Source organism: Gibbsiella quercinecans (genome assembly GCF_002291425.1).
Lineage (GTDB): Bacteria > Pseudomonadota > Gammaproteobacteria > Enterobacterales > Enterobacteriaceae > Gibbsiella > Gibbsiella quercinecans.
In genome coordinates this window covers 4486513-4544183 of record NZ_CP014136.1, presented here as the reverse complement: position 1 = coordinate 4544183, position 57671 = coordinate 4486513, and the positions used below count along the sequence as shown (strand labels likewise).

The 57671-nt window shown below is 56.8% G+C and carries 48 protein-coding genes (2 of these 48 only partly in view); 17 read left to right on the top strand and 31 right to left on the bottom strand.

Translation table 11 applies throughout. From position 1 onward, the window contains the following. Window positions 1–525: the 5' portion of a tRNA uridine 5-oxyacetic acid(34) methyltransferase CmoM gene (cmoM, locus tag ACN28Q_RS20705; protein ID WP_095848069.1), read on the bottom strand. The gene continues 261 nt to the left of window position 1, outside the view; 525 of the gene's 786 nt are visible here — the first part of the coding sequence; the start codon lies at window positions 523–525; its stop codon lies beyond the left edge, outside the window. Window positions 526–677: 152 nt separating this feature from the next. On the opposite strand from cmoM, the gene elyC reads away from it, so the two are divergent. Further along, a complete protein-coding gene (elyC, locus tag ACN28Q_RS20700; protein ID WP_095848068.1) occupies window positions 678–1442 on the top strand; it encodes an envelope biogenesis factor ElyC in 765 nt (254 codons plus the stop codon). Here the strand turns inward: elyC and ACN28Q_RS20695 are convergent. The 13 genes from ACN28Q_RS20695 to gabP all read right to left on the bottom strand — a co-directional run bounded on the left by ACN28Q_RS20695 (window position 1439) and on the right by gabP (window position 15953). After that, on the bottom strand, window positions 1439–2335 hold the full coding sequence (locus tag ACN28Q_RS20695; RefSeq protein WP_095848067.1) for a YcbJ family phosphotransferase: 897 nt from the start codon (window positions 2333–2335) through the stop codon (window positions 1439–1441). The genes elyC and ACN28Q_RS20695 overlap by 4 nt on opposite strands. Window positions 2336–2489: 154 nt before the next feature. After that, the gene (kdsB, locus tag ACN28Q_RS20690; RefSeq protein WP_095848066.1) at window positions 2490–3239 is read right to left on the bottom strand and encodes a 3-deoxy-manno-octulosonate cytidylyltransferase; all 750 of its coding nucleotides are present in this window, start codon (window positions 3237–3239) and stop codon (window positions 2490–2492) included. After that, the gene (locus ACN28Q_RS20685) at window positions 3236–3418 is read right to left on the bottom strand and encodes a Trm112 family protein (RefSeq protein ID WP_095848065.1); all 183 of its coding nucleotides are present in this window, start codon (window positions 3416–3418) and stop codon (window positions 3236–3238) included. The genes kdsB and ACN28Q_RS20685 overlap by 4 nt, the downstream gene beginning before the upstream one ends. Before the next feature lie 289 nt (window positions 3419–3707). Then, on the bottom strand, window positions 3708–4934 hold the full coding sequence (locus tag ACN28Q_RS20680; protein WP_095848064.1) for a winged helix-turn-helix domain-containing protein: 1227 nt from the start codon (window positions 4932–4934) through the stop codon (window positions 3708–3710). Window positions 4935–5043: 109 nt separating this feature from the next. Then, a complete protein-coding gene (locus ACN28Q_RS20675; RefSeq protein ID WP_095848063.1) occupies window positions 5044–5265 on the bottom strand; it encodes a cold-shock protein in 222 nt (73 codons plus the stop codon). 222 nt (window positions 5266–5487) lie between these two features. Continuing rightward, window positions 5488–5697, bottom strand: a complete 210-nt coding sequence (gene cspE / locus ACN28Q_RS20670; protein WP_004928244.1) for a transcription antiterminator/RNA stability regulator CspE — start codon at window positions 5695–5697, stop codon at window positions 5488–5490. 361 nt (window positions 5698–6058) lie between these two features. Beyond that, window positions 6059–7036, bottom strand: a complete 978-nt coding sequence (lpxK, locus tag ACN28Q_RS20665) for a tetraacyldisaccharide 4'-kinase (protein ID WP_095848062.1) — start codon at window positions 7034–7036, stop codon at window positions 6059–6061. Beyond that, a complete protein-coding gene (gene msbA, locus ACN28Q_RS20660) occupies window positions 7036–8784 on the bottom strand; it encodes a lipid A ABC transporter ATP-binding protein/permease MsbA (protein ID WP_095848061.1) in 1749 nt (582 codons plus the stop codon). Before msbA ends, lpxK begins: the two co-directional genes overlap by 1 nt. A 35-nt stretch (window positions 8785–8819) precedes the next feature. Further along, window positions 8820–11144 carry a ComEC family protein gene (locus tag ACN28Q_RS20655; RefSeq protein ID WP_095848060.1) on the bottom strand — a complete coding sequence of 775 codons (2325 nt, stop codon included), beginning with the start codon at window positions 11142–11144 and terminating at the stop codon, window positions 8820–8822. Window positions 11145–11417: 273 nt separating this feature from the next. Continuing rightward, on the bottom strand, window positions 11418–11702 hold the full coding sequence (ihfB, locus tag ACN28Q_RS20650; RefSeq protein WP_004928264.1) for an integration host factor subunit beta: 285 nt from the start codon (window positions 11700–11702) through the stop codon (window positions 11418–11420). Window positions 11703–11764: 62 nt separating this feature from the next. Next, window positions 11765–13438, bottom strand: a complete 1674-nt coding sequence (gene rpsA / locus ACN28Q_RS20645) for a 30S ribosomal protein S1 (RefSeq protein WP_095848059.1) — start codon at window positions 13436–13438, stop codon at window positions 11765–11767. A 176-nt stretch (window positions 13439–13614) separates the two neighbouring features. Beyond that, window positions 13615–14304: a (d)CMP kinase gene (cmk, locus tag ACN28Q_RS20640; protein WP_095848058.1), complete on the bottom strand. Its 690-nt coding sequence runs from the start codon at window positions 14302–14304 to the stop codon at window positions 13615–13617. Window positions 14305–14552: 248 nt separating this feature from the next. Continuing rightward, entirely contained in the window at window positions 14553–15953 is a 1401-nt protein-coding gene (gene gabP / locus ACN28Q_RS20635; RefSeq protein ID WP_095848057.1) for a GABA permease, read from the bottom strand. A 90-nt stretch (window positions 15954–16043) separates the two neighbouring features. Here gabP and ACN28Q_RS20630 point away from each other — a divergent pair, with 90 nt between their 5' ends. Continuing rightward, entirely contained in the window at window positions 16044–16232 is a 189-nt protein-coding gene (locus ACN28Q_RS20630) for a hypothetical protein (RefSeq protein WP_095848056.1), read from the top strand. Between the two features lie 150 nt (window positions 16233–16382). On the opposite strand, the gene aroA is transcribed toward ACN28Q_RS20630, so the two are convergent. Together aroA and serC are read right to left on the bottom strand one after the other, a co-directional pair. Then, on the bottom strand, window positions 16383–17669 hold the full coding sequence (gene aroA, locus ACN28Q_RS20625) for a 3-phosphoshikimate 1-carboxyvinyltransferase (protein ID WP_095848055.1): 1287 nt from the start codon (window positions 17667–17669) through the stop codon (window positions 16383–16385). 108 nt (window positions 17670–17777) lie between these two features. Beyond that, a complete protein-coding gene (serC, locus tag ACN28Q_RS20620) occupies window positions 17778–18863 on the bottom strand; it encodes a 3-phosphoserine/phosphohydroxythreonine transaminase (protein WP_095848054.1) in 1086 nt (361 codons plus the stop codon). 586 nt (window positions 18864–19449) lie between these two features. Between serC and ycaO the strand changes: the two genes are divergently transcribed. The 4 genes from ycaO (at window position 19450) to pflA (ending at window position 26008) form a co-directional block, all read left to right on the top strand. Beyond that, on the top strand, window positions 19450–21213 hold the full coding sequence (gene ycaO, locus ACN28Q_RS20615; protein ID WP_095849125.1) for a 30S ribosomal protein S12 methylthiotransferase accessory factor YcaO: 1764 nt from the start codon (window positions 19450–19452) through the stop codon (window positions 21211–21213). A gap of 452 nt (window positions 21214–21665) precedes the next feature. Next, the gene (focA, locus tag ACN28Q_RS20610; RefSeq protein ID WP_095848053.1) at window positions 21666–22523 is read left to right on the top strand and encodes a formate transporter FocA; all 858 of its coding nucleotides are present in this window, start codon (window positions 21666–21668) and stop codon (window positions 22521–22523) included. A 61-nt stretch (window positions 22524–22584) separates the two neighbouring features. Next, complete coding sequence (gene pflB / locus ACN28Q_RS20605; protein WP_095848052.1) at window positions 22585–24867, top strand: formate C-acetyltransferase; 2283 nt, start codon at window positions 22585–22587, stop codon at window positions 24865–24867. Window positions 24868–25267: 400 nt separating this feature from the next. Beyond that, complete coding sequence (gene pflA / locus ACN28Q_RS20600; protein WP_095848051.1) at window positions 25268–26008, top strand: pyruvate formate lyase 1-activating protein; 741 nt, start codon at window positions 25268–25270, stop codon at window positions 26006–26008. A gap of 85 nt (window positions 26009–26093) precedes the next feature. On the opposite strand, the gene ACN28Q_RS20595 is transcribed toward pflA, so the two are convergent. The 6 genes from ACN28Q_RS20595 to lrp all read right to left on the bottom strand — a co-directional run bounded on the left by ACN28Q_RS20595 (window position 26094) and on the right by lrp (window position 35066). Beyond that, window positions 26094–27239 carry an MFS transporter gene (locus ACN28Q_RS20595; protein ID WP_095848050.1) on the bottom strand — a complete coding sequence of 382 codons (1146 nt, stop codon included), beginning with the start codon at window positions 27237–27239 and terminating at the stop codon, window positions 26094–26096. 251 nt (window positions 27240–27490) lie between these two features. Next, complete coding sequence (gene serS / locus ACN28Q_RS20590) at window positions 27491–28783, bottom strand: serine--tRNA ligase (RefSeq protein ID WP_095848049.1); 1293 nt, start codon at window positions 28781–28783, stop codon at window positions 27491–27493. A 110-nt stretch (window positions 28784–28893) separates the two neighbouring features. Then, a complete protein-coding gene (locus ACN28Q_RS20585; RefSeq protein ID WP_095848048.1) occupies window positions 28894–30237 on the bottom strand; it encodes a replication-associated recombination protein A in 1344 nt (447 codons plus the stop codon). A 7-nt stretch (window positions 30238–30244) separates the two neighbouring features. Beyond that, on the bottom strand, window positions 30245–30856 hold the full coding sequence (gene lolA / locus ACN28Q_RS20580) for an outer membrane lipoprotein periplasmic chaperone LolA (protein ID WP_095848047.1): 612 nt from the start codon (window positions 30854–30856) through the stop codon (window positions 30245–30247). Window positions 30857–31052: 196 nt separating this feature from the next. Then, window positions 31053–34451, bottom strand: a complete 3399-nt coding sequence (locus tag ACN28Q_RS20575) for a DNA translocase FtsK 4TM domain-containing protein (protein WP_095848046.1) — start codon at window positions 34449–34451, stop codon at window positions 31053–31055. A 120-nt stretch (window positions 34452–34571) separates the two neighbouring features. Then, window positions 34572–35066, bottom strand: coding sequence for a leucine-responsive transcriptional regulator Lrp (gene lrp / locus ACN28Q_RS20570; protein WP_004928318.1), 495 nt, complete (start codon window positions 35064–35066; stop codon window positions 34572–34574). Window positions 35067–35152: 86 nt separating this feature from the next. Between lrp and ACN28Q_RS20565 the strand changes: the two genes are divergently transcribed. The 6 genes from ACN28Q_RS20565 to infA all read left to right on the top strand — a co-directional run bounded on the left by ACN28Q_RS20565 (window position 35153) and on the right by infA (window position 41522). Next, the gene (locus tag ACN28Q_RS20565) at window positions 35153–35482 is read left to right on the top strand and encodes a hypothetical protein (RefSeq protein WP_131928992.1); all 330 of its coding nucleotides are present in this window, start codon (window positions 35153–35155) and stop codon (window positions 35480–35482) included. Window positions 35483–35725: 243 nt separating this feature from the next. Continuing rightward, the gene (trxB, locus tag ACN28Q_RS20560) at window positions 35726–36688 is read left to right on the top strand and encodes a thioredoxin-disulfide reductase (protein WP_095848045.1); all 963 of its coding nucleotides are present in this window, start codon (window positions 35726–35728) and stop codon (window positions 36686–36688) included. Window positions 36689–36936: 248 nt separating this feature from the next. Further along, a complete protein-coding gene (cydD, locus tag ACN28Q_RS20555; protein ID WP_095848044.1) occupies window positions 36937–38703 on the top strand; it encodes a heme ABC transporter permease/ATP-binding protein CydD in 1767 nt (588 codons plus the stop codon). A gap of 2 nt (window positions 38704–38705) precedes the next feature. Then, window positions 38706–40442, top strand: coding sequence for a heme ABC transporter ATP-binding protein/permease CydC (gene cydC, locus ACN28Q_RS20550; protein ID WP_095848043.1), 1737 nt, complete (start codon window positions 38706–38708; stop codon window positions 40440–40442). A 30-nt stretch (window positions 40443–40472) separates the two neighbouring features. Next, window positions 40473–41198 carry a leucyl/phenylalanyl-tRNA--protein transferase gene (gene aat / locus ACN28Q_RS20545; protein WP_095848042.1) on the top strand — a complete coding sequence of 242 codons (726 nt, stop codon included), beginning with the start codon at window positions 40473–40475 and terminating at the stop codon, window positions 41196–41198. 105 nt (window positions 41199–41303) lie between these two features. Next, window positions 41304–41522 (top strand): translation initiation factor IF-1, encoded by a 219-nt coding sequence (infA, locus tag ACN28Q_RS20540; RefSeq protein WP_002211347.1) that lies wholly within the window; start codon window positions 41304–41306, stop codon window positions 41520–41522. A 292-nt stretch (window positions 41523–41814) separates the two neighbouring features. Here the strand turns inward: infA and clpA are convergent, their stop codons facing one another. Then, entirely contained in the window at window positions 41815–44091 is a 2277-nt protein-coding gene (clpA, locus tag ACN28Q_RS20535) for an ATP-dependent Clp protease ATP-binding subunit ClpA (protein ID WP_095848041.1), read from the bottom strand. Window positions 44092–44250: 159 nt separating this feature from the next. After that, window positions 44251–44571: an ATP-dependent Clp protease adapter ClpS gene (gene clpS / locus ACN28Q_RS20530; protein WP_095848040.1), complete on the bottom strand. Its 321-nt coding sequence runs from the start codon at window positions 44569–44571 to the stop codon at window positions 44251–44253. A 410-nt stretch (window positions 44572–44981) separates the two neighbouring features. Here clpS and cspD point away from each other — a divergent pair, with 410 nt between their 5' ends. Next, on the top strand, window positions 44982–45203 hold the full coding sequence (gene cspD, locus ACN28Q_RS20525; protein ID WP_095848039.1) for a cold shock-like protein CspD: 222 nt from the start codon (window positions 44982–44984) through the stop codon (window positions 45201–45203). Between the two features lie 119 nt (window positions 45204–45322). Here the strand turns inward: cspD and ACN28Q_RS20520 are convergent, their stop codons facing one another. Next, the gene (locus ACN28Q_RS20520; RefSeq protein WP_095848038.1) at window positions 45323–46975 is read right to left on the bottom strand and encodes an ATP-dependent endonuclease; all 1653 of its coding nucleotides are present in this window, start codon (window positions 46973–46975) and stop codon (window positions 45323–45325) included. 188 nt (window positions 46976–47163) lie between these two features. Here ACN28Q_RS20520 and ACN28Q_RS20515 point away from each other — a divergent pair, with 188 nt between their 5' ends. Then, window positions 47164–48060, top strand: a complete 897-nt coding sequence (locus ACN28Q_RS20515; RefSeq protein WP_095848037.1) for a LysO family transporter — start codon at window positions 47164–47166, stop codon at window positions 48058–48060. Window positions 48061–48271: 211 nt separating this feature from the next. After that, the gene (gene poxB / locus ACN28Q_RS20510; RefSeq protein WP_095848036.1) at window positions 48272–49993 is read left to right on the top strand and encodes a ubiquinone-dependent pyruvate dehydrogenase; all 1722 of its coding nucleotides are present in this window, start codon (window positions 48272–48274) and stop codon (window positions 49991–49993) included. Here the strand turns inward: poxB and ACN28Q_RS20505 are convergent. After that, window positions 49990–50328 carry a DUF1294 domain-containing protein gene (locus tag ACN28Q_RS20505; protein WP_095848035.1) on the bottom strand — a complete coding sequence of 113 codons (339 nt, stop codon included), beginning with the start codon at window positions 50326–50328 and terminating at the stop codon, window positions 49990–49992. The two genes, poxB and ACN28Q_RS20505, sit on opposite strands and share 4 nt — an antisense overlap. Before the next feature lie 176 nt (window positions 50329–50504). On the opposite strand from ACN28Q_RS20505, the gene ACN28Q_RS20500 reads away from it, so the two are divergent. Both ACN28Q_RS20500 and ACN28Q_RS20495 read left to right on the top strand, forming a co-directional pair. Continuing rightward, window positions 50505–51938 carry a DUF2867 domain-containing protein gene (locus ACN28Q_RS20500; protein ID WP_095848034.1) on the top strand — a complete coding sequence of 478 codons (1434 nt, stop codon included), beginning with the start codon at window positions 50505–50507 and terminating at the stop codon, window positions 51936–51938. A 165-nt stretch (window positions 51939–52103) separates the two neighbouring features. After that, on the top strand, window positions 52104–53111 hold the full coding sequence (locus tag ACN28Q_RS20495) for a 3-beta-hydroxysteroid dehydrogenase (RefSeq protein ID WP_095848033.1): 1008 nt from the start codon (window positions 52104–52106) through the stop codon (window positions 53109–53111). Here the strand turns inward: ACN28Q_RS20495 and ACN28Q_RS20490 are convergent, their stop codons facing one another. The 5 genes from ACN28Q_RS20490 to ACN28Q_RS20470 all read right to left on the bottom strand — a co-directional run. Then, window positions 53112–53942 carry an N-acetylmuramoyl-L-alanine amidase gene (locus ACN28Q_RS20490; RefSeq protein WP_095848032.1) on the bottom strand — a complete coding sequence of 277 codons (831 nt, stop codon included), beginning with the start codon at window positions 53940–53942 and terminating at the stop codon, window positions 53112–53114. A gap of 27 nt (window positions 53943–53969) precedes the next feature. After that, window positions 53970–54293, bottom strand: coding sequence for a heavy metal-binding domain-containing protein (locus ACN28Q_RS20485; protein WP_095848031.1), 324 nt, complete (start codon window positions 54291–54293; stop codon window positions 53970–53972). A gap of 100 nt (window positions 54294–54393) precedes the next feature. Further along, a complete protein-coding gene (locus ACN28Q_RS20480; protein WP_095849124.1) occupies window positions 54394–56355 on the bottom strand; it encodes a TonB-dependent receptor plug domain-containing protein in 1962 nt (653 codons plus the stop codon). A 98-nt stretch (window positions 56356–56453) separates the two neighbouring features. Continuing rightward, window positions 56454–57299 (bottom strand): ModD protein, encoded by an 846-nt coding sequence (gene modD, locus ACN28Q_RS20475; RefSeq protein ID WP_095848030.1) that lies wholly within the window; start codon window positions 57297–57299, stop codon window positions 56454–56456. After that, window positions 57296–57671, bottom strand: the end of a protein-coding gene (locus tag ACN28Q_RS20470) for a class I SAM-dependent methyltransferase (RefSeq protein ID WP_095848029.1). The gene runs 443 nt beyond the window's last position; the window shows 376 of its 819 coding nt (coding positions 444–819); its start codon lies beyond the right edge, outside the window; it ends in the stop codon at window positions 57296–57298. Before ACN28Q_RS20470 ends, modD begins: the two co-directional genes overlap by 4 nt.

Genomic DNA, 57671 nt, shown 5'->3' with positions numbered 1-57671 from the left:
GCGCCTTCTAACCTGCGGATCCACTAGCTGGAAGTTCCCCAACACCACGTTGCGCATCAGCAGACCGTTGGCGTTAAAAAACATCAGCGACAGCGCGCCGCCCGGCGCTAAACAGGCTGACAACGCGCGCAGCGCCGCCAGCGGTTCAGCGATCCATTCAAGCACCGCGTGAAACAATATCAGATCGACAGGCTGTTCCAAGTGCTGGCCGATATCCTGAACAGCATTTTGTCTAAATTGCATGTTCTGGCTCACACCTTTCTGCTCTGCCAATGCCGCCGCCCGTTGGATCATCTCACCGGAAAGATCGCACAACAAGACCTGATGTCCTAATTCGGCCAGTTGGCAGGCCATATGGCCTTCACCGCCGCCGGCATCCAAAATGCGCAGCGGCCGCTGCGGCAGTTGCGCCAATAACGCGTTCAGATCCTGCCAGAGCACCGCCTGGCGAATCTTCCCTTTGGTGGTGCCATAAATATTACACGCAAACTTTTCAGCAATATCGTCAAAATTGCGATCCTGCATAAGACAGTGACTCCACTGCTTTTATTCTGGCTCCGGCAAAACGCCCGCCTATTCAAACCTGCTATTTTGGCACAGACTGGCTTAGAATGAATCTTCTTGCAGCCAGATTGCGCCTGGATGTCGTTTTTTCACCCAAAAGGATCGGATTTTTGATGCTGTTTGACCTGAAAAAGTTCATCGGCGGTATTTTGATGCCGCTGCCCGCCCTGCTTTTGCTGATGGGGCTGGCACTGTTACTGATATGGTTCACCCGCTGGCAGAAAAGCGGTAAGGCCATTTTAACCCTGAGTTGGCTGTTTTTATTGCTTTTCAGTCTGCAACCGGTCGCCGATCGCTTATTGCGCCCCATCGAAGCGCAATACGCCACCTACCGCGGCAACGATGCGGCAAAGTATATCGTGGTGTTAGGCGGTGGCTACACGTATAACCCGGACTGGGCGCCGAGCTCCAATCTGATCGGCAATAGCCTGCCGCGGGTTACCGAAGGTATACGTCTCTATCAGGCACGCCCCGGCAGCAAAATGGTGTTTACCGGCGCCAGCGGCGCCAATATGCTGAGCAACGCCGAGACCGCCGCCAGAGTGGCGGAGAGCTTGGGGGTACCGCGCAGTGATATCGTGGTGCTCGATCGCCCGATGGATACCGAACAGGAGGCAGGACAAGTCGCCGAACTGGTGGGGCAACAGCCGTTTATTTTGGTCACCTCGGCCAACCACCTGCCGCGGGCGATGCGTTTCTTTACCGCCAAAGGATTGCACCCGATTCCCGCGCCGGCCAACCAGTTGGCAATCACCTCACCGCTGTATTTTTGGGATCGCGTATTGCCTTCGGCCATGTTCCTGGGGCACAGCGAACGCGCCTGGTATGAAACGCTGGGCAGCCTGTGGCAACGGGTGAAAGGCGCCGATAAGGATTAACCCGCCAGCCACGGCAACAGTTGCTGCGAAGCATTGCTGAACAGTTGCCGATCGAGCTTGCCGGTGTGGATCATGCGCGCAGCGGCTTCCCATACCGTGTACAACCAGCGGCGCGCCATGAACGATTCCGCCACCGGCGCCCGCTGCAAATACTCGAACAGCAGTTGGCTTGGCATACCGGGTTCGCTTAGCCGGAAAAGATCGTATTCACGCGGCGCCCAAAGCATCATGCCTGGATTAAACATCGCCAACAGTTGGTCGGTTTTGGCGTCTTTGAGCATACTGCGCAGCGTCAGGTTGCCGTGCACCAACACACAGGGATCGTCAAAGCCAACAAAGAAATGGGTCAATGCTTCGCGCGTGCGATACAGCAAGCGGCGATCGTCCATCGTCAACTGCGGCGAATTCAGGTTGGTGAGCGTCGACCATAACACCTCGATCCGCTGTTGATACCAGCAAAACCAATCGTTTTCCTGCGTGCTGTCGACGGTGCCAACGTTACCGTGGCTGTCGATGCGGTGCCAGGCCAGCATCCCTTCCACGATCTGCCCCTTCAGCATGTTCCAGCGATCGGGCGTGCGCGTCGGCGCTTCAACCGGTACCCCGCGCAGCCGCTCAATCAGCAGAATTTCCTTGTACGGCGCCTGGTGGGTATACACCACGCCAAACACCGTCGGCAAACGGATATCCCCCTCCCGCGCCAGCATTGAAAGCTTATAGGCCTCTTGTTGGGCGATCCCCGCGCAGACATAGCTTTTCGCCATCAACGGAATGGCGTGATCATGTTGATCATACAATGAGTACATGTGCGCGTAGGGCTGCTCGCTGACGCGTTCAAGGCGGCTGATTGATTCGCCCAGCACAATACTCAGTTCGGCACGTAACTGTTCCATCAAGCGAAACCTCTGGAGGAAAAATAAAGCGCTTTACATCATCAAACGCCATGCGGGGAAATACTTCAATGCAGATCAACAAAACGCAGAACAACGGGCAAAAACGCAACGGCCAGCGTTATGCTCCGCTGGCCGTTCTATCACCCGGCGGCAATCAGCCGCGCAGGGTATCGCGCACGCGTTGAAGATCGTCTGCCGTGTCCACCCCAACGGTTGGGATGGCCTTAGCGACCGCCACGTGGATTTTCTCGCCATACCACAGCACACGCAGCTGTTCCAGCAACTCGATCTGTTCCAGTTGGCTGGGCGCCCAACGCACATAGCGGCGCACAAAGCCGGCACGATAGGCGTAGATGCCGATATGGCGCAGCAGGCTGTCGCCGATGGCAGCTTTCGAGACGGCAAAACGCTCGCGATCCCAAGGAATGGTGGCGCGCGAGAAATACAGCGCATATCCTTGGGCGTCCATCACCACTTTCACCGCGTTAGGATTAAACGCTTCTTCTGCACTTTCAATCGGCACCGCCAGCGTCGCCATGCCGGCGCTGCTGGCCGCCAGGTTTTCCGCCACCTGGCGGATAATCACCGGTGGGATCAACGGCTCATCACCCTGGACGTTGACAATGATCTGATCATCGGCAAAGCCGTAATGTTCAATCACTTCCGCCAACCGTTCCGTGCCAGAGTGATGATCCGGGCTGGTCATACACACTTCGCCGCCAACCGCCGCCACGGCATCTGCCACATCGGCATGATCGGTGGCGACAATCACGCGCGCCGCGCCGGACTCGCGGGCGCGTTCCATCACGTGCACCACCATGGGTTTGCCATGGATATCTGCCAGCGGTTTGCCCGGTAAACGCGTTGACGCATAACGCGCAGGAATAATCGCGATAAAACTCATGCGTGTCTCTCTTCCAGTGACAGAGCGCGCGCTTCGTTTTCCAGCAGCACCGGAATACCATCACGCAGCGGATAGGCCAAACCATCCACTTTGCAAACCAGTTCCTGATTCTCTTTATTGTAGTAAAGCTTGCCGTTACAGACCGGGCAGGCAACGATTTCAAGTAAACGGTGATCCATGCTCCCTCCAGGGTGGAGATATGACTTCAGGAAAAGATGCATGAGAATAACATAACGTGGTGTTACGGTTAATCACCGGCTGACCCCTCGATGACATTTCCGTGAAGGGGTTGAATTGCACTGGCCGCAGGCGTAGAATTTTGTGTGACAAGCATCACATAATTAATCACAAGCAGTCGATGTTGCTTTCTGCCACACTGTTTCCCAGGTAGTACCGCAAATAACACCACGTATTGTAACGAACGGCGCTGGCACTCGTTTTACCCCCTTTTTATGGCAACGCCGTTCGTTATTCCACTTGCCAGCCGCTTCCCCAATGTGCAGCCAATTCATCCGGCAGCGTTTTTAACGCTACCTGCCGCGCGCCATGCCATTGTGCACAACGGGTAATGGCTTGATATATATCCTGGCAGCGTTGTTTACCCAGGCGAAGCCCCGGCTCAAGATGCAAACTGCGTACCTCGAATATGCCCAAACGGCGGTGCATTTTGGCATCAATGCGCCCAATCAGTGCGCCGCGCTGCAATATCGGCAGGGTAAAGTAGCCGTACTGCCTTTTTTCGCTCGGGGTATAGCATTCCAGGCGATAATCAAAACCAAACAGTTCACTGGTGCGACGGCGATCCCACACCACCGGATCAAACGGCGATAGCAGCGTGCACACCGTCGATGCCAGTTTACCCTGCTCGGCCAGCGCCAGTTGCGCGGCCAGCGAATGGTGGACGTAGCATTTCGCGTCCCAGCCGGCGACAACGACAGGGATGATCTCCCCCTGTTGTTGCAGCTCGGCAAGCAGTTTTCCTGGCACGACGCGCTTTAAGCGATAATAGTCCGCCAGCCATTCCGCACGGAAAAAACCCAGATAGCGGCAGGTACGCCGGAGCATCTCTCGCCTGGCGGCGTTTTCTGGCAACGCATGTTGTGCATCATCCCATTGCGGCATCAGACGTTCAGTAAGATCGTACACCCGCTGGAAATTACGGCGTTCGGCCACCATTAGCCTGCCGGTGGTAAACAGCAGTTCAAGATGGCGCTTTTCCGGCTTCCAATCCCACCAGCCGCTGTTGCCCTTATCTCCGTTGCTGAAATCCGCCGAGCGCACCGGTCCTTTTTCCTCGATGTGTTGCACCAGCGCCTCTATGGCATCCTGGTGCTGTTCAGCCCACTGCGCCGAATATTTCCAGCCCATTCCCTGTGGCGCCAGCATGCGATGACGCATCAGAGGGAAGTCGTCAATGGGGAGAAAACAGGCTTCGTGCGCCCAGTATTCAAACAGGCGCCGCTGCGCTAATGCCTGATCCAGCCATGCGGGCGAGTAATCGCCAAGCCGGCTGAACAGCACCAGATAAGGGCTGCGGGCAACGACGCTGATGGTATCGATTTGCAGTAAGCCCATCCGTTGAATCGCTTGGATAACATCGTCTGGGCGGGCTTTACGCCGAACCGGGGTTAATAAGCCCTGGGCGGCAAGGTGTAGTGCGCGGGCGGCGGCCAATGAAATAACCGGCAAAGGCATCCTGTCGTCCTGCTGAAAGGGGGGTTACTTGATAATAGTGGAATTGGCGTGATTTTTCTTCGCCAGTGCAAAGTAGCGGGAGCGCTGGCACTGGCGAGGAGGAAGATACTTAGAACGCGATAACGTCTGCGGCCGACAGCCCATTGGAGCCACGGCAGATCGAAAACTCAACGTTCTGGCCTTCGGTAAGTGATTTGTTTTTGGTATTGGCAATCGCCTGGCGGCTGACGTATATTTCGCCACTGCCATCAACCGGGGAAATAAAACCATAGCCTTCAGCCTGATTAAACCATTTCACCCGACCCATTTTTAACATCCGATTTTTTAACATAACTGATTTCCTTTTTTTGTGGGCACCCGGAACTACGCCATGCGTATTTGTTATCTGGATGCTACCAGCCCATCCTAAGTTTTTCGTCATAAACTCCTTATGAGCAAACATTAAAAAGCCCGCACGCTGGCGGGCTTATTGAACTTAATATCTTCCGCAATAATGCCAGCCTAACGGCTGCATCATGGTTGTATTAAGATCTCGATACGCTATTCCCTGAACTTACAGGGCAACAACGTTGGCGGCAGCCGGCCCGCGCGGGCTGTCCTGAATGGTGTACTCAACACGCTGGCCTTCAGCCAGGGTTTTGAAACCGTCGGTCATGATAGCAGAGAAATGTACAAACACATCTTTACCACCGTCGTGCTGTTCAATGAAACCAAAACCTTTGCTCTCGTTGAACCACTTAACCTGACCCGTCTTCTTAGACATTACATTTACCTTTTAAATATATAAAAACTTGCCATAAGGCACTTTGGACTGCTTGCAGAAACATTACTTATGGGAGGTACTTAGAAGGTTCATCTTTGAAGCGGAATCGACTGATAACGGCTTTGAAGGAACTGCTTAACTCTAAACTCTGGCATAAATAGGTCTGTATCACAGGCCGAGGCTTATTTACTCATAAAACAACCGGCTACACAAGCGGGTTTAACATTTTATTTTCATCATCATGCATGATGACACATTATCCCTATGATAATGCTTGATTATTTATTTTCTTTTTTATTACAAAAAGCGTTTTTTATCAGCACTGCACGCCGCCCGGCCCCAAGGCTAAACGGCTTGCAGGTTATTTCAGCAGCGCTTCAATGCGCTGTAGCAACTGTTCGGCCTGCTGCTGGGGCAACTGTGCATCAACCGGTAAATACCACCAGTTCGGCTGAGCAAACGCTCTGCATTTCACGGCATCTTTTTCGGTCATCAATAGCGTCTGCTGCGGCTGAACCAACGCGGCCAACTGCGCCAGGCTATAGGCCTGATGGTCGGCAAACGGAACTTCTCGCACCATTTCAACACCCTGCTTTTCCAGCGTGGCGAAAAAACGCGGCGGGTGACCAATGCCGGCCATGGCAACCACCTGGGGTAGTTCAGCCGCCGGGCGCCGTTCACCGCTGAGCAGGTTCACCGCATCCCGGGCCTGCAGCTTCATGGCGATTTCACCCGCCTGGGCTACGCCACCGTTAGCAATGCAGACATCCACGCTGTTCAGCCGAGCAGCGCGCTCGCGCATCGGGCCGGCGGGCAACCACCAGCCGTTGCCAAAACGCCGCACGCCGTCAATCACCACCACTTCAAAGTCACGCTGCAGGGCATAATGCTGCAACCCATCGTCGGTGATCACCACATCCACCGCGTGCTGCTGCACCAATGCTTGTACCGCGGCCACGCGCTTGGGCGCAACGGCAACCGGCGCCCCGGTACGTTGGTAAATCAGCACCGGCTCATCACCGGCCTGCGCCGTTGTGGTCGCGCCATCCAGCAGCAGCGGGTAACTTGCTGACTTGCCGCCATAACCGCGCGACACCACGCCCGCGCGGTAACCGCGTTGCTGCAACTGCTCCACCAGCCAAATCACAACCGGCGTTTTACCGTTGCCGCCGGCGGTCAGGTTGCCCACCACAATAACCGGCACCGGCGCCCGCCAGCTTTTGCGCAGCCCCAGGCGATAGCTTAAGCGGATTAAGTTGCTCACCAGGCCATACAGCCAGGAAAGCGGCAACAGCAGCAAATAGAGCAGTGAACCGCCAGACCAGATGCGCTCGATCATTATTGGCCAAACTGCAAACGGTGAAGCTGCGCGTAAGCCCCATGCCTGGCGAGCAATTCATCATGCCCGCCACGCTCGACGATACGCCCGTCTTCGATAACCAGAATCTCATCCGCTTTTTCAATCGTGGACAAGCGGTGCGCAATCACCAGCGACGTGCGGTTTTTCTGCAGTTCGTCCAGCGCCGCCTGAATCGCCCGTTCAGATTCCGTATCCAGTGCTGAGGTGGCCTCGTCAAGGATCAGGATTGGACAATCGCGCAGCAGCGCCCGGGCAATGGCAATACGTTGGCGTTGCCCACCGGAGAGCATCACGCCGTTCTCGCCGATCACCGTATCCAGCCCCTTTTCCATCTTGTCGATAAAGTCCATGGCATAGGCCATGCGCGCCGCCTGTTCGATCTCTGCACGGCTATAGCGATCTTCACGCGCATAGGCAATATTGTTGGCGATGGTGTCGTTAAACAGGTGGACGTTCTGCGATACCAGCGCGACCTGATCGCGCAGGGATGCCAGCGTGTACTCACGCAGATCGTAACCGTCCATCAGCACCGCCCCTTCCTGCACGTCATAGAAACGGGTCAACAGGTTGGCGATGGTCGATTTACCCGAGCCGGAGCGCCCAACCAGCGCCACCGTTTTGCCTTCAGAAATACTCAGGTTGATGTCGCGCAGCGCCGGCGTTTCTTTGCCTGGGTAGAAGAAGGTGACATTGCGGAACTCAATATCCCCTTTGGCGCGTTTTACTTCGCGGGTGCCGCTATCTTTTTCCTGCTCCATGTCCAGAATGCTGAACAACGTTTGGCAAGCCGCCATACCGCGCTGGAACTGGGCGTTGACGTTGGTCAGCGATTTGAGCGGCCGCATCAGGGCGATCATTGATGAGAACACCACGGTAATGGTACCGGCCGTCAGGGTTTCCATCACACTGGGGAAGCTGGCGGCAAACAGCACAAACGCCAGCGCCAGCGATGCGATAAGCTGAATGATTGGATCGGAGATGGACGATGCAGAAACCAGCTTCATGCCCTGCTGGCGCATGCGATTGCTGACCGAGTTGAAACGCTCGGTTTCAACCTGCTGACCGCCGAAAATCAGCACTTCTTTGTGCCCTTTCAGCATTTGCTCGGCGCTGGTTGTCACCTGCCCCATGGTGTTTTGCATATTTTTGCTGATATTACGAAAACGCTTCGATACCAGGCGAATCGCGAAGGAAACGATCGGCGCCAACACAATCAGGATCACCGAAAGCTGCCAGCTATAATAAAACATCATAATGAAGAGGCCGATGATCGAAGCCCCTTCGCGCACCACGGTAACCAGCGCGCTGGACGACGACGATGCCACCTGCTCGGAGTCATAAGTGATACGCGACAGCAGCGTCCCCGTTGACTGCTGGTCGAAAAAGGCCACGGGCATACGCATCATATGGCCAAACAGGCGGCGGCGCATTTGCATCACCACCATCCCCGACACCCAGGAAATGCAATAGCTGGAAATAAAACTGGTGAGGCCGCGCATAACCATCAGGCCGATAACCACCAACGGCATCCAGACCAGAACGCTGCTGTCTGCTTTGCCAAAACCCTCATCCAACAGCGGTTTCAACAGCGACAACATCAATGTGTCACCGGCAGCGTTTAAAACTAACGCGATAGCGGCTACGATCAGCCCAGTTTTAAAAGGTGTGATCATCGGCCATAAGCGACGGAAGGTCTGCCAGGTCGAGAGATCTTTATCATTCATCATGCAAATACCAGCATTGGAAGAAATAGCGGCTCATTTTACTCATTATCCTCCATAACACCAAACCACCGATGATACCAACGGGGCACTAATTGCTCGCGAAAGCCTTGAATCTGCCAATCTTTGTCGAAGAAAAAGACGCTCAGTTGCCCAGAGCGGGCTGTATCATGCCAATCCGCCTGATAGCCCACATATCTGGTAACAATTTTCTCTGCAGGGAAACGCCATCTGTTATAGCGCGAAGCCGAAGCCAACGCGGCTTTGGGCGCCACTGCGCGAATAAACGGCGAAGAAGACGAGGTTTTGCTGCCATGGTGCGGCACCTGCAGCACCGTTGCCGGCAATAAATGCCGCTGCTGTTGTAATAGCAGCGCCTCCCCTTTCAGCTCGACATCGCCCGTCAGCAAAACGCTGTATTGCCCATCACTCACCCGGACGATACAGGAGTCGTTGTTACCCGCATCGGCCACCAGCTTGCCAGGCCCTAAAACGCGAAAATCTAGAGTTTGCCATTGCCAGTGCACACCGACCATGCAGGGCAGATGGCCAGCGCCGAGTTGTGGGCTGCGCACGCTGGCCTGTGGGAATGCCTGCCGCAACGTTGCCAGCCCGCCGGTATGATCGAGATGATTGTGGCTGATGATGATCTGCTCAACAGCCAGGCTACGCCAAGTGAGAAACGGCAGAATATAGCGCTCCGCCGCATTGCCGCTCTGCCACTGCCCGCCGCTATCAAACACCACCGCTTTCCCCTGGGCGGAAATCACGACGGCCAGGCCGTGCCCAACATCCAGCATATCCACACGCCAACGGTAGGGATCGGGGCGTTCACGCCACAAGAAGCCGCACAGGGCCAAGGCCGCGATCCCGCCGGCATAATGCCACCAGCCGTTGAAACGCCAACAGACCACCAGCAACCACCCCGCCAGACTGATAAGCAAAGATGAGGCGCCAAGCTCAACCCAGCCCCGCTGCAAATAGCCTAGCGGGATAAACACCCACAGCAGCGTTTGATCGGCCAGCCACCACAGTGCAGCGCTGACGGTGGGGAGTGCGCCCAAAACAATAGCCAGCAAAATCAACGGTACGGTCAAAAAGGAAACCAGCGGCACAGCCCACAGGTTGGCCGGCAACGAGGTTAGCGTCATCCCCAGAAACAACCCGGCTTGCATGGGAACCAGCAGTAACGTAATACCTAACTGCAGGTGCAGCCAGCGTACCGGCGCCCAAAACCAGGTGGTGCGTACACGCTCGCTTAGCGGCACCCAGTCAAACCAGAAGATCAATGAGGCTACCGCCATAACGGATAGCCAAAAGCTGTCTGACAGCACGGCCAACGGATCGCACAACAGGATTAAACTGACGCACCATAGCCAAACCTGCCACGAGGAACACTGCACGCCGCCAATGCGCAACAACATCCACAGGGTCAGTGCCACCCCGGTGCGCACTGCAGGCGGCTGGCCGCCGGCCAACCAGACATAAATCACAGTGAAAAACCAGCTCACGACTAACGGGAAGCGGTAGCCAATCCAATAGGGTGGAAAAAAAAACTGCACGCCGCGCAGTAATAACCAAACCAGGATCGCCGCCATCGCCACATGCAGCCCGGAAATCGCCATCAGGTGGGCAATGCCGGTTTTCAGCATTAGCGTACGCAACGCCTTCTCCAGCGACGTTCGCTCGCCAAAGGCCAGCGCCAGCAACACCGATTTATAATTCACGGCGGGAATATTCTGTTCCGCATGATGGATAATGCGCTGGCGCAGGTTACAACGGGGATCCAGCAGCGCCGCCTGGGTTATCCGCCCGGTAAGTGGTTGCCGCTGCGCCAGTGCCCAACGCTGGCTGTCAAACCCACCCTGATTGAGAATGGCGTGTACCGGGCGCAAACGAACCTGCAACCGCCAGCGTTGGCCTGCACAGGGGATCTCCTGCTGCCAGCCGGCACTGAAGTAAAGCGCCGGCAACAGCCAACGCCCATCAACCTGTTCGATACGAAAAATCACCCGGCCAGGCGCTTCATCCTGCAGGCGGATACTACTTACCGTGGCGATAATATTTTGCGGTGCGCCAATTAGTGCGGTGATCTGCCCCACCAATACGCGGGCGCTACCGCTCGCCACTAAGAAACCGCATAACAGCCAGCACATTGCCTGGCAGACGGAGTTCCGCGTTTGCCGCCACAACAGCAGCGCGATAGCGGCAATAATCATTAGCCATGGCCAGGGAGGAAGCTGCGGTAGCAGCAATAATGGAAATGTGCCGGCAGCCACCCCGATGGCTGCGATATCGACCGAGGTTTTGATATGCCGTCTCCCTGGCGTGTTCTGGTGTTCGCACACAGATATAGCGCCAGGCATGAATGCTAACCAGCCACAAATGGCAAACGCTGAATGCGGAGCGCAGAGGTTTGCAGCAAGCAATGAAACGGGGCAACCGCACTGCGCGTTTTCGCACAAAAAAGAACATGTGAGTGGAAGGTAGGTTTGCAACGGCGACACTTGGGCAGCGTTGGCTGCGCGTCTCAATGCAGCGCAATCACCGTGGAAATAATAACTGCGGGGGAATTAAAAAAAGAAAAACGGCGCCATCAGGCACCGTTTTGTATTCGTTACAAGCAACAACTCTATGGATTAACCATAGATATTGGCACGGTCACGCAACTCTTTACCCGGTTTGAAGTGAGGCACGTATTTACCGTCCAACTCAACCTTGTCACCGGTTTTCGGGTTACGCCCAACGCGCGGAGCACGGTAGTGAAGAGAAAAACTGCCGAATCCGCGGATTTCGATGCGTTCACCCTCGGCTAACGTTGCAGCCATGTGCTCAAGCATTTCCTTCACGGCATCCTCAACGGCCTTAGCCGGAATATGAGATTGCTGGCCAGCCAGTCTTTCAATAAGTTCAGACTTGGTCATAGTTCCTCCAAGCTTTTCAGCTAAACTACCGTATCGGGGCGGCCAGAAACCGCCCCCCGTCATTACTCGCCTTTAGCCGCTTTGAAAGCTTCAGCCATAGCGTTAGAGAAGTTACCGTCTTCCTGTTTGTTGTTAACAGTCGCGATAGCGTCTTTCTCGTCAGCTTCGTCCTTAGCACGTACGGACAGGCTTACAACGCGGTTCTTACGATCAACACCGGTGAATTTAGCTTCAACGTCATCACCAACGCTCAGAACCAGAGTTGCGTCTTCAATGCGGTCGCGAGAGGCTTCAGATGCACGCAGGTAACCTTCTACGCCGCCTGCCAATTCAACTGTAGCACCTTTAGCGTCAACAGCGGTGACTTTACCAGTAACAATAGAACCTTTCTTGTTCAGAGACAGGTAGTTATTGAACGGGTCTTCAGCCAGTTGTTTCACGCCCAGAGAGATACGTTCGCGCTCTGCGTCAACCTGCAGAACAACCGCTGCGATTTCGTCGCCTTTCTTGTATTCACGAACTGCTTCTTCGCCTGCAACGTTCCAGGAGATGTCAGACAGGTGAACCAGGCCGTCGATGCCGCCGTCCAGGCCGATGAAGATACCGAAGTCAGTGATAGACTTGATTTTACCTTCAACGCGGTCGCCCTTGTTGTGGGTTTCAGCAAATTGCTGCCATGGGTTGGATTTGCATTGTTTCAGGCCCAGGGAGATACGACGACGTTCTTCGTCGATGTCCAGAACCATAACTTCCACAACGTCGCCCACGTTAACCACTTTGGACGGATGGATGTTTTTGTTGGTCCAATCCATTTCGGAAACGTGTACCAGACCTTCAACGCCTTCTTCGATTTCTACGAAGCAGCCGTAATCAGTCAGGTTGGTCACGCGGCCAGTCAGCTTGGTGCCTTCTGGGTAACGTTTCGCGATAGCAACCCATGGATCTTCGCCCAGTTGTTTCAGGCCCAGGGAAACACGCGTACGTTCGCGGTCGAACTTCAGAACTTTAACAGTGATTTCATCACCAACATTGACGATTTCGCTTGGGTGCTTAACGCGTTTCCAAGCCATATCAGTGATGTGCAGCAGGCCATCTACGCCGCCCAGATCAACGAATGCACCGTAGTCAGTGAGGTTCTTAACGATACCTTTAACTTCCATGCCTTCCTGCAGGTTTTCCAGCAGTTGATCGCGCTCTGCGCTGTTTTCGGATTCGATGACGGCACGGCGAGAAACAACAACGTTGTTGCGTTTCTGATCCAGCTTGATGACTTTGAACTCAAGCTCTTTGCCTTCCAGATGCAGGGTGTCGCGTACTGGGCGCACGTCAACCAGGGAACCTGGCAGGAACGCACGGATGCCGTTCAGCTCGACAGTGAAGCCACCCTTCACTTTGCCGTTGATCACACCGACAACAGTCTCAGCGTCTTCGTATGCTTTTTCCAGCGTGATCCAAGCTTCGTGACGCTTAGCTTTTTCACGGGACAGCAGAGTTTCACCGAAGCCGTCTTCAACAGCGTCCAGAGCAACGTCAACTTCGTCGCCAACCTGGATTTCCAGTTCGCCCTGGGCATTTTTGAATTGCTCTGCCGGAATGGCGGATTCAGATTTCAGACCGGCATCAACCAGTACTACGTCTTTATCGATAGCAACAACAACGCCACGAACGATGGAACCCGGGCGGGTTTCGATTTCTTTTAAGGATTCTTCAAAGAGTTGAGCGAAAGATTCAGTCATGTTTAATCTTCAGGGTTCTTTAGTTTAACGTCCATTTAGCTTCATGCCGAATGGGGTTGTTTCACATCCCTGCCTTTGCTCCATGCCGGCAAGGTTACTAATAGCGGTAAATTTTACCCAATATATCAGAATAGTGCTATGACAATACGCTAACAAAACCAAATTACGCCGCCGAGCTATTGCTGCGGCAACGCCAAAATGGTTTGCGCATGTACCAACGCACGTTGGATGACCTCGTCGATCGACATACTGGTTGAATCCAGTATAAGCGCTTCAGGGGCTGGCACCAGAGGTGCGACAGGCCTGTTGCGGTCGCGAGTATCCCGTTCCTTTATCTCGGCTAAAAGACGTTCGAAGTTAACATTAAAGCCTTTTTCTTGCAACTGCAGCATGCGCCGCTGCGCACGTTCTTCCGCGCTGGCGTCAAGGAAAATTTTCACCGGCGCGTCCGGGAACACCACCGTGCCCATATCGCGGCCATCGGCAATCAGGCCGGGCGCTTCGCGGAACGCGCGCTGGCGGCGCAGCAGCGCTTCACGCACGCGTGGGAAAGCAGCGGCCTGCGATGCCGTGTTGCCAACGGTTTCAGTGCGGATCTCATTACTGACGTCCTCACCTTCTAAAATGACCTGTAGCCTGCCGTCCTGGGCAATAAAACGGACGTCAAGATGTGCTGCCAACGGCACCAGCGCTTCTTCTGAAGCGATATCGACCTGGTGGTGCAAAGCGGCCAGCGCCAACACGCGATAAATCGCGCCGGAATCCAGCAAACGCCAACCAAGGGACTCGGCCAACGCTTTGCACAGCGTGCCCTTGCCTGCACCACTTGGCCCATCAACGGTTATCACCGGGGCTATAGCCGTCATTTTCTTCTCCTTCAGGTAAAAACCGTGCAAGGGGCCTGGCGGCTCCCCTGCTGGCCTGCGCCATTGTCGGGCAGGTTCGGGGCATATTATACCTAGCCATAACGGGAACTGTTACCCTGGAACCGTCTGGTTATTAAAAATAAGCGCTGGCGCGCATTAACGCACGGCGGCAAAGGCGCCACCAAAAGCACAGGCCGCACGAGGCGGCCTGTTTAACGCAAAGATAGCGATTGCCCGCTGCGCCGCGCTCAATAACTGTCCATCAGCACATCACGCCGCCGGCTGGCGCTCTTTTTCCTGCCCTGGACCACGATACCGACAGCAATCACGCCCAGGCTAAGCACGCCGGTCGCCACGATCTCCATCCGATGCGCCGGCATGATGAACATGATCGCCAATACCGCCACGATAAATGCGATCACCAGATAGGTCAGCCCCGGGAACAACCACATTTTAAAGGTAATGGCCTCGCCCTGTGCTTCCCGCTGGCGGCGCATGCGCAGGTGCGCGATGGAAATCACCAGGTAAACCAGTAACGCAATTGCCCCCGAGCTGGCCAGCAGGAAGCTGAACACCTCGGCTGGCGCAATGTAGTTGGCGAAGACGGCCAGAAACGCCGCGATAGTCGACATCAATACTGCACAGTACGGTGTGCCCGCGCGGTTAGTGCGCTTGCACACGGCCGGCGCATCGCCGCGGGCGCCAAGGGAAAACAGCATGCGCGACGAGGTATAAAGTGCGGAGTTCAGGCAACTGGTCACGGCTACCAACACCACAATATCCACAATCAGTTTCGCATGGGGGATACCCATTCGCTCAAGCACCGTTTGATAAGAGCCAACGCTTGGCAGACTGCTGTCATTCCAGGGAACCAGAGCCAGCACGATGAAAATGGAAAGCAGATAGAACAGGCCAATACGCCAGATCACCGAGTTGGTGGCCTTAGTTATTTCCCGCCCCGGGTTTTTCGATTCGGCCGCAGCGATAGTCACAATTTCCGTCCCCATAAAGGAAAACATCGTGGTCAGTATCGCCGCCAGCACGGCGCCAAAGCCGTTGGGCATAAAACCATGGGTATCATAGAGGTGAGAGATGCCGCTCACGCTGCTACCTGGCAGTAGACCAAAAATCGCCAGCAGCCCGAGCGCGATAAAACCGACGATGGCCGCCACCTTCAGCAAGGCGAACCAGAACTCAAACTCACCGTAGTTTTTCACGCTGAACAGGTTGGTGGCGGTGAGCAACAGCGTTATCACCAAAGTAAATACCCAGATAGCGATGCCGGGAAACCAAGCGTGCAAAATCGTCGCCGCCGCGTTCGCTTCCAGTGGAATAACCAACACCCAAAACCACCAGTACAACCAGCCGATGGTAAAGCCGGCCCAGCGACCGATCGCTTTTTCGGCGTAGGTTGAAAACGATCCGGTATCCGGTGAGGCAATCGCCATTTCCGCCAGCATACGCATAACCAGCACAACCAAAGCCCCCGCCGCCGCATAAGCCAGCAACACCGCCGGCCCGGCTTCAGCGATAGCATGTGATGAGCCGACAAACAGCCCTGCTCCAATAACCCCGGCGATTGACAGCATCGTAACATGCCGTGGTTTCAGTCCTTGCTGGAGGTGATTCCCATTAACGCTATTACTCATTAGTACCCCATCCCGCTCTGACATCATTTACTCCGGCTTATGTTTTTCACTCATTAATAAAGCCGCCATAAGATAAACAGAGCAAATTCCATGCCACAAAAAACGGCCGGTGCACGTGGGGTTGCAGGTTTCAGTGATAACAACAAGATGATTTGTAAGGCGTTTGTTTTTTATCCAGCCTGGCTGGGGCGTAAAATGCGCCATACCGCAGCCATGCACCATCAACGGGCACAAAAACAGTGCATATCGGTACAGTTAAAACTGATAAACATAAAATGATAAATATCGTTATATGCCATTACCTTGCTTAATTTAGCAGCCATCGTTTTGGCCCAGCACTTATAAGGGAAACATATGTCCCCGTATCGCCAAAAAGCAAAACCCCCTGCCAGCCAAAGGCCGACAGGGGGTTAATACCAGGTGCGGCAATTATGCCAATTGGCTAATACGGATTAACTGCTCAAAATAGTCTGGGAAGGTTTTCGCGGTACATTTCGGATCGAGGATTGTCACTGGCGTATCAGACAGCGCCACCAGTGAGAAGCACATCGCCATACGGTGATCGTTGTAGGTACCGATTTCGGCTGCGCTCAGCTTGGCCGGCGGCACCACGCGGATAAAATCCTCGCCCTCTTCTACTTCCGCGCCGACTTTGCGCAGTTCGATCGCCATCGCCGCCAGACGATCGGTCTCTTTCACACGCCAGTTGTAAATGTTGCGGATAGTGGTCGGCCCTTCGGCAAACAGGGCGGTGGTGGCAATGGTCATTGCTGCGTCAGGGATATGGTTCATGTCCATATCGATGCCTTTTAGGCTACCGTGAGTGCACTCAATAAAATCCTCGCCCCAAACGATCTTCGCGCCCATTTTTTCCAGCACGTGAGCAAATTGGGTGTCGCCCTGCACGCTGTTCTTACCAATGCCGGTAACGCGCACGGTGCCGCCCCGAATGGCTCCCGCAGCCAGGAAATAAGAGGCGGAGGAAGCATCGCCTTCCACCAGATACTCCCCCGGGGAACGGTAGGTTTGCTGCCCGCGGATATGAAACACACGGTAGTTCTCGTGGCTGACCGCAACGCCGAAGGTTGCCATCAGGTGCAGCGTGATATCAATGTAGGGTTTGGAAACCAACTCGCCTTTGATATGGATGTGGGTATCTTGTTCCGCCAGCGGCGCAGTCATCAACAACGCCGTCAGGAACTGGCTGGAGACACTGCCGTCAACGCTGACGTCACCGCCACGGAAACCGCCGCGCAGGCGCAGCGGCGGATAACCGCTCTGCTCCAGATAATCGATAACCGCGCCCCCCTGGCGCAGGGCATCCACCAGGTGGCCAATCGGCCGCTCCTTCATCCGGGGTTCCCCCGTCAGCACCACATCGCCGTGCCCCAGGCACAAGGCCGCTGCCAGCGGGCGCATGGCGGTGCCGGCGTTGCCCAGGAACAGTTCCAACGGCTGTTTGGCCTGCAACGGCCCCGCCACGCCGGTCACGCTACAGGTCGTACGATCGTCAGAGAGTTGGTAAGACACCCCCAACGCCTGCAGCGCATTAAGCATATGGCGCACGTCATCACTGTCCAACAGGTTAGTCAGCGTCGTGGTCCCTTCGGCAAAGGCCGATAGCAACAGCGCCCGGTTGGATACGCTCTTCGAGCCAGGTAAGTTGACGGTGCCATCGACCAAAGCAACCGGTTGTAACGTCAGGGAATCAGCCATGTAAACCACACTCTCCAAATCTGATAAACGAAACGGCCCCGGGCAAAACCGGGGCCGCTTTAACATACAGGAACAACAGCCCGCCCACCGGGGATTGGGCTAACACAATTAACCGTGGCGGCGCTCGAAATCAACCATAAAGTCGGTCAGCGCCTGAACGCCGGCCAGCGGCATGGCGTTATAGATGGAGGCGCGCATGCCGCCTACCACGCGGTGCCCTTTCAGCGCCTGCAGGCCCGCCGCTTCGGCTTCGCTGAGGAACACTTTATCCAGCGCGGCATCGGCCAGTTGGAACGGCACGTTCATTTTGGAACGGTTAGCCGGCGCCACCTGGTTGCGATAGAAATCGGAGCTGTCAATGGTGCCATACAGCAGTTCGGCCTTGGCCTGGTTGCGTTTTTCCATTTCCACCAGCCCGCCTTGCTCTTTCAGCCATTTAAACACCAGGCCGGAAAGATACCAGGCAAAGGTCGGCGGGGTGTTAAACATGGAGCCGTTTTCGGCCAGAACGGTGTAATCAAGAATCGAAGGGACTTCCTTGCGCGCGTTGCCCAGCAGATCTTCACGGACAATCGCCAGCGTCAGCCCCGCCGGGCCGACATTTTTCTGCGCGCCGGCATAGATAACGCCAAAACGGCTCACGTCTATCGGGCGGGAAAGGATGGTGGAGGAGAAGTCGCCAATCACGACGCTGTCAGCGAAATCCGGGGTCTCATCGATAGCCACGCCGTCGATGGTTTCGTTCGGGCAGTAGTGAACATAAGCGGCATCGGCGCTCAGTTGCCATTCGCTCATCGGTTTGATCGCTCGCAGCCCGCCGACGGTGGTTTGGACGTCGATAACGTTCGGCGTGCAATATTTTTGCGCTTCTTTAATCGCGCTGTGGGCCCAGTAACCGCCGTCAATGTAGTCAGCGCTGGTTTTATCGCCCAGCAGGTTTAACGGCAGCGCGGCAAACTGCGCGCGGGCGCCACCATGGCAAAACAGCACCTTGTAGTTGTCAGGGACTTTCAGCAGATCGCGCAGATCCTGTTCCGATTGCTCAGCAACGGCGAGAAATTCCTTACTGCGGTGGCTGATCTCCATTACCGAAGTACCAAGGCCATGCCAGTTGCACAGCTCCTGTTCCGCACGACGCAATACTTCTACCGGCAACATCGCCGGGCCAGAACTAAAATTATAAACCTGAGTCATTTCCCCTCACCACATTCACTATTTTTGCCAATGGTTCTGGCTTAGATAATACGCCCGAAACCAGACGATGTCTCGCAATTGGTCGGGCGCCGGCTCCCCAAGGGCAACCCACAGCGATCGCGCTCAATGGCAAAACACCGCTTCATTATGTTGAAAACACGTCTGACGGTTTTATCACTCGCGCCATACGGCTGCAATGCTTATTCGCCCCCAGGCAGAGCATGCCAGGCGCACGCCCCAGCAGGCATTGCCGGTATGGCCGCATTTTTTACCACAGAAAGCGATGAAGCTGGATGATTCAATCGGTTAGCCTGGTTTTTTATGCTGTATTCCGCCACGCCGCCGCGACAGCCCTACTGCTGAATAATTTAGCGTGTAAACGCACGGCGGGAAGAGCCGCCTGGCAATATGGCGCTAGACGCGGCGTATGCCACGCGCGTTGATGTTCCCGCAGAGCTAACCCATTGATTCACAATTATTACACTCACATTTTTTAGGGTTTTAATCCGCCTGGCGGAATACATGGAGCTTAAGGTTAAAAGCCCGTATTATGGTGGGTTTCCGTCCGCTCAAAATAGTGAAGGCCATGACGCAAACTTTTATCCCAGGTAAAGACGCCGCGCTGGAAGACTCCATAGCCCGTTTCCAACAAAAACTCATCGATCTGGGTTTTAATATTGAAGAAGCCTCCTGGCTTAACCCAGTGCCGCACGTATGGTCGGTGCACATCCGCGATCGCGACTGCCCACTGTGCTTTACCAACGGCAAAGGCGCCAGTAAAAAAGCCGCGCTGGCCTCGGCGCTGGGCGAGTACTTTGAGCGCCTGTCCACCAACTATTTCTTCGCCGATTTCTATTTGGGCAAACGCATCGCCGAAGGCGATTTCGTGCACTACCCCAATGAAAAATGGTTCCCGATTCCGGCCGATGAAACGCTGCCGGCCGGCATCCTTGATGAACGGTTACAGGCATTCTACGATCCGGAGCAAGAACTGCGCGCCAGCGATCTGGTCGATCTGCAGTCCGGCAATGTTGAACGCGGGATCTGCGCCCTGCCGTTCACCCGCCAATCCGATCGGCAAACCGTGTATATCCCAATGAATATCATTGGCAACCTGTACGTTTCCAACGGCATGTCTGCGGGCAACACCGCCAATGAAGCGCGCGTGCAGGGTTTGTCGGAAGTCTTCGAACGCTATGTGAAGAACCGCATCATCGCCGAATCCATCAGCCTGCCGGAAATTCCTGCCGAGGTACTGAACCGCTACCCTGGCGTGGTCGAAGCCATTGCCCGGCTGGAAGAAGAAGGCTTCCCGATTCTGGCGTATGACGCCTCTTTAGGCGGCAAATACCCGGTCATCTGCGTGGTGCTGTTTAACCCAACCAACGGTACCTGCTTTGCGTCGTTTGGCGCACACCCGGATTTCGGTGTGGCATTGGAGCGTACCGTCACCGAACTGCTGCAGGGCCGTAGTCTGAAAGATCTGGACGTGTTTACCGCCCCGACCTTCGATGATGAGGAAGTGGCTGAACATGCCAACCTGGAAACCCACTTTATCGACTCCAGCGGCCTGATCTCCTGGGACATGTTCAAGCAGGATGCCGATTATCCCTTCGTTGACTGGACGTTCAGCGGCAGCACGGAACAAGAGTTCGCCACCCTGATGGGCATCTTCGATCAGGAAGGGGCCGAGGTGTACATTGCTGATTACCAACATTTGGGCGTATACGCCTGCCGCATTATCGTTCCCGGTATGTCGGACATTTACCCTGCGGAAGATTTACTGTTGGCCAACAACAGCATGGGGGCGCGCCTGCGTGAAACCCTGCTGCAGTTGCCGGGCAGTGAGTGGCAGGCGCCAGAGTATCTGGCGTTGATTCAGCGCCTGGATGACGAAGGCCTGGATGATTTCACCCGCGTCCGTGAATTGCTGGGCATCGCGCCGGGCAAAGATAACGGCTGGCATACGCTGCGCGTGGGTGAACTCAAAGCGATGCTGGCTCTGGCCGGCGGCGATCTGGAACAGGCGCTGGCCTGGGTTGAATGGACGCAGGATTTCAACGCGTCGGTATTTACGCCAGCACGCGCTAACTATTACCGTTGCTTACAGACGCTGCTGCTGTTGGCAATGGAAGACGAGCGCGACAGCGCGCAATATTATCATGCGTTTGTCAAAATGTATGGCCAGGAGGCGGTAGACACAGCGTCAGCGGCCATCAGCGGCGAGGCGTGTTTCAACGGATTATTCGCCATTGATAGCGATTTACAGGCCCTGCCAGCCCATCAGGCGCTGCTGGCTGCCTATGAAAAACTGCAGCAGGCAAAACGCCGTTATTGGGCGCAGGCATAAGCCATTGCCTTCAGCGCCGGTTTTACGCCGGCGCTATTTAGCCAGAAGTTCAAATACATTAATTAAATTTAGGTATTGCCGAATTTAGCGCGTCTTTTTTATTTTCTTAATTAAACAAGCAGTTACCGGCATTCTTACCCGTTCGCCAATTAATTGTTGCACATTGGTAAATTAATAATTAAACGATGATGAAAGTTTAATTTCCGAAAAGCGATAAAATCAGCAGTGTTTTATCCGCAAAAATGGCTACAACGTCACATTTTCAAAATTTTACGTAAAGATTAAAAAATATTTTTCCATTTAAAATCAATAAAATACCACTATTACCCGTAGTTTTTTTACGGTTTTAGGCCTCTTTACTTCCTTGCGTTATGATCCAAATCAATTTTTACCCTATACTGCTTTGCTAGTATCTCATTGCGTTGTTTTAACCCTTTAGAGCGAGAGTTGGTGTGAAAGCTGACAACACCTTTGACCTGTTATTACCTGCCGCAATGGCGAAAGTCGCCGAAGATGCAGGCGTTTATAAAGCTACCAAGCACCCGCTAAAAACTTTTTATTTGGCGATTAATGCCGGCGTATTCATTTCCATCGCATTTGTGTTCTATATCACAGCAACTACCGGCACCGCCGGCGTACCCTTCGGCCTGGCAAAACTGGTCGGCGGTATCTGCTTCTCGATGGGGCTGATGCTGGTAGTGGTATGCGGTGCCGATCTGTTTACCTCAACGGTATTAACCGTCATCGCCAAGGCCAGTGGGCGCATTACCTGGCGCCAACTGGCAGCCAACTGGATCAATGTCTATATTGGTAATCTGATCGGCGCGCTGTTCTTCGTCGCTTTAATCTGGTTCTCCGGCGAATATATGGTGGCAAACGGCCAGTGGGGGCTGAATGTGTTGCAAACAGCAGACCACAAGGTTCACCACACATTCATCGAAGCGGTCTGCCTTGGTATCCTGGCTAACCTGATGGTGTGCCTGGCAATCTGGATGAGCTATTCCGGCCGCACGCTAATGGACAAGATGTTCGCCATGATCCTTCCGGTAGCCATGTTTGTTGCCAGCGGCTTCGAACACAGCATCGCAAATATGTTTATGATCCCTATGGGTATTGTGGTTAAAGACTTCGCCACGCCTGAATTTTGGCAAGCCGTAGGGGCAACACCAGAGCAGTTCGCTCACCTGACCGTAAGCAACTTTATCATTGATAATTTGATCCCCGTCACCATTGGCAACATCATCGGCGGCGGCCTGCTGGTTGGGCTGACTTACTGGGTAATTTATCTGCGCGGCGCACAACAGCACTAAACTGTGTTATGACCGCAGCGACGGGTTTACAAAGAAATCCACATTAGAAGGTAGGTGTACAATGACCGAACTTAACGAGAAGTTAGCCAAAGCCTGGGAAGGTTTCAGCAAAGGCGACTGGCAGAATGAAGTCAACGTTCGTGACTTCATCCAGAAAAACTATACGCCTTATGAAGGTGATGAATCCTTCCTGGCTGGCGCAACTCAGGCCACCACCACTTTGTGGGACAAAGTCATGGAAGGGATCAAACTGGAAAACCGCACCCATGCGCCAGTTGATTTCGATACCAGCCTCGCTTCTACCATTACTTCTCACGATGCCGGCTACATCAGTAAAGATCTGGAAACCGTGGTTGGTCTGCAGACTGAAGCCCCACTGAAACGCGCGCTGATCCCATTCGGCGGCATCAAAATGATCGAAAGCTCCTGCAAGGCATACGATCGTGAGCTGGATCCACAGCTGAAAAAAGTCTTCACCGAATACCGTAAAACCCACAACCAGGGCGTATTCGACGTTTACACGCCGAACATTCTGCGTTGTCGTAAATCCGGCGTGCTGACCGGCCTGCCAGATGCTTACGGCCGTGGCCGTATTATCGGTGACTACCGTCGCGTTGCGCTGTACGGTATCGACTACCTGATGCAAGAGAAGTTTAGCCAATTCACTTCGCTGCAAAGCAAACTGGAAAATGGCGAAGATCTGGAAGCCACCATCCGCCTGCGTGAAGAAATCGCCGACCAGCACCGTGCTCTGGGCCACATCAAAGAAATGGCTGCCAAATACGGCTGCGACATTTCAGGCCCAGCGACCACCGCTCAGGAAGCCGTGCAGTGGACCTACTTCGGCTATCTGGCTGCGGTTAAATCGCAGAACGGCGCTGCAATGTCCTTCGGCCGCGTGTCTACCTTCCTCGACGTTTACTTTGAACGTGATATCAAGGCAGGCAAGCTGAGTGAAGAACAGGCTCAGGAACTGATCGACCACCTGGTCATGAAACTGCGTATGGTTCGTTTCCTGCGTACGCCGGAATATGATGAGCTGTTCTCCGGCGACCCAATCTGGGCCACCGAATCACTGGGCGGTATGGGCGTTGACGGCCGTACCCTGGTCACCAAAAACAGCTTCCGTTTCCTGAACACCCTGTACACCATGGGGCCGTCTCCGGAACCGAACATGACCATCCTGTGGTCTGAAAAACTGCCACTGAACTTCAAGAAATTCGCGGCGAAAGTGTCCATCGATACTTCTTCCGTTCAGTACGAAAACGACGACCTGATGCGCCCAGACTTCAACAACGATGACTACGCCATCGCCTGTTGCGTCAGCCCAATGGTTGTGGGTAAACAAATGCAGTTCTTCGGCGCGCGCGCTAACCTGGCGAAAACCATGCTTTACGCCATCAACGGCGGCGTTGACGAAAAAATGAAAATGCAGGTTGGCCCGAAAGAAGCGCCAATGATGGATGCAGTGCTGGACTATGACAAAGTCATGGAACGCATGGATCACTTTATGGATTGGCTGGCCAAACAGTATGTGACCGCGCTGAACATCATCCACTACATGCATGATAAATACAGCTACGAAGCATCACTGATGGCGCTGCACGATCGCGACGTTTACCGCACCATGGCCTGTGGTATCGCCGGCCTGTCTGTGGCTGCCGACTCCCTGTCCGCCATCAAATACGCGAAAGTTTCCACCATCCGTGACGAAGACGGCCTGGCGGTAGACTTTAAAATTGAAGGCGAATATCCACAGTTCGGTAACAACGATCCGCGCGTTGATGACATCGCCTGCGATCTGGTTGAACGTTTCATGAAGAAAATTCAGAAACTGACCACCTACCGCAACGCAGTGCCAACGCAGTCTGTACTGACCATTACCTCTAACGTGGTTTATGGTAAGAAAACCGGTAACACCCCGGATGGTCGCCGCGCTGGCGCGCCATTTGGTCCTGGCGCCAACCCAATGCACGGCCGCGATCAGAAAGGTGCTGTGGCTTCCCTGACTTCCGTAGCTAAACTGCCGTTTGCCTACGCGAAAGACGGTATCTCCTACACCTTCTCCATCGTGCCTAATGCGTTGGGTAAAGACGAAGATGTGCGCAGAACCAACCTGGCAGGCCTGATGGACGGTTACTTCCACCATGAGTCCGCTATCGAAGGTGGCCAGCACCTGAACGTTAACGTGATGAACCGCGAAATGCTGCTGGATGCGATGGAAAACCCTGAGAAATATCCTCAGTTGACCATCCGCGTATCTGGTTACGCCGTGCGTTTCAACTCGCTGACCAAAGAACAGCAACAGGACGTTATCACCCGTACCTTCACCAAAACCATGTAAGGTACTGTTGAGCGGGCACTTCCCTGCCCGCTTCCTGGTAAATCAGGGCCGGTCTATTCCGGCCCTTTTAACAACCAAATTAACATCCCTGACTCGCATGAGTCTGCTTTGCCAGGCAGCTATTGCCATAAAACTTTAAGTAGCGGATATACGGAGCGCCGGCAGATTACCGCCGCGAACCGACAGGCTGAGTAATAAAGCCAACGCGCCTGCAACTTGCAGTACGACAGGTATATACTTGATGGATGTCCGGCAAAACAGTGATTCGGCATAATAGCCGGTTAGCAGGAATGATTTCACTTGCCCCCTGTGGGCAGCCACATCGCATCCCCCTGCTCCCCGCAATAAAGCCGGTTTTTAGAGGCTGCGTTTGACAGCCCATATTGGAGAGATTCCCGCAATGTCAGTGAAAGGTCGCATTCACTCTTTTGAATCCTGTGGTACGGTTGATGGCCCCGGGATACGTTTTATCGTTTTCTTCCAGGGTTGTCTGATGCGCTGCCTGTATTGCCATAACCGCGATACCTGGGATACCCACGCCGGGACGGAAGTCACCGTGGAAGACCTGATGAAAGACACCGTATCCTACCGCCACTTTATGAACGCCTCCGGCGGCGGCGTTACCGCATCCGGCGGCGAAGCCATCCTGCAGGCCGAATTTGTCCGCGACTGGTTCCGTGCCTGCCATAAAGAAGGCATCAACACCTGCCTGGATACGAATGGCTTTGTTCGCCGTTACGATCCGGTCATTGATGAACTGCTCGACACTACCGATCTGGTCATGCTCGATCTCAAACAGATGAACGATGATATTCACCAGAACCTGGTCGGCGTGTCCAACCACCGTACGCTGGACTTTGCCCGCTATCTGGCGAAACGCAATCAGCGCACCTGGATCCGTTACGTGGTGGTGCCCGGCTGGTCTGACGACGATAAGTCCGCCCATATGCTGGGTGAGTTCACAAAAGACATGGGCAACATAGAGAAAATCGAATTGCTGCCTTACCACGAACTGGGCAAGCACAAATGGATTGCCATGGGGGAAGAGTACAAGCTGGATGGCGTGCACCCACCAACAACCGAGACGATGGATCGCGTAAAAGGCATCCTGGAAAGTTACGGGCATAAAGTCATTTACTAACCTTCCCTGCCCTGGCCCCTTTCCTTATGGCAAGGGGCCATATTCATTCCGCAAATAAAATACGCCGGTTATCTGGCGCGCATTATCAAGCCGCAGCCAGCGGCGTATGGTGATGATCCGGTTTGCGCAGCAGCATAACCAGGTATACCAGCGCCACCAACGCAATCATCACGAACAGTAAACGATCGGAGTAATTCTGCATCAGCATGGCGGTCATGCTGGGGCCCAGCAGGCTACCGATGGTGTAGCTCATCAACAGCGCCTGGTTCATCGCCACCAACTCATGCGGCAACGCTTTCTCGCAGGCCCAGGACATGGCGACCGGGTACAGCGTAAAACCGGCGCAGCCCAGCATAAACAGCGATGGCGCCATGCCATAGTTGCTCAGCATTGCCACGCTGGCGAGGATCACCATAAACACCTGGATACGCAGCACCAGCAAACGGCCATAGCGATCGGCCATGCGCCCAACTGGCCACTGGCCGACGATGCCGGCGCTGATCAACAACGCCATCCAATAGCCAACGTGAGCATCGTTCATCCCCTGATGGGATAAATACAGCGGCATTAAGCCGTATAGCGAACCCAGCACCATGCCGGAGATGACACAACCGTGCATCCCCAGGCGCGCGCTGCGGCGCTTCAGCATCGGCCAGACGGCGACCCGTGCGGGCGTATTGTCTTCACGGCCGACGCGGGCAAACAGCATCGGTAACATCGCCGTGGCAACCAACGCGATCGCCCAGGGCAATACCTGCATCAGTTCCGTTGAAACGCCGCTAAGCAGGATTTGCCCGGCCACGGTGCCCAGGTAATACACCATCATATACGCAGCCAGCAATTGGCCACGGTTGGCCAGCGTACCGCTGCGCAGCAGGGCGCTTTCGACGATCACCCAAATCCACGCGCAGCCCACGCCGGCAAAGAAACGCCAGCCCATCCAGCTCCAAAAATCCAATGACAGCGCCATGCCAGCGGTGGCTACGGCAAACAGTAAACAAGAAAGATGGTAACTGCGGGTAAAACCGATGCGCTGAATCAGCTTACCGGCCGTCAGAGTGCCGACCAGGTTGCCGGTAAAATAGGCCGAACTCACCATGCCGATTTTCCAGGTTGACAGCTGAGCGTGGGTTAACCAAAGCGGGACCAAAGTATTCAATACGGCAATCGAAACCGTAAGCAACAACAAACCACAGAGCAGCATCAGCACTGGGCGAGAGTATGCGGACATAGTGAGATGGAGACCGAACACGCAATAGAAAGTGCGCGCATCATGCCACTGGCGATAAAAAAGTCAATCCACTCTGTGGGGTACAGCGCACAATATGTTTATCGCCGCCGAGCCAAGGGGCAAGAGCATGGGCACCAGGGAAAAATACGGAATAAAAACGAAGGAAACAGGCGTATTAATGCGGGGAAAACAGCGCTGTCAGCCAAGGAACGTTCCCCCTCGCCGGACGGCGAAGAGGAACGAAACGCCGATCAGCCGATGAACTCAAGACCGTTCATATAAGGGCGCAACACTTCAGGCACCTGAATGCGGCCGTCGGCCTGCTGGTAGTTTTCCAGCACCGCGACCAAGGTACGGCCTACAGCCAGGCCGGAACCGTTCAGCGTATGTACCAGACGCGGCTTTTTCTCTGCCTTATTGCGGCAACGCGCCTGCATGCGGCGTGCCTGGAAATCCCACATATTGGAACAGGAAGAGATTTCACGGTAGGTGTTCTGTGCCGGCAGCCAAACCTCAAGATCGTAGGTTTTGCAGGAACCAAAGCCCATATCACCGGTGCACAACAGCACTTTGCGGTATGGCAGGTTCAGCAACTGCAGCACTTTTTCCGCATGGCCGGTAAGTTCTTCCAGTGCATCCATGGAATCTTCAGGGCGGACGATCTGCACCATTTCAACTTTATCAAACTGGTGCATACGGATCAGGCCGCGGGTATCGCGCCCGTAAGAACCGGCTTCCGAACGGAAGCATGGCGTATGCGCCGTCAGCTTCTGCGGCAGGGTTTCTTCATCCAGGATTTCGTCGCGCATCAGGTTGGTCAGCGGCACTTCCGCCGTTGGGATCAGCGCATAGTTGCTGGTCGCCGCTTCTTCTTCCAGCGGGCGGGTATGGAACAAATCCTCGCCAAACTTCGGCAGTTGCCCAGTACCATACAGCGAAGCGTGGTTCACCAGGTAAGGCACGTAGGCTTCCTGATAGCCGTGCTGCTCAGTGTGCAGATCCAGCATAAACTGCGCCAGCGCACGATGCATCCGGGCGATTTGCCCTTTCATGACCACAAAGCGCGCGCCGGAAAGCTTCACGCCGGCGGCGAAATCCAGCCCGCTGGCCATTTCGCCCAGCTCAACGTGATCGCGCACCGGGAAATCAAACTGGCGCGGCTCGCCCCAACGGCTAACTTCCAGGTTTTCGCTGTCATCTTTACCGTTCGGCACGGCGTCGTCCGGCAGGTTCGGGATGGTCAGCGCATAATCGCGGATAGTGTTCTGCAGTTGTTCCAGCTCGGTTTTAGCGGCATCCAGCTTTTCACCCAGTTCACTGACTTCACGGCGCAGCGGCTCAATATCTTCCCCACGCGCTTTTGCAGCGCCGATGGATTTCGATCGGGAGTTACGTTCTGCCTGCAATGTTTCAGTTTCTACTTGCAGAACCTTGCGGCGTTCTTCTTGCGAACGCAGCAGATCCAGATCCAGTTTGAAGCCTCTGCGAGCCAGTTTTTCGGCGACTGCGTCTAGCTCATTACGCAGCAGATTGGGATCGAGCATGCTAATCCTGTGCTTGTTGTTATTGAAAGAAAAATTGTCGTTTTACGCCGCGATGAAAAGCAGCGTAAAAAGGGAAACGAATACCCGCTAACCTTACCGCAACGGCAACGCTAGCGGTAGCGTTTTGTCGGGCTATTTTGGTCCTGCTCAGCCAGCCACGCCAACTTCTCGCCGATTTTCCCTTCCAGCCCGCGCGAAGCCGGGTAGTAGTAGCGCGTATTGGCCATTTCCTTCGGGAAGTAGTTTTCACCCGCCGCGTAGGCATTGGGCTCATCGTGGGCGTAGCGGTATTCGGCGCCCAGCCCCATTTCTTTCATCAGCTTGGTTGGCGCATTGCGCAGGTGCTCCGGCACGTCATAATCGGCCATCTCTTTGGCATCGCGCATAGCCGCTTTGAATGCGGTATACACCGCGTTGCTCTTCGGTGCGCAGGCCAGATATACGATAGCCTGGGCGATAGCGCGCTCGCCTTCCGCCGGGCCAACGCGGGTAAAACAGTCCCAGGCGGCGATCGCCACCTGCATCCCGCGCGGATCGGCATTGCCGACGTCTTCCGATGCGATCGCCAACAACCGGCGCGCCACGTAGAGCGGATCGCCGCCGGCGGTGATGATACGGGCGTACCAATACAGTGCGGCATCCGGCGCGGAACCGCGCACGGATTTATGCAGCGCCGAGATCAGATCGTAATAGCGGTCGCCCTTGTTATCGAACCGCACGCTACGCTCGCCGGAAACTTCTTTCAGCAACGCCGGCGTCAACTGGCGAATACCGCGGGCATCGGTTTCAGCCATGTCAGCCATCATTTCCAGGCTGTTCAGCGCGCGCCGCGCATCGCCGTTCACCAGCTCGGCGATCATGCGGCGCGTTTCATCAGGCAGCTCAATGTTCTGCCCCGCCAGGCCGCGGCTGCTGTCATTCATCGCCTGCTCCAGCACCTGGCAGATATCCTCCACCGTCAACGCTTTTAGCAGATACACGCGCGCGCGTGAAAGCAGCGCTGAATTCAGCTCGAACGAAGGGTTTTCGGTGGTTGCGCCGATAAAGGTGATGGTGCCGTCTTCAATATGGGGTAGAAAAGCGTCCTGCTGGCTTTTGTTGAAACGGTGCACCTCATCAACAAACAGGATGGTGCGGCGCCCAGCATCGCGGTTGTGCCGCGCACGCTCGATCGCCTCACGGATCTCTTTAATCCCTGAGGTAACCGCAGAGATCCGCTCGACGTCCGCCTGCCCATAGCGGCCTATCAGTTCCGCCAGCGTCGTTTTCCCCGTGCCTGGCGGCCCCCACAGGATCATCGAATGCAGTTGACCGGCCTCAATGGCTCTCGGCAGGGGTTTGCCCGGCGCCAGCAAATGTTGCTGGCCGATGTATTGCGCCAGCGTGGTTGGCCGCATACGCGCGGCCAACGGCTGGAACTCATTTTGAGAAAAATCGAGTGACAGATTACTCACGCAGACCTCACTGGCGCTGGTCGTCCAGCGTCACTCCCTTTGGCGGGGTAAATGTAAACTTGGCCGCATCAACGCCGCTGTTTTGCTGGCCTTTTAAGCTATAGGCGCTGCGTTGGCCGTCCTGCTCAACGGCGGCGAAGCTCTTGATGGTGCCGCTGTTGCTGACGGAAATCGCAAACTGCTTCAGATTACCGCTGGCCGATTTCGGCGTTAATTCAAAATCATCGCCTTTCTGCTTGATATTGTACTGTTTCCAGTCGCTGGCGCTGTTGCGGGTAATCAGCATAAACGGCGTATTGTTGGTGGCGCTTTTCAGCCAGGTCGCCGTCACTTGTTCCACAAACGGATTATAGAACCACAGCGTTTGCCCATCGGAAACCAGCACGCTTTCATCCGGTGAGGTCATATGCCAGTTAAACAGGTTCGGGCGCTTAACCCACAGCTCACCCTCACCCTGCTGCACGGCGGCGCCATCGCTGCTGGTGACCGCCTGCGTGAAGCTGGCATGGAAACTGTTCACCTTCGCCAAACGGCTTTGCAGATCCTGTGCGGCATCCGCCAATGCTGAAGTGGCGACGAAACCAGAAAGCAAACAACAGGCAACTAACAGTTTTTTCATTATTCCAGATACCTTATGCGTTACATGAATCGCCGGGCCTAATCATGCGCCCAACAAATGACTATCCTGCGCCATTGTAGCCAATGTCTGCCGGCGCGGGCGGTGCATTACTCCTAGAAACGCCTGGGTTTACGCTTCTTTGCACAAGGGCCGCTAAGCGGCCCTTGGTGATACAATCAAGCTGATGAGAAACGCGTTAACCATGCCGTGGCGGCGCCAGCACCTCGCGGTTGCCGTTATGGCCCTGCTCGCTGACAATGCCCTGCGCTTCCATCTGTTCGATGATGCGCGCGGCGCGGTTATAGCCGATACGGAACTGGCGTTGAACGCCGGAAATGGAGGCGCGGCGTTTATCCACCACAAACTCCACCGCCTGATCAAACAGCGGATCCAGCTCTTCGTCGCCTTCGATACCACCGCCTTCGCCGTCCTCACCACCGCTCAGGATACCCTCTTTATATTGGGGCCGCTCACGCGCTTTCCAATCCTTAACCACCGCGTGCACTTCCTGATCGCGCACAAAGGCGCCGTGCACACGAACCGGAATCGAAGAGTTTGGCGCCAGATACAGCATATCCCCCATGCCGAGCAGCGATTCCGCCCCACCCTGATCGAGGATAGTACGTGAGTCGATCTTGCTCGATACGGTGAACGCAATGCGCGTTGGGATGTTGGCTTTGATCAGGCCGGTGATCACATCCACGGAAGGGCGCTGGGTCGCCAGCACCAAGTGGATACCCGCAGCACGCGCTTTCTGCGCCAGGCGGGCGATCAGTTCTTCAACTTTCTTGCCCACCGTCATGATCAGATCGGCAAACTCATCCACCATCACCACGATATAAGGCTCTTTTTCCAGCGTCGGCGGCGTGATATCCATGCTGTCCGTCGGCTTCCAGAATGGATCTGGGATCGGGCGGCCCATCGCTTCGGCCTGGTCGATGCGCTCGTTATAACCGGCAATATTACGCACCCCAAGCGCTGACATCAGCTTGTAGCGGCGTTCCATTTCGGCCACACACCAACGCAACGCATTGGCAGCATCTTTCATGTCGGTGACCACGTCGGTCAGCAGATGTGGGATCCCCTCATACACCGACAGCTCAAGCATTTTCGGGTCGATCATGATAAAGCGCACTTCTTTCGGCGTGGCCTTATACAGGATGCTCAGGATCATGGCGTTGACCCCGACCGACTTACCGGAGCCAGTAGTACCGGCAACCAACAGGTGCGGCATTTTGCCCAGATCGGCCACCACCGGCTCGCCGGAAATATCTTTACCCAATACCACCGACAGCGGCGACGGGCTATCGCGGAACGCCGGGCAGTCCAGCACTTCGCGCAGATACACCGTTTGGCGTTTGGTGTTCGGCAACTCCAACCCGACATAAGGCCGGCCGGGAATCACCTCAACCACGCGCACCGCCGAGGTTGACAGCGAACGCGCCAGATCGCGCGACAGGTTGGATATACGCGCCGCTTTCACCCCTGGCGCCAGATCTAACTCGAAGCGGGTAATCACCGGGCCGGGCAGAATATCGACAACGTCGGCCTTCACCCGGTAATCCGCCAGGCTGGCTTCCACCAGGCGCGCTTTTTGTTCCAGGGCGAACATATCCACCGGCTCCACTTCTTTCGGCGCCGCCGCCAGCAGATCCAACGTCGGCAGTGGCGTCGTTGGCTTCTGCAACGGCTGATCGTTCCGCATCAGGAACGGGTGAATCAGGCTGTCCATCGCGGGTTGTTGTGCCGCTGGCGCTTGCTGCACCGGCTGCGCCTGGCTGCCGGGGTGGGCAGGCGGTTGTGAATAGCCATGCTGTACCGGTTGCTGGGCGATTGGGGTTGAGGGTGCATCGGCAGGCGTAGCAGGCTGGCTTTGAGCCAACGGCTGAGCAGCGGCCTCTGCCTCTTGCGGTGACAGGGTAAACAACGGCGCTTTCGGCCCCTCGTCGACCAGATCGGCAATTGGCGAGAAGCTGAACGCGTTGCGGGTATCGACCGGGTTTGATGCAGTTGGCTGCGCCAATTCCTCATCTTGCTGGCCGTAGCGCGTCTGCTGTTGTTCGGCAAAGGCCTGGCTTAGCGCCGCTTCCTGCAGGGCATCTTCATCGTCGGCCTGCGAGGATTGTTCGCCATAGCGGGCATTTTGCTGTGCCAAAAACTCCTGGCGCAGCGCTGCCTGCATAGCTTCGTTATCGTCATCCTCCGCCCCATGCGCGCCCTGTGGTTCAGGCGCGTGGTTACGCTGTTCCTGTTCGGCCTGGCGTTGCGAAGGCAACTTGATGCCATAGGAAGCCAGCTCACGCCGGGTGGGGATGCGCACCGGGTTCGGGCGCGGCAATTCCGGGCCAATCCCCTGCTTCACCTGCGGATTATCGTCGCTGGTGGCGCTGAAGGCAGGCATAAAGGTCGTGCTTGCGGCGGCCACTTCTGCTGCGGAAGGTGCTGCCGGCTTGGCGCCTACGGTGTTGAAATCGAAGTCCGCGCCGATATCTTCATCACGCTGCGCGGCGGAGAAATCGAATGGGGAATGCGGGGTGCGCTCCGGCTGCACCGGGGCGTTCCAATTGCCCAGGCGAGGCTCATCGTCCTCCTGATAGGCCGCAGCCTGCGGTGTTTTAGGCGCGGGCGTTTCTTCCGGCAATTCGAATGAATACAGCGGCGGCGTTTGCGGCGGCGCTGCTGCTTCGGCGGCAGGCGCTTGCGGCTCGGTGCTGGCAACCGGCGCTTCCGGCGCAGTTGGTTCACTGTGCTCCGCGACTGGCTGGGCATCCGGCTGCGCTTGTTGCTCATCCTCTGCCGCGTCGTCCGCCTGCGCCGTATCCTGCACGCGCTCATTAACCGATGGCGCCGAGAACAGCACGTCATCGTCTTGCGCGGCGCCAATGCTGTTAGCCAGCGCCGCCGCCTCTTTACCTAGCGGCGGCTTCTCGCCCGGCGCCTGTTCGTCTTCATCGTCGTCCAGGTAGCGATCGTCGCGGCGCGAGCGGTTGGACATAAAGGTCAACATGCCCAGCACCACTCCACCCATTTTTTCTGCGATCACCAGCCATGACCAACCGGTAAACAAGGTCAGCCCCACAGCCCAAATGCACAGCGACACCAACGTGGCGCCAATGCCGTTAAACCAAGGCAGCATGGCATTGCTCAGCAGGCTGCCAATCACGCCGCCTGAAGCGAAATAGTAGAGATCGTCAACGTTTAACGCGGCCAGGCCGCATGAAGAAAGAATCAGCGCCAGCGTTCCGATCAAACGTAGCGAGAGTGCAAAATAATCGATGTAATCACGGGTATCGCGCTGGCGATAAGCAGCCCAGCACAGAATAATCATGATCGGTGGGATCGCGTAGGCCAATACCCCGAAGGTAAAGAGCAACGTATCGGCCATCCAGGCGCCAACGCCACCCCCAATGTTATGGATAGGTTCATGCCACGCCGTTTGCGACCAGCTCGGATCAGACGGATTGAAGCTGACCAGCGCAACCATAAGATAAACGGCGAAAATCGCCACCACAATCAACACAGCTTCAAGCAGGCGGTGCCCACTGCTGAGTTTTTTTAGGGTGACTTCTTTGTCTTCTGTGTATTCCTGGCTCAAGAAAGGCTCTCCAGGTTCCTGTTGCCTGACATAGCAACAACGCCGAGAGCTCGCCCCGGCGCTGAAGCTGTATGAATGAACAGGAGTGTAACCAATTTAATCAGGTTTTGCACCTGTACCTTACCGTGTTTTAATCACCAGACGGTTACTCTGTTTCACTTCTTCCATGACTACGTATGTGCGGGTGTCATTTACCCCCGGCAGACGCAGCAAGGTTTCACCAAGCAGCTTACGGTAAGCGGACATATCCGGCACGCGGGTTTTCAACAGGTAGTCGAAATCACCGGAAACCAGATGACACTCCTGAATTTCCTCAAGCTTCTGCACTGCAGAGTTAAATTGCTCAAACACATCCGGCGCACCGCGGTTCAGCGTGATTTCCACAAAAACCAACAGCGACGCATCCAGATAATGCGGATTAAGCAATGCAGTATAACCATGAATAAAACCCTGGCGCTCAAGGCGGCGCACACGTTCTAAACACGGCGTTGGGGATAACCCCACGCGCTTTGAAAGCTCAACGTTCGAAATACGCCCATCCTTCTGTAACTCGTTCAGGATATTGCGATCGATACGGTCAAGATCTTTACCCGGGCGTTTTTTATTGTCTGCCATTATTATTGTCTCTCTTATATTCTTCTTACACTTGCCACACCCTAGCCGACGTCAATGTATAAGGGCTAGTCCCAAGCGTAGACCCGATGCCTGTCATAGTTTTTCACTATCATCATTCGCCATCGCGCACACTGTCTGCCAAACACTGCGCAACCTATACAAATGACGTCCCACCGAAAAAAGAAACCACCGCCTCGTTCGGACGATATTCCCCGCCGCCGGCTCGTCTTGGCGCAATCTGCTACATCGGCGCCGTAAATACGTACTATTTGCTGCCGGTACGGGGGGTAATTTCTTCTTCCTCTGATGTTTTCGCAAATGCACAGCGGATTGTCAAAGTAAAAGAAGCAAAATCAGAACAACATACCGCCATGAAAACGCAAATCCCCATTTTTAGTTATGAATTTCCGCAGTAAAAATGTGGCCTGATGGCGATATTAACCTGATAAAAATCAGGTTTTTTGTTGATTACCTTACCGGCGTAACGCTGTTTTCATAAGTGAAACTGCGCGTTTTATATTCTTTTATGCAGCATGGGATTTATTAATAGACAATATCTATCAAACAAATCGTTAACAACACCCCAGCACGCTTTTTTTACTGCCGCATTTTCCCTACAATCGGCTAACTGTCCGCCATTGTGGGAAAAGAGGTCATTCATGGGCACGGCTAAACATAGCAAGTTATTGATCCTGGGCTCCGGCCCGGCGGGTTACACCGCGGCAGTCTACGCTGCCCGGGCAAACCTGAAACCGGTGTTGATTACCGGTATGGAACAGGGTGGCCAATTAACCACCACCACCGAAGTGGAAAACTGGCCGGGAGATGCGGAAGGCCTGACTGGCCCGCTGCTGATGGAACGGATGCGCGAACATGCAGAGAAATTCCAGACTGAAATCGTGTTCGACCATATCAACAGCGTTGATTTGCAAAACCGCCCTTTCCGCCTGTTCGGTGACAGCGGCGAATATACCTGTGACGCGTTGATCATCGCCACCGGCGCCTCCGCCCGTTACCTTGGCCTGCCGTCAGAAGAAGCATTCAAAGGCAAAGGCGTTTCCGCCTGCGCAACCTGCGACGGCTTTTTCTACCGCAACCAAAAAGTGGCCGTTGTCGGCGGCGGCAATACCGCTGTGGAAGAAGCGCTGTATCTGTCCAACATTGCCGCTGAAGTTCACTTGATTCACCGCCGTGACAGCTTCCGCTCAGAAAAAATCCTGATCGATCGGCTGATGGATAAAGTCGCAAACGGCAACATCGTCCTGCACACCGATCGTACTCTGGACGAGGTTTTGGGCGATGAGATGGGCGTTACCGGTGTGCGCCTGCGCAGCACCCAGGCCGAAGGGCAGACGGAAGAACTGGCAGTCGCCGGCGTCTTTATCGCCATTGGTCACAGCCCGAACACCAGCGTGTTTGGCGGCCAGTTGGAACTGGAAAACGGCTATATCAGAGTACAGTCCGGTATTCATGGCAACGCAACCCAGACCAGCATTCCAGGCGTGTTTGCCGCAGGCGACGTGATGGATCACATCTACCGCCAGGCGATCACCTCCGCCGGCACCGGCTGCATGGCGGCTTTGGACGCCGAGCGTTATCTGGATGGGCTCATCGCCAAATAACCGCAGAGCGGTTCGCGATCAAGCGGCTGGGTTTCCCAGCCGTTTTTTTTTACCTGGCGCCACCGTTTTCTCCCCTGCCCCTGATACGCCTCCCATCCTGATACAATGATGTGCTTTATTATTTTCAGCCAGCCCGGTGACGAGGTAACATTAGCGTTCGCTTATTTGCTTCCATTTAAAGCAGATACTTTTTCAACAGGATGCTAACCAGGCCCGTTGCCGCAAGCGTCAGCAACGCAGACTCTTTCATGAAAAACACCAGACAGCACCAGTTAACCCGTTGGCTTAAAGCACAAAGCGCATTAGCGCAGCGTTGGCTGCGCCTTTCCATGTTATTGGGGCTGATCAGCGGCATGCTGATCGTTGCTCAGGCCTGGCTGTTGGCCGCCCTACTGCACGCACTGATTATTGAACAGGTGCCGCGGGAGCGGCTGATCCCGTCCTTTTGCTGGCTAGCCGCCGCTTTCGCCTTCCGGGCGCTATTAAGCTGGCTGCGTGAACGCGTCGGTTTCCGCTGCGGGCAGGTGATCCGCCAGCAGCTTCGCGGCCGGGTGCTGGACAAGCTGCAGCAGCTTGGGCCGGCCTGGGTGCAGGGTAAGCCGGCCGGCAGTTGGGCCAGCATAATCATCGAACAAATCGAAGATATGCAGGATTACTACGCGCGTTACCTGCCGCAAATGTACCTGGCGGCCTTTATCCCTTTATTAATTCTGATCACCGTGTTCCCCATCAACTGGGCGGCCGGGCTGATCCTGCTGGCCACCGCGCCGCTGATCCCACTCTTTATGGCGCTGGTCGGCATGGGTGCCGCCGACGCCAACCGCCGTAACTTTGTCGCCCTGGCGCGCCTGAGCGGTAATTTCCTCGATCGCCTGCGCGGCCTGGACACACTGCGCCTGTTTCACCGGGCGCAGGCAGAGACCGAACAAATCGCAAAATCGTCCGAGGACTTCCGGCACCGGACGATGGAAGTGCTGCGCCTGGCGTTTCTCTCCTCCGCCGTGCTGGAATTTTTCGCCTCGATCTCCATCGCCGTGGTAGCGGTTTATTTTGGTTTCTCTTACCTGGGCGAACTCAATTTCGGCAGCTACGGTACCGGCGTAACGCTGTTCGCCGGTTTTCTGGTGCTGATCCTGGCGCCGGAGTTTTTCCAGCCGCTGCGCGATCTTGGCACCTTTTATCATGCCAAGGCGCAGGCCGTGGGGGCTGCGGAAGCTCTGGAGACGTTTCTGAACGCCGAAGGCGAGCAAATGGGCAACGGTAGCCAAGCCATAACAGGCGATACGCCGCTGGCGTTGCAGGCGCACAACCTGGAAATTCTGGCGCCAAATGGGGTGCTGTTGGCCGGGCCGTTGAACTTCAGCGTGCCGGCGCAGACGCGTATTGCGATTGTCGGGCTAAGCGGCGCAGGCAAAAGTTCGCTGCTCAACCTGCTGCTGGGCTTCTTGCCGTACCGCGGCTCGCTCACGGTTAACGGCCTCGAACTGCGCGAGCTGGCGGCTCCAGGTTGGCGCAGCCAATTGGGTTGGGTGGGGCAAAACCCGCATCTGCCGGCGCAGACGCTGCGCGACAATATCCTGTTAGGTCACCCACAGGCAACGGCGGACCAACTGCAACAGGCGATCGAACAGGCGTACGTCAGCGAATTTCTGCCGCACCTGCCCGACGGGCTGGAAACCCAGATCGGCGACGGCGCCGCACGCCTTTCCGTTGGCCAGGCACAGCGCGTTGCCGTAGCGCGCGCGCTGATCAGCCCGCGCCGCTTGCTGTTGCTGGACGAACCGGCGGCCAGCCTGGATGCCGACAGCGAACGGCTGGTGATGCAGGCGCTGAATGCCGCCGCTCGCCAGCAAACCACGCTGCTGGTAACGCACCAGTTGGAAGAAATTGAAGATTACGATCGGATCTGGGTGATGAATGACGGGCAAATCGCGCAACAAGGCGATTACGCCACCCTGAGCACCCAGCCTGGGCTGTTTGCCGATTTACTTGCACACCGCAGCGAGGAGCTATAACCATGCGTGTTCTGCTGCCGTTTTTGGCGCTGTATCGCCGCCACACGTTTCTGATTAGCCTTGGCATCATACTGGCCATCATTACTCTGTTAGCCAGTATCGGCCTGCTGGCGCTCTCTGGGTGGTTCCTGGCCGCTTCGGCGTTGGCCGGGCTGGCCGGCCTGTTTACCTTCAACTATATGCTGCCTGCCGCCGGCGTGCGTGGCGCGGCCATTTTCCGCACCGCAGGGCGCTATGCCGAACGCGTGGTGAGCCACGATGCCACTTTCCGGGTGCTCGCGCACTTGCGCGTCTTCACCTTCCAAAAGATCCTACCGCTGTCGCCTGGCGGCATCGCGCGTTTCCGCCAGGCGGAACTGCTCAACCGGCTGGTGGCCGATGTGGATACCTTGGATCACCTCTACCTGCGCGTGATTTCGCCGTTGGTCAGCGCCGCGGTGGTGATCGCGGTGGTCACCGCCGGCCTGAGCCTGCTGGATACCGGCCTGGCGCTGACACTGGGCGCCATCCTGCTGTTGCTGCTGTTGCTGATCCCGCCGGTATTTTATCGCGCGGGCAAGCCGATTGGCGCTGAACTGACGGCGCTGCGCGGCCAGTACCGCACCGATCTGGCCGCCTGGCTTCAGGGCCAGGCCGAACTGGTGGTATTCGGCGCCGCGGAGAGCTTCCGCGCGGTGCTCAACGCCACCGAGCAACGCTGGCAACAACGCCAGTGGCAGCAAACGTCGCTCGGCGGGCTAGCGCAAGCGTTGCTGATCCTCGCCAGCGGCCTGACGGTAACGCTGCTGCTGTGGCTGGCCGCCGCCGGCATTGGCGGCAACACCCAGCCCGGCGCGCTGATCGCTCTGTTTGTCTTCGCCGGGCTGGCTGCGTTTGAAGCAATGATGCCGATAGCCGGCGCCTTCCAGCACCTGGGGCAGGTTGTGGCTTCCGCGACGCGGGTAAAGCAGATTATCGATCGGCAACCGGAAGTTTGTTTTCCGGCCCAGGGCGCGAATGCTGCGGCAACGGCGGCACTGAGCCTGCGGCAGGTTGACTTTACTTACCCCGGCCAACCCCAGCCGGTGCTGCGGAACATCACGCTGGATGTGGCGCCCGGCGAACATATCGCGTTGCTGGGGCGCACCGGCTGCGGCAAATCGACGCTGCTGCAGTTGCTGACCCGCGCCTGGGACATCGACAGCGGCAGCATCAGCCTTAACGGCCAGCCGCTGGCCAGCTATAGCGAAAGCACGCTGCGCGCCATGACCACCGTCGTGAACCAACGGGTGCATGTTTTCAGCAGCACGCTGCGTGAGAACCTGCAGTTGGCCGCCCCCGGCGCCACCGACGCACAGTTCAACGCCGTGCTACACCAGGTAGGGCTGGATAAACTGCTGGAGAACGAAGGGCTGAACGCCTGGCTGGGTGAAGGCGGCCGCCAGCTTTCCGGCGGCGAACAGCGCCGCCTGGGGATTGCTCGCGCGCTGCTGCACCCGGCCCCGCTGCTGTTGCTGGATGAACCGACCGAGGGGTTGGATGCCGAAACCGAACGGCAGATTTTGCAACTGCTGCGCCAACATTGCCGGGGCAAGACGCTGATCCTGATCACTCACCGGCTGTATGGGCTCGATCATTTTGATCGCATCTGCGTGATGGACGGCGGTAAGATTATCGAACAGGGCGACCATGCGGCGTTACTGCGTCAGCAAGGCCGCTATGCGCAATTCCACCAGCGTGTCAGCCGTGTTTCGCTTTAATACCGCCTGTAGCGCACACCAGGGGGCACTATGCGCATCATGAAGCTTTCCCCGCACTCGCTTGCGTTCCCGGCGCCAGACAGCGCCCTGCGCGATCCTAACGGCCTGCTGGCCATCGGCGGCGATCTTAGCGCGCCGCGGCTGCTGGCCGCCTATGCGCAAGGCATTTTCCCCTGGTATTCCCCCGGGGAGCCGATCCTGTGGTGGTCGCCGGATCCGCGCGCGGTGCTGTTCCCGGGCGAGCGCCATATCAGCCGCAGCCTGAAACGCTTTCTGCGCACCAACCCGTTTCGCATTACCCTGAACCAGGATTTCGCCGCGGTGGTCCATGCCTGCGCGCAACGCCCGCTGGAGGGCACCTGGATCAACCCGGCGGTGCAGCGCGCCTATCTGCAGTTGCATCACCTCGGCCATGCGCACTCGGTCGAGGTTTGGCAGGATCAGCAACTGGTCGGCGGCATGTACGGCGTGGCGCAAGGCGCGATGTTCTGCGGCGAATCCATGTTCAGCCGCACCACCAACGCGTCAAAATGCGCGCTGATGGCTTTTTGCCAGCATTTCACCGCTTTTGGCGGGGAATTGATTGACTGCCAGGTGCTTAACGCCCACACTGCCTCGCTGGGGGCTCGTGAAATCCCCCGCAGCCAATTTTTACGGCAGCTCAGCCACCTTCAGCGTAAAGCGCTGGCGCCAGCATGCTGGGCAAAGCAAGACATACCCCCACAGCAGGTTGAACCACCCTCCTCAACAAACTAATTTGCGGAAATGGTGCATTGTTCGCCAACACTTCTTTACATAATGGGGGTTTTTCGGCATTATCTTGCCGGTTAAAAACTAAGGTAGTTACACCTAGAGGATTCGATGGCCAAAGAAGACAATATTGAAATGCAAGGCACCGTTCTTGATACGTTGCCGAACACCATGTTCCGCGTTGAGTTGGAAAACGGGCACGTGGTAACCGCTCATATCTCCGGTAAAATGCGCAAAAACTATATCCGCATCCTGACGGGTGACAAAGTCACTGTAGAGCTGACCCCGTACGACCTGAGCAAAGGCCGCATTGTCTTCCGTAGCCGTTAATCGGCTTATCCGCCCAACGGCGGCACCGAGGATGTAATCCCTCCAGAGCCCTTTCCGTTTAGCTGCGCCGTGGCGTTCCATATAGCGCCGTATGCACGCAGATAAACTGAGAGGGCTCAATCATTTCCGCCCTACCCCGCTCATTAAAGATTCAGGCCATAAGCGCGCTGAACGGCAACGCTATCTGCCGCCGCTGGGCAACCTAACCCACGTTTGTAGCCAGAAAAGCGCAAAAAAAAGCCGCAACGTTATCCGTTGCGGCCATAGATAGAACGCTTAACCAGCAAGCCGATTAATGCACGCCCTCATCCGCCTTGCGTTTCTGCGCGCTGAGGAAGTGATAGGTCAGTTTCTGCGTTTCCTTATCCAGCTCCACTTTCACTGAGCCACCATCGACCAACGAACCAAACAGCAGTTCGTTAGCCAGCGGTTTCTTCAGATTTTCCTGCACGATGCGGGTCATTGGGCGGGCCCCCATCGCACGGTCATAACCTTTCACCGCCAGCCAGTCGCGCGCTTCGTCGCTCACTTCCAGCGACACGCCTTTCGCATCCAACTGCGCCTGCAGTTCCACGATGAACTTGTCGACAACCTGCTGGATCACACTGCTCGACAGATGGTTGAACCAGATAATGTTGTCCAGCCGGTTACGGAACTCCGGCGTGAACACTTTCCTGATCTCTTCCATCGCATCGTGGCTGTTATCCTGCTCAATCAGGCCAATCGATTTACGTTCCGTCTCACGCACCCCGGCGTTGGTGGTCATCACCAGGATCACGTTGCGGAAGTCGGCCTTGCGCCCGTTGTTGTCGGTCAGCGTGCCGTTATCCATCACCTGCAGCAGCAGATTGAACACGTCCGGGTGCGCCTTTTCGATCTCGTCGAGCAGCACCACGGCGTGCGGGTGCTTGATCACCGCATCGGTGAGCAGGCCGCCCTGATCGTAGCCGACGTAGCCTGGAGGCGCGCCAATCAACCGGCTGACGGTATGGCGTTCCATGTATTCCGACATGTCAAAGCGCAGCAGTTCAATATCCAGCGCTTTCGCCAACTGCACCGTGACTTCGGTTTTCCCGACGCCGGTCGGGCCGGCAAACAGGAAGGAACCCACCGGTTTGTGCTCATGGCCCAGCCCGGCACGACTCATTTTGATCGCCTCGGTCAGCGCTTCAATCGCCGGATCCTGGCCAAACACCAGCATTTTCAGCCGATCGCCCAGGTTTTTCAGCACGTCGCGATCGCTGGCGGACACGGTTTTTTCCGGGATGCGCGCAATGCGCGCCACCACGGTTTCGATATCCGCCACGTTAACGGTTTTCTTGCGCTTGCTCACCGGCATCAACCGGCTGCGCGCGCCCGCTTCGTCAATCACGTCGATCGCTTTATCCGGCAAATGACGGTCGTTAATGTATTTCACTGACAGTTCCACCGCGGCACGCACGGCCTTGGCGGTGTAACGCACATCGTGATGCACTTCATACTTGGTCTTCAGACCGTTGATGATCTGAATGGTCTCTTCCGGCGTCGGTTCAGTAATATCAATTTTCTGGAAGCGACGCGCCAGCGCACGGTCTTTTTCGAAAATGTTGCTGAATTCCTGATACGTGGTCGAGCCGATCACCCGGATCTTGCCGCTGGAAAGCAGCGGTTTAATCAGGTTGGCTGCATCCACCTGGCCGCCTGAAGCCGCACCGGCGCCAATGATGGTATGAATTTCATCAATAAACAGGATGCTGTTCTGATCCTGCTCCAGCTGTTTGAGCAACGCTTTGAAACGTTTTTCAAAATCGCCGCGGTATTTGGTACCCGCCAGCAACGAACCGATATCCAGTGAGTACAGCGTACAGTCAGCCATCACTTCCGGCACGTCACCCTGCACGATGCGCCACGCCAGCCCTTCGGCTATCGCCGTTTTGCCCACACCGGATTCCCCGACCAACAGCGGGTTGTTTTTACGGCGGCGGCACAGCACCTGGATGGCGCGCTCCAATTCACGATCGCGGCCAATCAACGGGTCAATGCCCCCCACCCGAGCCAGCTGGTTGAGGTTGGTGGTGAAGTTCTCCATACGGTCTTCCCCTCCGGACTGCTCTTCGTTTACCGGGTTTTCCGCATTTGGCGCCTGGCCCGGCTCGTCTTTACGCGTGCCATGTGAAATAAAGTTCACCACGTCAAGACGGCTGACGTCGTGTTTACGCAGCAGATAGGCCGCCTGCGACTCCTGCTCGCTGAAAATCGCCACCAGCACATTGGCGCCGGAAACTTCACTGCGGCCGGATGACTGCACGTGGAAGACCGCACGTTGCAATACGCGCTGGAAGCTGAGCGTTGGCTGCGTATCGCGCTCTTCTTCGCTGGCCGGCAGCGTTGGCGTGGTCTGTTCGATGAAGGCTTCCAGTTCCTGACGTAATGCCGCCAGATCCACCGTACAAGCCTCAAGCGCTTCACGCGCGGCTGGGTTGCTGAGCAGCGCCAGCAACAGGTGCTCCACGGTCATAAACTCATGTCGGTGCTCACGCGCCCTGGCGAAAGCCATGTTGAGACTGAGTTCCAGTTCTTGATTGAGCATAGGCACCTCCCCCAATAAATTACCTTTGAGCCTGTTCACTAGGCTATCTTACCTACCACTTTAAGCCTGGGCAGAATACCCGCCATCTTGCCTCTTTGGCGGCTCGCTGCCCGCGCCCAAACTGGCTGTGCTGATGACGCCTATTGAAGCACGCCCCGGTCAGGCTTTTTCCAGCGTACACAATAACGGATGCTCGTTCTCCCTGGCATAACGGTTAACATGAGCTACCTTGGTTTCTGCGACTTCGGCGGTGAACACCCCGCAGATCGCTTTCCCCTGATAGTGCACCGTGAGCATCAGTTGCGTTGCGCGTTCAATATCATAAGAAAAGAACTTTTGCAGAACGTCAATCACAAATTCCATCGGTGTGTAATCGTCGTTGTTAAGTATAACTTTATACATAGACGGCGGTTTTACCGCATCGATTTGTTTTTCTTCAGCTAAATGTTCAAAATTCAGCCAATCGTTGTTATTGCCCATCGCTGCTTATCTTCTCTTCTGTACCCTGATATGGGGTCACATACGGGTTATTCAAACGGGAACATTCGGCTGCGCGCAAAAAAAGGCGCTAAACGATGCCGATCACACAGTGTGTATTATGGCAGCGCCCAGCCTAAGTTCATTTTAACATCTTCAGCCACATCCTGCCGTATTGCCCAATGCGCGCTCCCCGGCAAAAACGGCCAGTATTTGCGCTAAAAACGGCCAATAGCGTTACCCGCTTCAAACTTTGATGAACTGCCTGTGGCGGACAAAAGCCATCCCCTTGACGTGATGATCATTTGCTCTAGAGTGTAATTTTGTGAGCTGCTGGTCTTTTAACCAACGAAGGCTCACCAGGAATCAGTTATTCATCTCACTTAAAATAGCATTGCGAGGGATGTAAAAGCATGGAGACGGGTACTGTAAAATGGTTCAACAACGCCAAAGGTTTTGGTTTTATCTGCCCCGAAGGGGGCGGCGAAGATATCTTTGCCCATTACTCAACGATTAAGATGGATGGTTACAGGACGTTGAAGGCGGGCCAGCAGGTCCGGTTTGACGTGCACCAAGGGCCCAAAGGAAACCATGCAAGCCTTATCGTGCCACTGGAAAATGAGGCGATTGCCTAAAACGCATCCGGCAGTTCACCACGGCACTGCCAGGTTAACAATGCCAGCCGCAGTATGACTGGCATTTTATTTCCTCGCTGGCACGCGCGTCAATCAGATTCCGGCCGTGAATGGGCCGGCTAATCAGCCCGCCCGCGTGCCAGCCAGATCACGCGCGAAAACATCTTTTTCAGCAACGGCGGCACCGAATCGGTGCCCCACTCACCGGCCTGCATCGCCACTTCAATCGCTAAATCGGGTTTTGAGGAGTGATGCACCGCCTTTTGGATCACTTTGCGCAGCGGCATCTGGGCATTGGCCGGCACCGCCGCCACACGGTGATACACCGCGCTGAACCCTTCTTTGTACATGAACTGCTCCATGTCCATCGCCGGTAGCGCAGTCAGGCGATCGCGTTCAATATCAACGTGGTTGTCCAGCAGGCCGCGCACGGTATTGGCGTATTTTTTACCGGCCTCATCGCCGTCCACCAGGGCGTGCCATTCGATCCCCATCCGGCGCGCGAACTTCAGCAGCGGCTTCAGCCCGCACTGGGCGAATTCAATCACCCGCACGCCTTCCGATTCGAAATGGTAGCCGCACTGGCGCGCCAATTCGTTCAACAACCAAACTTCGGTTTCCCCCTCCACCAGCAACCAGCAGCGGGCAAACAGCGATGAAGGCCGGTTGAACCGGATATGGAAGGCAATGCGGCGGCCGTCCTCCGCCCCCAGGCCGCGCGCGCCCAGGCGATAGGTCGCCACCCGCCCGGAGCCGCGCACCAGCCGGCAAACGTGCTCAATCGGCGCCAGCGACACCAACTGGCTGGAATTGGTGGTGGTGATGCGCTGCAAGGGCAGTTGATCAAGCAACCCCCAGGCGACCGACAGCATAATCGGGTGCAGGCGAGTTTCCGGATCCTCCACCAGCAGCAGCGGGCGCGCATGGGGATCGAGCGTGACGTCGCCTTTGGCCTGCAACAGGGTGGAGAACATACCCAGCAGGATCAAACGCATGCTTCGGCTGTTGGGCTCCGCCGCCATACGGTTAAGGCCGTCCAGCGCACGCCAGGCCTGCTGTTCCTCCGGTTGGCGCCGCCGGGTGCGCGCCACCTGGGAACCATGCTCGGCAAAATAGTGCTCCAGCAGTTGCTGCATCGCCGCCAATCCCTGGCGCAATTCATTGTTGGTCAGTTTTTGCGGATTGCGCACCAGTTCGCGCGTCAATTGCTCCAACTGCTGCGCCAGCGCGGCCTGATCGGGCTGATTGTTGGCCAGGCGGTTCGGCCGCAAGCGGCGGACAAAGCGCGCATCGCGCAGGCGCAGCACGGGGTGAATACGCACCAACGCCAGCACCAGCTTATCGATATGATGCAGGTGAATCGGGTTGCCGTCCGCATCCAGAAAACTGCGCCAGGTGCACACGGTGCCGTCGTCCTCGAGTTCGCCTTCGCAGCGATAATGAATACGGTTCAGGTTGTCTTCGCCTTTCACCCACAGCGGGGAAAGCGCGCGGTAGCGCGGCAAGTGCGCATGCCCGGTGTCTTTTTCACAGAAGGTTAAGATCACCTGCAGATGCCGTTCCTTCGCTGCTTCATCGCCGGGCGGGAAATGAAAGTCATGTGCCTCAAAGCGATACAGCACCTGTTCCGGGGCCAGCAGCAGCGTCAGCGCATCCAGCAGGCTCGATTTGCCCCAGGCGTTCTCCCCCAACAGCAGGGTGTTGTCATCCAGCACCAGCGATAGCCGATTGATGCCACGGAACCCGACAATTTCCAGACGTTCTAAATACATTCACCGCCTCCCAGGCGTGCCTTTCTCCGCCCCAACGGGGTGGGCTCCCCAGAGCATGGGCAAAAAACCCCTTACAGGTCAAGCAGACATCGTTAAATCTGCCGCTTTACTCCGCAGCCGGATTTGGTTAGCGTGTTCACCCGGCCATCGGCCCGGGTATTTCTCATTCCAAAGGACGCGCATTTTTCATGTATTCAGGACTGCTGATCATTCTGGTGCCGCTGATTGCCGGTTACCTTATTCCGCTGCGCAGTAAAACGTTAATTCGCACCGTCAATCGCCTGCTTAGTTGGATGGTGTATGTCATCCTGTTTTTTATGGGCATCAGCCTGGCGTTTCTGGATAATCTGGGCAGTAACCTGCTGCTGATCTTCCAGTATACCGCCGTGTTTTTCCTGTGCATTTTCTGCTTTAACCTGCTGGCCCTATATCTGCTGGAGCGCCGCTCGCCCTGGCGCAGTGCGCATAAGCAAGAGGCCTTGCCTTCCCGCCTGCTGATGGCGCTGGAATCACTCAAGCTCTGCGGCGTGGTGCTCGCCGGCTTTATTCTGGGGCTGGCGCAGTGGCCGTGGTTGCAGTATGCGACGCAGGGCGGAGAATACGCGCTGCTGTTCTTGCTGTTGCTGGTCGGGACACAGCTGCGCAACAGTGGTATGACGCTGCGCCAGGTGGTGATTAACCGCCGCGGCATGATCGTCGCTGGCGTGGTATGTGTCAGCGCGCTGGCGGGCGGCGCGCTGGCCGCGTTGCTGCTCGGGCTGCCGCTGAAAGAAGGGCTGGCGATGGCCTCCGGCTTTGGCTGGTATTCCCTCTCCGGCATTCTGATCGCCGATACCTATGGCCCGGTGATGGGCAGCGCCGCGTTTTTCAACGATCTGGCGCGAGAGCTGGTTGCGATCATGCTGATCCCGGCGCTGGTGCGCCGCAGCCGCTCTTCCGCCCTGGGCCTGTGCGGCGCCACCTCCATGGACTTTACCTTGCCGGTGCTCCAACGCAGCGCCGGGCTGGAAATTGTGCCCTCGGCGATTGTGCACGGTTTCTTGCTGAGCCTGTTGGCGCCGGTGCTGATCGCCCTGTTCTCATAAGCCTTCGTCAGGCGCCGCCCCCGCGCCTGACAAACGTCAGGGCATTTATCGGTAAACCGCCCCGGCGGCGCTCTCCTAGACTCGGTGAAGCGCTGCGCTTTACCTTTCCTGACGTTCATCGACAAAAGACCCGGTAGCCTGTACAGGTAACCGCTCTGTCTGTGACTCATCGGATTGAGTTCATATTATTTTCACTATGCTTGGGGGAACTATGAAGCAAACAGTAGCCACGCTGGTCGCCAAAACGCTGGAAAAAGCGGGAGTAAAACGAATTTGGGGCGTCACCGGCGATTCGTTAAACGGGCTGAGCGACAGCCTGCACCGCATGGGCACCATCGAATGGCTGGGAACCCGCCATGAAGAGGTGGCCGCCTTTGCCGCCGGAGCCGAAGCGCAACTCACCGGCGAGCTGGCGGTGTGCGCCGGTTCCTGCGGCCCCGGCAACCTGCACCTGATCAACGGCCTGTTTGACTGCCACCGCAACCACGTGCCGGTGCTGGCGATCGCCGCACATATTCCTTCCAGCGAAATCGGCAGCGGCTATTTTCAGGAAACCCACCCGCAGGAGCTGTTCCGCGAATGCAGCCATTACTGTGAGCTGGTGTCCAACCCTGAGCAGCTGCCGCGCGTGCTGGAAGTCGCCATGCGGCAGGCGATCCTGAACCGCGGCGTTTCAGTCATCGTGCTGCCGGGTGACGTGGCGCTGCGTATGGCGCCAGAAGACGCGCAGGTAGTATGGCAAACCCCAGCGCTGCCGCTGGTGCAGCCGCCGCTGAGCGAGCTACAGAAGCTGGCGCAAACCCTTAACGGTGCCAAGAACATTACCCTGATGTGCGGCAGCGGCTGCGCCGGCGCCCACGACGAGGTGGTAAAACTGGCCGAAACGCTGCAGGCCCCAGTCGTGCATGCGTTGCGCGGCAAGGAGCACATTGAGTGGGATAACCCTTACAGCGTAGGCATGACCGGGCTGATTGGCTTCTCCTCCGGCTATCACGCGATGATGAACGCCGATACGCTGGTGCTGCTGGGCACCCAGTTCCCTTACCGCGCGTTCTACCCGAGCAACGCCACCATTATCCAGATCGACATCAACCCCGGCAGTATCGGCGCCCACTGCCCGGTCAATCAGGCGTTGGTCGGGGATATCAAAACCACCCTGACCACCCTGCTGCCGCTGCTGGAGCCGAAGCAGGATCGCAAATACCTTGATAAAGCGCTGGAGCACTATCGCGACGCCCGTAAGGATCTCGACAGCCTGGCGACCCGTAATGACGATCAGCCGATTCACCCGCAGTATCTGGCACAGCAAATCAGCCAATACGCCAGCGAAGACGCGGTCTTTACCTGCGACGTCGGCACCCCGACAGTATGGGCGGCGCGCTACCTGAAGATGAACGGCAAACGCCGCCTGTTGGGCTCGTTCAACCACGGCTCCATGGCCAACGCCATGCCGCAAGCGATTGGCGCACAGGCGACGGAGCCAAACCGCCAGGTAGTGGCGCTGTGCGGCGACGGCGGCTTCAGCATGCTGATGGGCGATTTTCTGTCGCTGGCGCAGCTCAAACTGCCGGTGAAGGTGGTGGTGTTCAACAATAGCGTGCTGGGATTTGTGGCGATGGAAATGAAAGCGGGCGGCTACCTGACCGACGGCACCGATCTGCACAACCCGGATTTCGCGGCGATTGCCAACGCCGCCGGCATTAAAGGCATCCGCGTGGAGAAAGCGTCCGAACTGGACGCCGCGCTGCAGGAACTGTTGGCACACCCCGGCCCGGGGCTGCTGGATGTCGTCACCGCCAAACAGGAACTGGCGATGCCGCCGCAGATCAAATTTGAACAGGCCAAGGGCTTCAGCCTGTATATGCTGCGCGCCATCATCAACGGCCGCGGCGATGAAGTGGTTGAGCTGGCCAAGACCAACTGGTTGCGTTAACCGCCGTATCGCCAGTAGCCGATCGCCAAGATCAAGGCCAGGTTCAGCACCACGCTGCAGATAAACCAGGTTTTGAACGGCTGCTTGCGCGTTTTATGGCGAAAGAGTTGCTGGCCGCAGATCGCTCCCGGCCAGCCGCCTATCAGCCCAAAGACCAACAGGGTGCTTTCCGGCACCCGTTGCCACGCCCGGATGGCCGCCAGCTTATCTGCGCCGTAAATCAGCAGCGTCAACAGGTTAATCAGCACCACCGCCGCCCAAAGCGGCTGCGGCCACCACAGGCTGGCGCCGCAGGCCAGTGCCAGCAGCAGATAACACAACGCCCCTAATCGCATCGTTCACTCCCCACCTGAAAAGGCGCCCAGTGTGCCGCGGCCGGCATGCACTGGCAAACAGAAATCATCCATTACGCAGTGCTTTTATCCGGCAGGTTTGGCATGCTATGCGGTATGAAACTCAAGCGCCACGGCCGTTTGGGCACGGTGTTCACATTGATGATAAGGCGGCATGGATGATCCCCCAACGCATACTGGTGCTTGGCGCCAGCGGCTATATTGGCCAGAACCTGATCCCACATCTGGCGGAGCTTGGGCATGAAATTACCGCCGCCGCCCGGCGCATTGAATGGCTGCAGGAACAGCACTGGCCGCACGTGCGTTGTCAATACGTGGATGTCTACCGCCCGGAGACGCTGGCTGCGGCGCTGTGGAATATCGATACGGTGTATTACCTGATCCACGGCATGGGCGACGGCGATGACTTTATCGAAAAAGAGCGCCAGGCGGCGGAAAATATGCGTGACGCGCTGCGCAACGCCAGTGTCAAACAGGTGATCTTTCTCGGCGCGTTGCAGCCGCGCGACGCCCGCTCGCCGCACCTGGTCGCACGTCAACTGACCGGCGATATCCTGCGCGACAGCGGCGTTCCGATCACGGAACTGCGCGCCAGCATTATCGTCGGCCCCGGTTCAGCCGCTTTCGAGATCATGCGCGATATGGTGTACAACCTGCCGATACTGACCCCGCCGCGTTGGGTGCGCTCCAAATCATCGCCGGTCGCGTTGTGCAATCTGCTGGTCTACCTGGCCGATATGTTGCAGCATCCGGCGGCGGAGAACCGGGTTTTCGACATCGCCGGCCCGGAATACATCAGCTATCAAACTCTGTTCGAGCGCTTTATCGCCATCAGCGGCAAAAAACGCTGGCTGCTTCCCCTCCCCCTGCCGACACGCTTTATCTCCGCGTGGTTTATCAGCATGGTGACCTCGGTGCCGGTGCCGATCGCTAACGCGCTGATCCAGGGCCTGAACCACGATCTGCCTGCCGACGGCAGAGCACTGCAGGCGCTGATCCCGCAAACGCTGTCGACTTTCGATCAGGCGGTGAAGGACACCTTGCGGCGTGAAGATGAAGTGGTGGCCTGCGCCGACTGGGGCTACGATCCCGAAGCACGCGCCCGCTGGCGCCCCGGCTATGGCTTCTACCCGAAGCAGGCCGGCTTTACCATCGATACCACGGCATCCAGCGAAGCGCTGTGGCACGTGGTGCAGCAGTTGGGCGGCAAAGAAGGCTATTTTTACGCCAATATCCTGTGGCGTATTCGGGCTTGGATGGACGATCTGGCGGGCAACGGCGTGGTCTATGGCCGCCCGGCTCGCGCGACGTTACAAGTAGGCGATCTGGTGGACGGCTGGAAAGTGATCACCATGAAGCCGCTGCGCCAGTTGGCGTTGCTGTTTGGTATGAAGGCGCCGGGGCTGGGGCGGCTGACCTTCAGCATTAAGGATTTTGGCGCATACCGGCAGCTTGATGTGCGCGCCTGGTGGCACCCGGCCGGGTTCAGCGGCTTGCTCTATTGGTTCCTTATGATGCCCGCTCACCTGTTTATTTTTCGTGGCATGGCAAAGCGCATTGCCCGGTTGGCGCAGCGGCAAGATCGGCATTAAGGGGCATCAGGCGGTTATTTGTCGGCCAACCGCACAGTTTGCTGCCGCAGTTAAACCCTTTCCGATTGCATAGCGCACAAAATCACGGAAGAATGGCACCTCATTTGCAGGGGTGCAGGCAACCGCTCCCGCAGTCTACAATTTGGGGTGAGAATAGAGTCTGTTATGAAGGTATTGGTTACCGGTGCAACCAGTGGGTTAGGCCGCAACGCCGTTGAATATCTCCGCCATCAGGGTATAAAAGTGCGCGCCACTGGCCGCAATCAGGCCATGGGCAACCTGCTGGAAAAAATGGGCGCCGAGTTTATCGCAGCCGATCTCACCACGCTGGTTTCTTCACAGGCCAAGGCCATGCTGGCGGATGTGGATGTTCTGTGGCACTGCTCCAGCTTCACTTCCCCCTGGGGCAGCGAGCAGGCGTTCGAGCTGGCCAACGTGCGCGCCACCCGCCGGTTGGGGGAATGGGCCGCCGCCTATGGCGTATCGCAGTTTATCCATATCTCCTCCCCTGCTATTTATTTCGATTATCGCCACCACCGCAATATCAAAGAAGACTACCGGCCGGTACGCTATGCCAACGAATTTGCGCGCAGCAAAGCCGCCGGCGAACAGGTGATCCACCAGTTGGCGCTGTCCAACCCGCAGACCCATTTCACCATTCTGCGCCCGCAGGGGCTGTTCGGCCCGCACGACAACGTGATGTTGCCGCGCCTGCTGCAGATGATTAAGCACTACGGCAACCTGCTGCTGCCGCACGGTGGCAGCGCGCTGGTGGATATGACCTATCTGGAAAACGCCGTACACGCCATGTGGCTGGCTACCCAGGCGGAAAACACCGTCTCCGGGCGCGCCTACAATATTACCAACCAGCAGTCACGCCCGCTGCGCACCATCGTCCAGCAGTTGTTTGACGATCTTGGCATGGCGTGCCGTATCCGTTCGGTGCCCTATCCGATGCTGGATATGATGGCCCGCGGCATGGAAAAGCTGGGAAATAAAGACAAAGAGCCGGTGCTGACCCATTACGGCGTGGCCAAGCTCAATTTCGATCTGACGCTCGATACCTCGCTGGCGCAAGACGAGTTGGGTTACCGGCCGATCGTTTCGCTGGACGAAGGCATCAACCGCACCGCCCAATGGTTGAAAACCCACGGCATGTTGCACGCGCGCTAATCAGCGCGCCGCCCCATATTTGCTCAACAAGGCATCCGCAATCGCTTCGGTTTCCGCATCCGGCGCGCCGCTAAAATCCGCCGGCCGGAAGTGCATCTGAAACGCCGCCACCAGTTGCCGCTGCTGGCGTGCATCCCAATCCGTTTCCACGCCATAGCCGTAGCGCGCCAACCTGGCCAATAGCGGCGCCATGGCGACCGGCGCATGGCGATCGCGGCCGGCCAGATAATGCCGCACGTCCGCTTCGTCCGGCCAGGCGCCGATGCCGGCCTGCGCCAACTGCCGCCACGGGAATAGCGGGCCGGGATCCTGTTTGCGCAAAGGAGCGATATCGCTGTGCCCGACCACATCCACCGGCTGAATGCCATAGCGCTTAATGATGTCGCGGCTAAGATCCACCAGCAGCGCGATTTGCTCCGGCGTATAGGGCTGCCAATGGGTGAACAGCAAGCTGCGGTAAAAGCCGCGATTGACGATTTCAATGCCAATAGAGGTATCGTTAAGGCCGGTGCGGCCACGCCACTGGCTGGCGCCCGCATGCCAGGCGCGCTGCGCCTCGGGCACCAGTTGATACACCACCGGTTGGCCGTTTTGCCGCGGCGGATGAGCCGGCAGCAGGTAGTGCGCGCTGACGTGTTCGTCGGTCAGCGTCTTTAGCGAAGCGTGAAAATCATCCGCCGTGTAGTGCATCACCAGAAAGTGGATGCGCGCATCGGCGCCCTGCGCCCGGTAGCGCGTCTCCACATGATAAGCGCCACCTTCACCCTGCTGCCCGCTCTGGCAGCCGGCCAACAGGCTGGCGGCGGCTATGATCCATAATCCCTTCGCCACTGCATGCTCCTTTGCCTTGCGGTCGGATTAACGGTTCACTTTCACCGCCGTGCCGCTGACGGTAACCATCAACATGCTGGCGTCTTTGCCGACGGTTTCATAATCGATGTCGATACCAACCACCGCGTTGGCCCCCAGTTCCTTGGCCTGTTCTTCCAATTCCCTGAACGCCAGTTGGCGCGCCTTGCGTAACTCTTTCTCGTAGGCGCCGGAACGGCCGCCGACGATATCACGCACGCCGGCAAAAAAATCACGGAAAATATTGGCGCCGAGGATGGCTTCGCCGGTAACGACGCCGCAATAGGCGGTAATGGTGAACCCTTCCAGGGTTGGGGTCGTCGAAAGCTGCATCAGGATCTCCTGTTAATGATGAACTTCTTGCTCCGACCTCCTTTTTAACACGATGCCGCCACGGCGTCAGCCCTGGCGGCAACCTACCCGACTGGCGCGGTCAGTAGCGGTACTCTACCCCCAGCCAATAATTGCGCCCCTCTTCGATAAACCCTTCGGCATAGGCGTAGGTGGTATCGAACAGATTGTTGACCGACGCATTGACGCTCAGGCCATGCCCAATCTGGTAATCGGTACGCAGGTTGGTAACGGAAAAGCCGGCCGCCTTCTGGCTGCCGTCGGTGTCGCTGTAGCTATAAGAACGCGCCTCCTGCGACACGGTAATGCTAAGCGGCTGCCACGGCGTCAGCGTCGCCCAGGCCACCAGCGTTTGCTTCGGCAAACCGGTAATCTTGCCGATTTCCAGCTGTTTGGGATCGCTGTGGGTAAAGCTGTAATTCACCCCGGCCGACAGCATATCCAGCAGTTTGCCTTTGACGCCCAGCTCGAACCCGGTGTAATCCACCCGGCCACTGTTGCGATTCTGCACCACGTCTGCGCTAACGTTTTGCGACAGAATGGCGTCACTGACGCGGTTGTAATACACACTGGCGTCATAACCCCACCGTTCAGACAGCGCACCGGTATAGGTCAGATCAAGGTTACGGCTGCGTTCCGCCTTCAGGCCGGGGTTCACCAATGCAATCTGGCCATAGGCCGGGCGCGAGGTGGTGTAACGTTCTTTCAGCGTGGGGAAGCGGCTGCGTTCAGAATACGACAGGGCAATATCGTTACGGCTGTCAAAGTGATATTTAGCCATGCCCTGCCAGTTGAATGCCCGCTGGGTATTGTCGTCATAACGGGTGATCCCGGCCGTCTCGTGCTTCATGGCCTGCAGGCTGTCGCGCCAGTCGTAGCTGATGCCCGCCACCACGTCCAGATCGTCAGTTGCCGCCCATTGGTATTCGCTGGCCAGCGACCAGGTGCGGTCTTTATAGCGATCGTAGGCCGCCGAAGGCGCGCTCTTTTCACGGTGGACGTCTTCTTTCCAGTGCGCGGCGAACGCCAGTTGATCGCGCTCACGCATATCTATCGCCAATTGCAGCCCGGCGCCGTTGCTGTAATCGTCGTAGTGGCTGTAGCTGCCGCTCCCGCTTTTGAGTGCGGCCAGGCTGTTGTACATCAACAGGGTGTTTTTAAACGTGTCGTGGTAAACCCGGCTTTTCAGGGTATAGCCATCGGCCAACCGTGTGGTGCCCTGATAGTAATAACTTTCCTTATCGTATTGCGGCCATTGCCAATAGCGCGCCTGCTGGCTGCTGGTGCCTGCATAGGGCGGGTTGTTCTTCTCGCCGTCCTGTTTGATGTAGGTAAAGGTGTACTCATCCGATGGCCGCGGGGTGAAGCCGATTTTTAGCATACCGCGCTGGTCGTCGGCCGCCGAATTACTGCGTTTGCCCTGTTCCCCCACCACCGGGCCGTCGCTGCCATGGGGCAAACCGACGAAATCCTGTTTCAGCCAGCTACCGCTGACCTGGATATAGCCGAGATCGCTTTTGATCCCCAGCGCGGCATTGGCGTCATAGGCGCTGTGTTTGCCGCGCGCCCAGCCCTGACGAAAGCCGATGCTGGCTTCCAGCGGGTTCTTCGGTTTCTGTGTTGTCAGGTTGATCGAGCCCCCCATTTGGTTTGGCCCTTGCAGCAGCGACGTGTAGCCTTTGGAAACCTCCAGCGTCGCTAGCCCGGAAATGAGCAGGCGCCCAAGATCCAAATTGCCGTCGTAAGGCACATAAATCGGTACGCCATCATAGAATATCGGTACCTGCCGGCTGTCGAAGCCGCGCACCCGCACCTGCAGTTCATTACGGTTGCCGGACTTCTGTAACGTTACCCCTGGGATCACGCTAAGCGCCTGTGCGACGTTGCGTTTATCAAGCTGGGTGACGGTTTGCTGGTCAACAATATCGCTGGTCGCCGCGACGGCGCTGCCCCATACGGTGACCGTGTCCTCCTGCGCCGCCAACGCCGCATCCATGGCCAACAGAGTGAACGGCATACACAGAGAGATCGTTTTTATTTTCATCAGGATATCCTTCCCAAAAGTGTGCTGTGTTGTTTTTATATAACAGTGTTCCATCGCACAGCCGCTGCGCCGATGTGGCGCGGCGGCGGCAAAACGCATCACGCCAACGGCAACAGTTGAACCTGAATATCCGCTGGCGGTGCATAATAAGGGGCTGAAGTGATCAACAGCGGCACTCCGGTGCGAGCGAAGGCTTCAACCGTGTGCAGTGTGATACCGCCGGTGGCGGAAATACGGCAATGAGGCGCTATTTGCCGCGCCAGTACGAGCAGCGCGGCAATATCGTGCGGCGTAAACTTATCCAACTGCAACACGTCGGGCTGGGCGGCCAGCGCCAGGCGGGCTTCTGCCGGAGTATCGGCTTCCAGCACGATGGCTTTTTCCGGCGCCGCCATGCGCAGGCGGGCGACCATCCCCGGCCAGTCATCATCGGCCAGAAAGCGGCGGTGGTTGGCAAAAACCAGCAGCGTATCCGCCGTGCCGGCGCGGTGGATGAGCCCGCCGCCGGCCAACACCGCCTGCGCGGCAAGCAGCCGTGTCCCGGGCACCGCCTTGCGCGTGCAGGCAATCTGCCCGTTCGGCACATAGCGCCGCAGGATCTGCAGCATACGGAACTGGTAGTCCGTCACGCCGCAGCTCCACTCCAGCAGGTTCTGCACCGCCTTCCACCCTTGGTGTAATGCTTTTGCCCTGCCCTGAGCGGACACCAGCCGCGCCCCGGCGCCAACCAGCGCGCCGTCTTCCACCCGCGCCTGCGCCTCAATGCCAAGGCGGCGCAGCATGCGGCAGGCGGTGTCAATGGCGCTGACGCAACCGCCTTGGCGGTGAATAAAGTGCATTTCACCGTCCCGTTCGCCAATCCCCAGCGCCCGGGTGGTCACATCTCCGCCCTGGATGTCTTCCTGGAGTAGCCGATCCAACAGCGCATCAGGAATAAAGATCATGGCGCCACCTCAAAATCAACGCGATCCCACCAGAGCAACGCCCAGTCACGGGTCGGCGCCACCAGCGGCCGCGGCCCGTGTTTGCGCTGGGTGAAATAATCAAACAGGCGCTGTTTTTCCTCATCGTTCAGCTCGCCGGTTGACCAGGCAACCGCAGAAATAAACGCCTCGAAGGTATCGGTTTGCGCCTGGCAGTTCGGCCCGCGGATAAAATCGACCCGCGGCTGAATGCCCATCTGGTACAGCACGTTGAAGGCGTACGCGTAGTTGGGCAGTTCGACCACCGGCCGGCCAAGGGCGCGCTGGATCGCCGGATCGACAAACGACGGGCTTACCGTATGAGTGGTGTATACCCGCAACCTGGCCTTGTCG

Bases quoted from the DNA above. Each gene is read 5' to 3' on its own strand.
- cspD (WP_095848039.1), top strand. From the start codon at position 44,982: ATGGAGACGGGTACTGTAAAATGGTTCAACAACGCCAAAGGTTTTGGT.
- ACN28Q_RS20480 (WP_095849124.1), bottom strand. From the start codon at position 56,355: ATGAAAATAAAAACGATCTCTCTGTGTATGCCGTTCACTCTGTTGGCC.
- lolA (WP_095848047.1), bottom strand. From the start codon at position 30,856: ATGAAAAAACTGTTAGTTGCCTGTTGTTTGCTTTCTGGTTTCGTCGCC.
- msbA (WP_095848061.1), bottom strand. From the start codon at position 8,784: ATGATGAATGATAAAGATCTCTCGACCTGGCAGACCTTCCGTCGCTTA.
- rpsA (WP_095848059.1), bottom strand. From the start codon at position 13,438: ATGACTGAATCTTTCGCTCAACTCTTTGAAGAATCCTTAAAAGAAATC.
- ACN28Q_RS20495 (WP_095848033.1), top strand. From the start codon at position 52,104: ATGAAGGTATTGGTTACCGGTGCAACCAGTGGGTTAGGCCGCAACGCC.
- ycaO (WP_095849125.1), top strand. From the start codon at position 19,450: ATGACGCAAACTTTTATCCCAGGTAAAGACGCCGCGCTGGAAGACTCC.
- ACN28Q_RS20680 (WP_095848064.1), bottom strand. From the start codon at position 4,934: ATGCCTTTGCCGGTTATTTCATTGGCCGCCGCCCGCGCACTACACCTT.
- ihfB (WP_004928264.1), bottom strand. From the start codon at position 11,702: ATGACCAAGTCTGAACTTATTGAAAGACTGGCTGGCCAGCAATCTCAT.
- ACN28Q_RS20565 (WP_131928992.1), top strand. From the start codon at position 35,153: ATGCCTGTCATAGTTTTTCACTATCATCATTCGCCATCGCGCACACTG.
- poxB (WP_095848036.1), top strand. From the start codon at position 48,272: ATGAAGCAAACAGTAGCCACGCTGGTCGCCAAAACGCTGGAAAAAGCG.
- modD (WP_095848030.1), bottom strand. From the start codon at position 57,299: ATGATCTTTATTCCTGATGCGCTGTTGGATCGGCTACTCCAGGAAGAC.
- infA (WP_002211347.1), top strand. From the start codon at position 41,304: ATGGCCAAAGAAGACAATATTGAAATGCAAGGCACCGTTCTTGATACG.
- ACN28Q_RS20695 (WP_095848067.1), bottom strand. From the start codon at position 2,335: ATGGAACAGTTACGTGCCGAACTGAGTATTGTGCTGGGCGAATCAATC.
- kdsB (WP_095848066.1), bottom strand. From the start codon at position 3,239: ATGAGTTTTATCGCGATTATTCCTGCGCGTTATGCGTCAACGCGTTTA.
- ACN28Q_RS20685 (WP_095848065.1), bottom strand. From the start codon at position 3,418: ATGGATCACCGTTTACTTGAAATCGTTGCCTGCCCGGTCTGTAACGGC.
- ACN28Q_RS20505 (WP_095848035.1), bottom strand. From the start codon at position 50,328: ATGCGATTAGGGGCGTTGTGTTATCTGCTGCTGGCACTGGCCTGCGGC.
- ACN28Q_RS20655 (WP_095848060.1), bottom strand. From the start codon at position 11,144: ATGCCTGGCGCTATATCTGTGTGCGAACACCAGAACACGCCAGGGAGA.
- ACN28Q_RS20595 (WP_095848050.1), bottom strand. From the start codon at position 27,239: ATGTCCGCATACTCTCGCCCAGTGCTGATGCTGCTCTGTGGTTTGTTG.
- elyC (WP_095848068.1), top strand. From the start codon at position 678: ATGCTGTTTGACCTGAAAAAGTTCATCGGCGGTATTTTGATGCCGCTG.
- aroA (WP_095848055.1), bottom strand. From the start codon at position 17,669: ATGGCTGATTCCCTGACGTTACAACCGGTTGCTTTGGTCGATGGCACC.
- cydD (WP_095848044.1), top strand. From the start codon at position 36,937: ATGAAAAACACCAGACAGCACCAGTTAACCCGTTGGCTTAAAGCACAA.
- lrp (WP_004928318.1), bottom strand. From the start codon at position 35,066: ATGGCAGACAATAAAAAACGCCCGGGTAAAGATCTTGACCGTATCGAT.
- trxB (WP_095848045.1), top strand. From the start codon at position 35,726: ATGGGCACGGCTAAACATAGCAAGTTATTGATCCTGGGCTCCGGCCCG.
- ACN28Q_RS20675 (WP_095848063.1), bottom strand. From the start codon at position 5,265: ATGTTAAAAAATCGGATGTTAAAAATGGGTCGGGTGAAATGGTTTAAT.
- ACN28Q_RS20485 (WP_095848031.1), bottom strand. From the start codon at position 54,293: ATGCAGCTTTCGACGACCCCAACCCTGGAAGGGTTCACCATTACCGCC.
- gabP (WP_095848057.1), bottom strand. From the start codon at position 15,953: ATGAGTAATAGCGTTAATGGGAATCACCTCCAGCAAGGACTGAAACCA.
- ACN28Q_RS20500 (WP_095848034.1), top strand. From the start codon at position 50,505: ATGATCCCCCAACGCATACTGGTGCTTGGCGCCAGCGGCTATATTGGC.
- ACN28Q_RS20520 (WP_095848038.1), bottom strand. From the start codon at position 46,975: ATGTATTTAGAACGTCTGGAAATTGTCGGGTTCCGTGGCATCAATCGG.
- serS (WP_095848049.1), bottom strand. From the start codon at position 28,783: ATGCTCGATCCCAATCTGCTGCGTAATGAGCTAGACGCAGTCGCCGAA.
- aat (WP_095848042.1), top strand. From the start codon at position 40,473: ATGCGCATCATGAAGCTTTCCCCGCACTCGCTTGCGTTCCCGGCGCCA.
- ACN28Q_RS20630 (WP_095848056.1), top strand. From the start codon at position 16,044: ATGCCACAAAAAACGGCCGGTGCACGTGGGGTTGCAGGTTTCAGTGAT.
- ACN28Q_RS20515 (WP_095848037.1), top strand. From the start codon at position 47,164: ATGTATTCAGGACTGCTGATCATTCTGGTGCCGCTGATTGCCGGTTAC.
- clpS (WP_095848040.1), bottom strand. From the start codon at position 44,571: ATGGGCAATAACAACGATTGGCTGAATTTTGAACATTTAGCTGAAGAA.
- serC (WP_095848054.1), bottom strand. From the start codon at position 18,863: ATGACTCAGGTTTATAATTTTAGTTCTGGCCCGGCGATGTTGCCGGTA.
- lpxK (WP_095848062.1), bottom strand. From the start codon at position 7,036: ATGATCGAGCGCATCTGGTCTGGCGGTTCACTGCTCTATTTGCTGCTG.
- cydC (WP_095848043.1), top strand. From the start codon at position 38,706: ATGCGTGTTCTGCTGCCGTTTTTGGCGCTGTATCGCCGCCACACGTTT.
- cspE (WP_004928244.1), bottom strand. From the start codon at position 5,697: ATGTCTAAGAAGACGGGTCAGGTTAAGTGGTTCAACGAGAGCAAAGGT.
- pflB (WP_095848052.1), top strand. From the start codon at position 22,585: ATGACCGAACTTAACGAGAAGTTAGCCAAAGCCTGGGAAGGTTTCAGC.
- cmk (WP_095848058.1), bottom strand. From the start codon at position 14,304: ATGACGGCTATAGCCCCGGTGATAACCGTTGATGGGCCAAGTGGTGCA.
- pflA (WP_095848051.1), top strand. From the start codon at position 25,268: ATGTCAGTGAAAGGTCGCATTCACTCTTTTGAATCCTGTGGTACGGTT.
- clpA (WP_095848041.1), bottom strand. From the start codon at position 44,091: ATGCTCAATCAAGAACTGGAACTCAGTCTCAACATGGCTTTCGCCAGG.